The sequence below is a fragment of the Paenibacillus lentimorbus NRRL B-30488 genome, assembly GCF_000411595.1.
Lineage (GTDB): Bacteria > Bacillota > Bacilli > Bacillales > Bacillaceae > Bacillus > Bacillus velezensis.
In genome coordinates, this window is record NZ_ANAT01000036.1 from 1 (window position 1) to 42,516 (window position 42,516).

Below are 42,516 nucleotides of genomic sequence, written 5' to 3' on the forward strand. Positions count from 1 at the left end.
TAAGTTGTTCACTTACCGCACACTTTCATAACGTGTTAATTCCCTTTAAATTCACACTTTTGAGCACTTCTTAAGCAGAAACGAATTCACGCATTTTCATCCTTGGATGTGATTTTTGTTATTTTTGTGTTATTTTTTTCGAAATATAAATCATTAATCATCATACGGCCGATACTTCTTCCGACCAGCTTCCAGTTCTTTTTTTTGTGCCTCAACATGGCTCAGAAGAAATAAACTCACTGTTCCTACTTTCTTAACCGGATTCAATTTCCCAGAGCTCACAAGAGCGCTTAAACGCTGCCTCGTGATACCGAGCAATTCTCCGGTTTCCGCTGCAGTCAGTACTTCTTTTTGAATGAACTGTATCTTTTCATTTTCTGTCATGTCTGTTCTCTCTCCAAATTAGAATAAAACCTTTTAGTATGGTGACGATCGCAGCCATATATAAGATGACAACTGCAATCTTCCCCAATGTTCCAGCTGTTTCAAAATCAATTGCAACAATACCCACTAATATAATAAACAACGTCGTCATATCTAATGTATTGTAGTGCTCTAAATATTTTTTCATATCATCGTGGACGTGATATAATGTAGGAGCAAGGGGATTACTCCCCTTGTCTTACTATGTTTTAGCGCTTCTTGCTTGTCCGGCGGGAGCGCTTTTTTCTGTTCTTCTCTCGCTTCTCGCTTTCCTTCTGCCAAATATCATAAATATTTTTGACAATGGTTACGATTCCAGCGATGATAAGAACTATGTTTCTGATCTCGTCCACTTTAGCACCTCCTTTCGATACTTTTATTATACCAAACCTATTTACAACAGTCAATAGGTTTACGTGAAATAATCTCCTTTATTGAAAATTTTTTATTCATATCTCCGCAAAATAAAAATATAGATAAACATCCTCAATTCCTTTAAAATGGAATCATCGTTTAAATCTAGGAGGAAGTTATGTCTTTATTTTATTCACTATTTGCAGCCCTAATGATAGTTGGAATATTCATGGGGTTGTGTCTAGTTGTTTTAAAGTCTACTAGAAAATTTGGAATTCAACTTACGATTGGATGCTTGTCAATCCTGCTTCTAATGTCTCTTTCAAACAGATTCATTTTTAAATTTGGAGATGAACATGAAGCAGCTATTACTCCACAAACATTTCATAAAATTAAAGAAGGCATGACTTATGAGGAAGTTAAGAAGATAGTTGGCGGGAAAGCTAGGTCAGAAAGCAATTTATATGCAGGTTCTAAAGAATACGTTTATTCAGGGAAAGATGGGTTAGAAAGTGGATCAACAGTTACTCTGGAATTTGACGATGATGAATTAAATTTTATATCTGAAACAGGCTTAATTAGTAAGCGAGAAGATGAACAGAATGAAGATGAGAATACGACTACTGTTATAGAAAATGAAACAGAAGAAGATCAAATCAATGATTTAGTTGAAAACAATTTAAAAAACGTCTCTGTCGATAAAATCGAATTGAATCAAGATATGAGTAAAAATAAAGAAAAGCAATACATAGCATTAGTTCATTTGTCATTTAATCTGAAAAATACTCCCGAAAGAGCAAAAAAATAACGCAGACGTATAGCGAAGATCTAGCTGCTCGAATAAGCGACAAAGTAAAAAGTGTTGACCAACTGATCATATTTTGGAAAATTCCCTACTTAAATGACAATGCCGTCCTCGCAAAAAATTCATATGTAAGATCTGGAAGTCATTTCATTATTGCCGATCAAGCATACCAACCACCTTTGCAATAAAATAAACTAAAGATATGTGTTTTCAATGATCAACCTTAAAGAGTCTCATACAACAAACAGCCCCTTCATCTGATAGAAGGAGCTGTTTTTTTATTCATTCAACAAGGCAAACCATGCTTTCTGGTAAACTTTCTGGTCAAATCCTTTAAATATAGACTTTGTGCTCTTAGACAAACGTTTTCTTGTCTTTTCTTCAGACATGATTTTTATTACCCTGTCTGCCAATTCATTTTGGGTTTTAACAAGATAACCATTTTTCTCGTTCTGTATCATATCTTTAGGGCCGTATTTAATATCATATGATGTTACTGGTGTACCTGCGGCTAAGCTTTCAAGAATGGTTAGTCCAAATCCTTCAGATTTTGAAGTGAGTATTGAACAAGCTGCTTTTTGATAAACCTCAATTTTGTTGTCTGTAAACCCTTTTAATTCAATATTTTTCGTTAAGTTTAATTTTTCAATTAGTTCTTGGAAGTATGTTTCATGCTCACCCACACCATAAATTTCGTATTTCGCATCTGGAATAACATCAACTACTTTTTTGAATGCCTTTATAGCTTCCTCTAGACCCTTTTCTTTATGATAGCGGGACAAAGTTACCGCTAGGTGCGGATTAACCTTAGAATTATCCTTCTCAGTGTCGGGTTTACTTATTCCATGTGGAATAACGCGATAATTCAACCGCTCTCCAAACTCGTTTGAAAAGTCATTTTTTTGTTCCTCAGTCAAAAAAACAATCTGATCAAATTTATCAGGGTTCTTGAATAAAGCATTATATTGTTGACTTAATTCAAATTCACCCTTCTCATTTAAATCGTAATGATTAGTGTGCAACACAACAACTTTTCTCACATCAGATAATCTTTTATCCAATAATAAACTGAAATTTTTAGGGTTGTCAGACATGATGATTGGTGATTCAATCTCTTTTGTTCGATTAGCTATCCAATATGCCGCCAGGTCTTCTAGGTTCTTAAATTCTAAAGGCTCGGGATAGAAAAGATTGCAGCGGAATATCTCTTCATCTTTAGGCTTTAACCATGTTGTGAGATAACATTTCCCATCCTTTCCGAAATAACGGTCTAACTTTGGTTTGTTGCTGAACAAATCCATTTGGCGTTCACGTACTAAATAACCATCCTCGTTATATTCTTCTCTGCGAAGCCTGTGTCGAGCTTCATTCATGTAATCAATATATGCAAGCCGTCCATTGCTATCGAACTTTTTGTACTTTACATACAGACCATCTTTGAAGTAACGAAAAGCATTGTTTGCTTTAAAAACGATGAAGCCTTCTTCTTCTTTATTCGGATCCCCTTTTATACGATGATCTTCTTTACTGTTCTTAGAAGGATCTAGATCATTGAATAAATTATAAACCTTCACTCTTTCATCGAGTTCATTGGCATTATAAAGATTTTGAATGATACTTTTATGATTCTTTTGAAAAAGAATGGTTAGAAATTGAGTTTCTTTATACTCTGAAACGAGTGTATTCGCTCTATGTATTGTTGCTTTGGTCATACCGCCTCTTTTTGTATTTAAGGAATTAAACAAAAAACCGGACTAACGAGAGACATATTTTATCCCCTTTTCATATTTTTTCACTAGATTATATTACTATAAATGAAATTTTAATGAAATAGTCATATAAAAAGAGAACAATTACAGAAAAACCCTCCTTGTATTAAGAAGGGGTCTTTAATCGATCAAAACTTAAGTCTGGTTTATGACCTATAAATACCGTCAGAAATTAAGCCATTCATCATCTAAAATTCATACTGTATGTTCTGTCTTTAGTAATGAAAGGCCATCAGCAAGGTACTGAGTTATTTTTTGTGTAATCAAACAAGACCTCCGAAAGTTCTTAACTTTCACTATTTTTAGAGTTATGTTAGAATAAAACGAGAACATACGTTCTATATTTGTTGAGATTAGTTACTGTATTGTGGAGGATTGATGGTTTGAAAACAATTTTACTATCTGATGGACGAGCCTTAAAATTAACGTTTGAAGAAACGAGAAAACATTTTCTGCCGATGATAAAAAAACAATAAAACAAACTAATAATAAATTTGTTTTTAACTTTATTGATGAGGAAGATTTTTCTCAAGAGTTAGAAATTGAACTTTGGAGAGCATATGAAGGTTATGATTTCAATTACGGAACGTGTTTCTCAACATATCTACATTACAAATTGAAAAAGGGAGTACGTAATGTAACGTATTCTAGATACACTTTAAAAATAAAATAAAGGGATTTTATCTATAGATACCCTAGTAAATAACAAAGACCTTAAACTAATTGACATATTGCCAACAATTGATTATTCACTGAGCAATCTTGAATCAAATGAACTTGTTAGAATTCTTCTAGAGAATACACCTCCACAAGATAGAGACGTACTTCAAGTAATACTTGACAGAGAGACTTTTTCTGTTTCAGAATATGCAGCAAAACACCAAATTTCTCGTCAAGCCGCTAACCAAAGAATTATTAAACTTCGAAAACACCTTCAAAATGTAATTTCTGAAAAATATCTCCTTACAAACGATTGAGCTAACTATTTGCAATCCAAAGATCATTAATTATTTAATGATCTTTTATTTTTCTCTTTCTTTTCATCGTTTTCCTTAGTCTATTCCAAATTCTCTAAGCTATAAGATACATAATCAATACACGGAATTCTAATTTTACATTTACATTTTTAAATTACGGGATAGAATAGTAGCACTCAAGAAACTAAATAAGGAGAGGAGCTTTTTTATGACTATTTGTATTAACAAAAAAGGGTCAAGCGTTCCGGTCTACTCAAATTACGGATTAACTACATGGGGATCTAAAGTCGGAACAGTTAATTCTAATGAATTATTTGTTTTTATGGGACGTTTACAGAAGCAAATGGTGCAGTTTCAATCGGTTTTTATTCACCTTCAGGTTGGCGACAAGGATACGTCAAACCAAGTGCTGCCACTGGTGCATTTTTGACAAAAGCTTATATAGCGAAGTACGGAACATCTGCCCATGGAGGAATTGCATTTAAAGTCCTTCATCGCCAATCTCGTATTTTTTCTGGCAAAAATGTTATTACTACAGTAAAACCAGGCGGTAAGATTATCACTGATGGTTATTCATCTTCTGGATCATCATATCCATACCGATTAAGTATTAAAGGATATATTCATGCTGGAAGCACCAAATACCATAAAGTAACGAATGGCTGGTGTGACACTGATTTAGAAATCGGGAAATCAATGTACAATACAGTTACAATCGACGGTAAGTGGGTATGAAAAAGAAAAAGCTAATACACTAATCAATATAAAAAGAGGCATAAAAATTCTAACTTATGCCTCTTTTTTATATCTTAATCTAATTTAGACCCTCTGCTAATCTCATTATCCCCTCGTTTTATATTTATATTGGCCTCTAAACAGTTGGATGTTCATAATAATCACTACATATAACCTCCCAAAAATTCTTTCTGCTACTTCAATAATGCTTCAAGTTTCGCCTTTGTATCTGGTCCGTAAATGCCGTCTTGACGAAGCCCATACATTGACTGTAAACGTTTCACTGCATTCGCCGTCTTCGGTCCATACGCACCATCAATACCAAAATTTTTTGCGTTTTTATCCGGATAATAATGAAGAGCCGCTAACGCAGTCTGGATCTGTTTTACAGATTCCCCTCGGGTTAACGGGTTTGTGACTTTAAAAATACCCGCAGGCAGGCTGAATTTTGATTTTTGAGTGGTTTTAGGCTTTGAGGCTTTTACCTTCTTTTTGCCGTCGCTTTTCAGCTCGTTATCGCTTTTGATATAGGAGACATTCACATATCCGTGGAATGTCTGGCCTTTTGAATTGGTGTATTCGACATATCCCCATCCGTTAACAGTTGATCCAAGCTGATATTTTACAACCGTGCCATTCGGCAGGTTAAGCACCATGGAAGAAGAGGCGCTCCGTTGTGTACGCAGAACAAGGCCATCACTTGAAACCACCGTGTTTTTGATGAAACGGCCTTTATTCGAATCGGTGTTGGTTTTTGATTTGTTGTTAGTTGGTTTGTTAATTACTACCCTACCTAATCGTGCTTTTACTCCATTCTTGAAATCAGTAAACCCTTGTGATCTGCTTACCCATGGGGCCGGACAGATTTTGTGTGTAATGTCATAGTGCCGCACGATGTCATTGATCGGATCAAGTTTATACATTTTGCACAGCTCGGCACAAACTTGTTCTGCACGGGCAATGGTATCTGGATGGAAAGTGCCGTTCTTTTCGATGCAAAGCTCCACGCCTATAGATAAGAAATTCGCATTAGGCTTCAGCGCCGCGACACCCCGGTAAGGCTGCCCGTTGACGAATTGCTGAACGTCATTCGCATGATAGGCCACTTCATTCAACGGAATGATGCAAATAGCCTCTGTGCGATCGACAAAAATATGTGCAGATGCAAATGTCTGTTTTTTCTCAGATAGATTTCTGTTCTGGGCGGGAAGCGTTTGACCAAAGTATCTATAATGATTGGCAGCAGGCGCGCCGGGGTTTGCCGTGTAATGCACCACCAGTTTCTTCACGCCGTTGTTTTTGATTCCCGGCCGCGTCCATTTGTTAATATCAATATATTGGTTTCTGTATGCTGACATAAAAATCTCTCCTATTCTGTTTTTGAATTCAAAAAAGCAGCCGGATTAACCAGCCGCCTGATCATCTTTTTCTTTTGTCTGATCGTTGTCGCTTTCAATTACGTGAAGCCGGTCAGTGATGACGGCCGGAATTTTAACGCCGATCTGTGCCAAGTTTTCCGTGATGGACAGGCCCTCATTTGCGATATAAAAAGAACGGTTCCAAAGGTCAGAACACCGTTCAAATTTGTTATCGTGTCAATAATGTTGGCGACGATGACCACCATAAAACTGAGCATCTTCCGCACATATCCAAACCATGCACTGCGGCTCCGGAGCTGCTTCATTTTCCACGCTTTGATAATGCCAGTAATAACATCCAAGATGCTGAGGATCAGAAGCAAGTCAAGGTATTTCACCTCCCCGAATAGATATGTTCTTGCTATCTGTAAGCTTTCAACATTCAACATCACTTGTATTCCCTCCATTGTTAATCACCTCCTTCGAGGCAAAATAAAAACACCTCTAGGGTGTTTATTAGCTCCCGGTCCCGCCCACATCCACACTGATTGGCTGTTCTGTAGCGGGATAGGTTAAACCAGTGATTTGTTTATATTGCTCTTCAGTAATTCTGTTCAATTCAACAAAACGGGCGACATTCGCGTTTGTATAATAATTCCGGCCCCATCCATAAATGGTCTTGATATTTGTAAACCAATCCATTATGCTTTTCCTCCCTCTGCCAACATAAGAAGCAAGTCAGCCAATATTCTTGACTGTTCCTCGGCTGCGCTTTGAGCTTCTGCCAACTGCTCCATAATGACAGCATTCTGCTGTTTTAAAATATCAACAGCCGTTGGTCCCTGAACATTTTTTGCGTGCTCTAATATAGAATTCTTTTCTTCTCGTGTAGCCGATTCTATCCATACCTGTTTTTAGGATCAAATTTCGCCTTGAAAAATGAAGGTGGTTGAATTAGCGTGCAATTTTCAGGAATAATATAATTTCCTTGCTCATCTACTTCGCCAATAATAGAAGGTCCGATAAAAATAAAATCTTCTCCATACTTGTATGCTTGAATCATGTTGCAGTTCCTCCAGTTTGTAGCGGCACAGATACATCTATATAAAAACCATCTAATCTATTTGAATCAAGTGGCGTTGGATATTTAATCTTTAAGTCGCCATCATCGTATACAATCAAATTTGCCGTTCCCCCTGTTCCGCTTAGAGCAACCGAAACGACAGCCCCTCCTATCGGCGTGTACTCAACTGGTATTGACCCAAAAATAATTTCTGCATCTACCCTTACGTGACCTCGTAATAACAACAAAGAACCCGATTTTGCATATATTGGCGTGCGTGTCCCCACGGTAGCACCGTTTTTCAGCGTAATATTTTGCCACACAGGATTTTCAAAATCATTATTTGTAATGAGCCGTTTCCATCCTTTAAAAACACCGTTAGTATGAACCGTGGTATGCCATAAAGTGTTATCATAGCTACGCCAAGCTATGATAGACTTTCTTCCGGAATCGCCTTCGATAACATCATAGTTAAACCATGAGCTATCATTCACAACAGGATTGTTTTTAACTGATGTGCCATTCGCATAATAATAACCTGAACTTAACGCTAGAACGTCTGTCTCATTTACTAATTGTGTTCGTTTTCCGTCATCCTTTGTCAACTTCGTCATCTGGCCGCCATTCCACTTGTCTTTTTCAGTTTTTGTTACGTGAATGTCCGTTTTATCGGCATGAACATCGACTTTTGACTGCGCCCCTTCCACTGACTCAAACTCACGCCATGACGTCCAAGAATCCGAGCCTGAGATTTTATTACGCATAAACTTTCGGCGGCCTGACGACGTTGAGTCGCTGCTGCTATAGGACGTATATTCCTGATATGCATACGTTCCGTAGTTGTGGACGAACAGATACCCGTTATTATTCACGGGCGCATTTAATGCTGTCGTGACACTGCTCATATAGTATAAGCCTGTATCCGTTACAGTATTGAAATCAGCACCGCTTAGATACTTCGCCAGCCCATTATCTTCCGTTAATTTAAAGAGCTGTCCTGCATTCCATTTATCCTTTTCAACTTTTGATGTATGTCTTTCTCCGTTGTTATCGTGTTGTCGAAAAGCATAGTAATCAGCCTGTTTGATATTATCGACTTTATCAAGTCCAACTTGTGCCGCAGTAACCTTGTGCGGATTTGAAGTGTCAGAGGTGTGTTTGTCAAAATCCTCTTTCTTTGCTTGTACGTCATTTGTTACGGCAGATAGCCCTATCTGCGCTTTTGTTACTCCATGTGGGTTACTTTTATCCTTTGAATGCTTATCAAGATTCGCCTGAACAGCGTCAGCCTTTTCTTGCGAGCCCTTTTTCGTTTCAACAGCTTCGAGATCGGCAAATTTCTCCCGTAATTCCCCAACGGTTTGACTGATTTCTTTAACGGTTTGGGTTACCCCGTCTCTCAGCGTTTCAAAGTCGTCAATGTAGTAGTCAGCTGTCGGAACGATGTTCTGATCTTCTAACGTTTTAGCGATAGAAAAGGTGAAAAATGAAGTTACCAGGGATTGTCCGTTTGTATAATATAGTTTGATTTCGGCCTTAACTGTTCCGTAATGCTTTAGTTCCTCATCAGACAAAATGTATTCAGCTGTACCATTGACTTTGTCTATAAGCGTAAGACTCTTTTTATAAAATGATCCGTCAGCATATAGCAGAACGATTTTTGCATCCAATGCTGACAAAGGCAATGGTACGCCATCCTTCACAAAAGAAAAGGACAGCTTGGCGCTGCCCGTATCTTGCGTCATAAATTGTATGTTAGTGGTTCGGCCGTTTGACCGTCCGGCATTAATATCGAATGACACACTCCCCGTTTTATACATCTTTGATTCCTCCCTTAATGCTGCGGCGTAACTAGCATCTGCGCTACCCCGTAACCTTTTTTCACATCGAACGGAATTTTGATTTTCATAACAGTTCCGTATCCGGCGCTTTCCGCCTTTGTTGCAACACCATTGATGGCAGAAACACTATCGCCGACTGTTACTGTTTCGTCGATCCTAACGAAGACTTGACCGATCAAACCGATTACATGCCACTCGTCCCTTTCCTCTCTTGGTTTGTATTCCGCTTCAGGCTTATAATTCGGATTTTCAACAGGGATCTGAAGAATTTCATTTCCATCATTCACCTCACGATAAACCAGTCCGCCAAATTCATCGCGAAGATAACGATCATTCCAATAAAACGATGCTCCACCGAGCACAACGCCGGCTGTTTTTGAAACAACGCCAAGAATCTTGTCCCCTACATGAGCTTTACGAATCTTATCGCCTTCTAACGCAACAAGATAAGATGCCTCAATCTTTGATCCGTCAGCAGATTCAAAATACTCCGCTAAGTCCTTTAAATTAGACACACTTTCAATAGCGCCTGTAGCTCGAACAGTCCCATTTTTAGCATTAAGTTCAATCTTTTTATTCGCTTCTGATGCGCTGCCATCACCGTGCCCCATCGCAAGGGAATAAGATTTACTATTCTTTGTAGCCTTTGAAAACATAACGCCGGAAGAAGCTCCGTCTCCGGTCGTATGCGAATCGTACGAAAACATAACGCCATTTCGTGATCCTTCTGTAGATGCTCCACCTGCGTTACCAGCAATCAGATTTCGTTCACCCTTTGCAATTGTTGATCCGGTATTTGCAATGATAGCACTGTACTTCGTAAGTGGATGCCCGGAAGATGTTGCTGCGCGGAAACCGCCTTTGACGTTATTTGGAACGACAGAGTGCTTTTGGTCACCTAATACTGCCGCGTTTCTATAGCCATAAGCCCTTACTGCAAGGATGTTCGTTTGAGTATTCGGCGATGTAATGCCAGCTATACCATTCGAGCCGTGCAGTAAACCATTAACTAAATTTACATTGTATACGCCGCCTCCTATTCCGATCCCGTTAGGTGCTGATTCATGGCTTACAAAATCGGAAATGAAGACATCATCTGTTCGTTGATCGCCGCCAACAATCCGAATGTCATATTCAGCAGTTTTAAATCCAGTTACTTGAAGATTGGTAACGTTTATCTTTCGACTTTTATATTGAAATGCAATAACTGAATCTCCTTTATAGTCGTATGTCGGATCCCCAATCGCTGTAAAACCAATGATTTTCACTCTCTGATATGCCGAAACAACTAGCGCCTTTGGAGCTAGTCCTTCATAAAGCGAATTGAACCTTGGTTCTCTTGACGTGCAGTCTACTAACGTCACATCACGTGCAGTCTCACTCCACGGATCCGTCGCTAAATGATGCCCAATGTGTCGCAAATCAAATGATCGGACGTCCCGAAAGGATTCATGACCTCGAATATGGACGTTACAAGGTGCCGGCCATTCTGCATGGGCCTTAACTTCTACCCCGCGGACGTTACCTTCAGTATAGTTATCAATCACCCAGATATGCTTAGAACCATCATCTACTTCAATACCGTTTGAATTGGCCCCGCCTTTACGATGTGCCTTCCCGGTAGGGTTTGTCATAACATTATGTGTAATGAAAACGTATTCGCTGTAGTGTGTGGTAATGCCATCGTCACCATAACCAGAGCCAACACAGCGGTCAATCCAAATATACTTACTGCCAGTTGCGGTATAATTATTAGCAGTTATATCATATGTCGGTGCAGTTATATCGAAGCAATGCAACCCCGGATTAATACCCTCAACTTCACGGATGATACCGAACTTGACTTGCGCAAATGTCAAGCAGCTTGAATGTATCCCCCCGGTCGCACCTACGCCTCCTTGTCGTTCAGGATTCCAATCAAGAGACATACCTTCTACAACAATATTCCGGTTGCCTAACGTATGATCAGCATTTGTAACAACCCACTCGCTGGCCGGTGTATCTTCATGGAGCTTTAGTGTAGTGACACCCATACCTTGACCAATCATATATGTCCAAGACGGAAGTTTGACTCCTTTAACAACATATGTGCCGGCTGATAGCATAAGGCGAACCTTACCAGTACCAATTGCCCTTTTAAACGCTTCTGAACTATCGCTTTCTCCGGTTGGATCAGCACCGAAGTCATCTACATTGACGGTTCGTTTAATCTTTTGGAGAAGCTTGTTATATTCTTTATCCAGCCGCTCCTTGAGCAAAGGGGTTATATTTCCTTCAGCATCAACCCGTGCATCTACTACTTCTTTTACATTAGTTCCATCAGCATTTAAAATCAGGTTGCGAATCCGGTTATATAGACCATCGATATATGAGCGTAAAGAAAATCCGCCATGATCAATTTGCTCCGACGAGTGGGCTTTTTTGCTCTTCTTATGGCTGTTTATCTCGTTTTCAAGACTATTCAATCCATTTTCAACGGTCTCAGCATCTGCTCTTTGTTCAGCAATATACCTTGCGTTTCTAGTGGTGTCATAATCCTTGATTAACTTGAATCCCAATGTGTCACTCTCCTTTCAAGACAAAATAAAAAACACTCTTAAAAAGAGCGCTTCTAAATCATCATTCTCAGTTTTTGTACATAACGCTTTTGATCTTTTAATCGCTTTTCTTGCTCCATCCGGATATCCTGAATATCTTTACGGAAATTAGCAAAGTTCAATGTTGGCTTTGCATATGGATTTAAGGGCTTATATTGAATGGAAAGCAGCCGGACATCGTCTTCATAGGTTACGCCATAAACTGTATCAGCCAACACATGAAGTGTGTCTCCTTTCCAAAAATCATCTTGTATGTCAAGAAGCTTTGGCTCATAGATGTATTCATAATCCACTTCGATCTCCATTTTCGGGTAAGGATTCACGTATTTTTTAAGCGCCTCCATCATGCTGGACTCTTTTTTATAGCGCTCGTCGCGCAGTGGCTCAGCCCACCGCGGCATGCCATCAAGCAGGAACTTATTTTCGTCAGGGTGCTTGTAAAGGACCGGCTCAAAGACGTACTCCGTTTTTTTGCTGTCGGTGCTGCTGTTTTCCTTTATTGCTCCGTATCCCCGTGCTCGGGTAGAGCAGCCGTCTGTCGATGTTTTAATTTTAATGCCGGGCATATTATAACGAGAGTCGAGAGTGTGATTGATACGCTTTCCCATCTTTTTATAAACGTATATCTTGTAATTATCCACATCAAGCTCTAAGCCGTAGTCTTCCACAATTTCGCTTATCAGCTCATTCGCGAACTTATCACCAAAATTCTCCTGCTCCACACTTTTAAATTCACTTTCCTTGTCTTTGAAAATGTAAGAGAATTTCGTCCCCTTCAATGTGAAATCAAGCATTTTTCGTACAGTCAGTGTGCCGCTGATCGTCGCTTCTACATAATGGTTATTCAAAACAGCAACGAAAACATGGCTTGCAGAAACTTTCTTGCTGAGTGTTTTTTCCTGATCAACCTCAACCATCGTAATAAAGTATTTTTGATGGTTGAATTTTTTTCGTCCAAATAAAGGATATTGTCATTTATGAGCAAATCATATTCAATGCCATTATCAGCAGTCCGAGTGATCGTAAACTCAATATCTTTTTTCCGGTGGTGTCATCTAATAGATCCGGATCGGCACCAATGACTTCGACCACTTGATTTCCGTCTTGGCTGGAAACATGCAGTTGAGGGAAATAAACGTCTTTCGGCAAATTTTGATTCAGCGTAATGTCTTTACCATCATATTCTTTACTTGGTATGTCTGGCTCAGGATCTGGTGTACTCGGATTACTCGGTTCGTCTGGTACTCCCTCGGTTGTATCATATTTCGTTAATTTATAGGTGAAAATGAGGCTGTTCAATTTTGTTGCGTAATTTGGGTCGGTAGCATACCCGGCTTTGACGAGAGCCGCAGTTGCTTTCTGATAGTCTGTTTCCCCGACGACAGCTTTATAATGGTTTTTGTCCCAGCTAAGGCCATTTAAGTACAGGTTCGCCAAGTCTTGTATAGATTCTTTCCATGAAGGGTATTTCCTGAATTTAGCCGGAACTTGTACATTTTCTCCGTTGATAACTTCCCATGTCTGCATAATGACATATTGGCCGTTGTATTCGCCCTTCATACCGAAAAGATTATGCCCTTTTGTCGCCAATTCACTTGTGCCCCAAGCGCTTTCTAAGCATCCTTGCGCAATGATCAGTGATGCGAGAATACGGTGCTTTTTATATATTTGCTGGGCGTCGCCGGCAATCTCTTTAATAAAATCTGTATTCGCCATATATACCGCCTGCCTTACAAGTAGTAAAACCGTGTGTCAAATTCTATGACAAAATCATCGGCATTTTGAATTTCAAACTCATTCCAGCCAATTTCGAGATTCGGCAGACGTCCAGATGTTTTTATCGGTTTATTATTGAGCAGCGCGTATTGCTTTAAAAATGATACCTGCTGTGACTTCTTCAACTCTTTTTCAATCGTTAATTTCTCGCCATTAGTATGATTGATTAGCGTTACATTCTTCCCCTTGGCGTTCAATAGGACGTTATACGCGTGATCTAATGGATTGATTTGGACGTCTCCGGAATTAAAGACAGAGAAACGTTTCTGATTCTTAAAATAATAGGCCAGGTTGTCATCTGATTGCAGGTTCATACCGATGTTCCAGTTCTCTCCTGACTGAGTCTGCGCTGTTTTGGTTGAATGTTTAGATTCTGCCATTCCGGTAATATTGGTAAACTCGACCGAAAAAACAGTATGTGTTTTCTCCTTTTCTTTGGGGATGCTGAAATTCCCATCACACGTGACAAGGAAACGGCGATTCGGCCATAAGTCAGTAGAAATATAATAGGCAAATGGCTTTACCAATAAAGCATAGAGCTGATGCCTAAGCATGTAAAAATTACTGTGAATTTTCGAATTCAAATATATTTCTACAGTGACTTTTCTTGATGAGTAGGTCACATCACGTGGATGCTGTGCTGAGATAACACCATGACGCCGCGGGATCATAATTGTTTCCCGATTGATAGCCGGCGCCTCCGCCAAAAAACTCAACACTTCAAATTGAGGGAGCAAGCTGTCAAGGCTCTGCTCCCCCAATCCGTTATCAAAATCCAAATATAGTTTTACCAAGCCGGCTTACCCCCGTTTCTATATTGTTTTCTTCTATATCGGTCAGCACTCGTTTGGTCTACTCGAGCACCGTCAATATAGGTATTGTTATCTTTTAAGACCAGTTGTTGCAGTAGCTGAATGTTCTGCTGGAGAGCGTCGATCTGCTGCCCCATCATACTGATTTGCCTCTCTTGATTCTCCACGACCCGAGTCATATCAATATTGAGGCTTTTATCATTTTCAGGCTGTGCCGCGGATACTTTTTGAAGCAATAGCAATGCCTTTGAGATCATCCCTTCTTGCAGTGAAGGCAGTACGCCAAGCTCACGTCCAACCCGCGCCCACAATCCGATATTCCTTTCGCGGTATGCAGGATCTTTCGTAATGGTGGTTTCATCGTATCCTCTTTCGTTGAGGACAGCGAGCTTGGAGCCGCCGCGCCCCGGAGAAGTACCGCCCTTTGCATACCCCACATACGGGCCGCCGCGCGCCATTGATTTCAAGCCGGGATGATTTGATATATCTCCATATCGCCCTTTGATGTAATTAATGGCCGCCAGAATGTTGTCCACCGGATTAAGTATGTTGTTATGACCCGGAAATGCGTTAGAAGAAAACGTACTCGGAATGGTCTGCATTAACCCCCTTGACGGATTTCCTGCTCTTGCATTGGAATCTGTAAGGTTAATGGCATTCGGATTACCTCCTGACTCTTTCATGGCAACCGTGATTAAGCCGGGAATCCATGAAAACGGGACACCAGCGATGCCGACGGCTTCCGTTACCCATTTTTGCACCTGAGCAGACCCTGTTGCGCCTTTGTAGGCATCGGCCGTAAAAAATCCCACATCCGGCAAGACCCCTTTTAAGAATTGAAGGGCACCGCTTTTTAGCGTTTTGAGAATACCAGTCCCTAATCCATCTATACCGGTTCCTGTTTTAAACGGGATCATGCCTTTGAAAATGCTGCTGATTATCTTTTGCGGTCCTTTGATAATCATATCCATAACGTCAGAGGCGACGTCCTTCGTTTTGCCAATGACATTCTTGCCGACAGAGACAGCGCCTTTCACCAGCTTTTTCGACCCCTCAAACGCATTTTTGAAGAAGTTTCCGACCCCATTTGCATAACCGGGAAGCCCTGTGGCGGCTGCTTCTTTCGACTGAGCGTGCGGAAGAACAGACGTACCACGCGGAAGATCCCACACTTGCGGGCCGCCCATTCCGACAATGTAAGTGCCGATGCCAGGCGTGTGAGCAAGCTCCCACCCTTCTTCCCCGACTAATGCCCGACCGCCGGGGTGAAAGTCTGTTCCTTTGGCATAGGCTACTCCCGGTGCAATTTGCATAGAGGAAGGCTGACGGTTATCGTATCCAGCAGGCTTCCACTCTGGGATAGTATCCATGTGCATAAATTCTAAAATGTTATTGATCCAGCCAGTAACAGCATTAACTCTCTCAGCCAAGTCTACTTTAAATAGATCCCATACGCCGAGTACCTCTCCAGTTTCTGTATTAACCTCGCTAATATGCCCAGCAGCTTGTTTTTTTGCCTCTTCTACGACACCTTTATGAGTTTCTTTTGCTTCTTTAATTGTCTTTTTAGCCTGACTCCTTGCGTTTTCCACGGTTTTATCGTGTTCTTCTTGAGAAATTGACCCTTTTACATAACGTTGCTCATCCGCGGCATCAATAACGGCATCACGTTGTTTCTTAGCTGCTTTAATTGTTTTCTCTTTTGCCTTGTTACTGTCTTTTATAACAGCAGCCGCTTGTTTAGCAGAAAGATTAGACGCCTCTTCTTTCAACTTTTTAGATATCTTTATCTGCTCAGCCTTGCTTCGTGAGAGCGCAGTCTCCATTTCAGAGAGCATTGCAATTTGGATTTTTGCTATTTCTTTATTCTCTTTTTCCGTGGTTTTTCGATTTTCGCGGGCGGCAGTCTTATAAATTTCATCTACTCGATCAACATACTTTTGGATCTTCTTTTGTTTTTTCTCGTTATAAGCATCAATTTTGCCAATGATTTTATTTTCTTCTTTATCAGACATTCCGTTATTAGAAGCATAAAATTCTTTCAGCACTTTAGTTGCATTGGTCGCGCTGGTTTTGTATCCGTTTTTCAAAGAATCTCCCATGTCTTTAAAGCGCTTTGACATGTCATCTGCGATGTCGTTCGTGATGGTAGCATTGGTCGCTTTCAGGGTGTTCAGCTTGGCTGTAACCTCAATGTTCATGTCTTCATAGGCGTTGACGGCTTTTGCTGTGGATTTTGATACACCGTCTCCAAAATCAATTGTTGCCGGGAGCACTCGTTTCTTTAAATTGTCGTAATACTTAAATCCGGCATCAGCTAAAAGAGTCACACCCGTAATTAGCGCGCCGACTGGTCCGCCTAACAATCCGAGTCCGCCACGTAAAAGACCGACAACGGCAGTGCCTTTTTTGAGTATGTTAAACAGGCCGAAACCGCTTTTTGCAAGCTTCATAAATCCGCCTGCCCCTTTTACGGCATTTAATCCGGTTTTGATAATTCCGGCACCGAACTTTAACAGCTCAGGAGCAAAGGTAAGAACGAGTCCGGCAATTGTCCCGATTGGACCTCCGAATAGAGTAAGCCCAGTACCGGCCACCCGGGATGCCCCGCCAAGCCCGCGCATCGCTTTCGAGCTTCTATTTGTCGATAGCTCCAGTCGGCCCACTCGTGTCGCTGCCACGGCGTTTGTTTGGTTGAGTCTTTCCATCCGGGTGGCTGCTACCGTTGCCGCAGTAGAAGTTGTCGCAATGCCAGCTGCCGCTGTTCGGGATGCAGCGCCTGCCGCAACGGCTTCAGTCGTATAAATACCGAGACTTGCCGATGCCCGATTGACGTTACCGGTTAAATATCCCCCCGCTGTGCGGAGCATGTTCCATCCTGCTGCGATTCTCGGTAATGCCCCGATTAACAGCAAGGCAGCCCCGCCAAAAAGAGAAAATACCGTTACCGCTCCGGCCGTAATAGCAATAGTGCTTGCGACGGAGTGCGGTAAGGCATCGAACCACGTCACTAATGAAGTCAGACCGTCAGTAGTAGCTCTGATGATCGGTATAAACTGGTTTCCCATGGTGATGACGGCGTTATTTGCTGCAGATTTCAGATAATCTACAGATCCAGCCAGATTGTCCATCTGCTCGTCAGCTACTTTTTCAGCAATGCCGCCGCTGTTTTCTATTTCCGCTGTAAATTCTTGCAGTTTATCTTTCCCTGCATGCATGAGTGTGATAAAACCTGATAGAGCATTCTGTCCGGCAAGCTGCTTGGCGATTCGGATTTGTTCTGTTTCAGTATAATTTTTTGTCTTTTCTGTGATCTGTCCCATGATGTCGGCCAGCGGGCGCATCTTGCCAGTAGAGTCCGTCACTTTCAGACCTAATTCCTCAATTGCGGAAGCCGCCGGCTTAGGCGGAGCCGCCAAACGGGTCAGCGTTGCTCGAAGGGCTGTTCCGGCCATGTCTGCTTTAATTCCGCTGTTTGCCATAATACCGGTCGCCGCGGCCAACTCTTCCATGCTGACACCTGCTGTTTTAGCAGCCGGAGCCGCGTATTTCATTGTTTGGCCAATCTCTTGCAAAGTGGCATTGGAGTTCGTGAACGTATACGTCATTGCATCAGCTACACGGTTTGTGTCCTCTGCCTTAATATGAAATTCAGTTAAGATGTCAGAAACAATATCAGCCGTAACGCCGAGGTCGGTTTGTCCGGCGGCAGCCGTTGCAAGCAAGCCGGGCATAGCACCGATAATTTGGTTCGTCTTATAGCCGGCCATCGCTAAATACTGCATGCCTTCAGCTACTTGCCCATCCGTGTACTGTGTGACAGCGCCGAGATGCCGGGCTGTTTCTGTTAATGATGCCATTTGATCATCCGTTGCGTTCGCCAATGCGGCGACACGGCTCATATCTTTCTCGAAGCTTGCTGCGGCCTTAACGGTTGCACCGATCCCAAGCGCTCCGGCGGCACCAATCCCCGCTAACGCCTTTCCTGTGGCTGTTGCGGATTTATAAACAGCGTTCAGCTCTTCTGATACATTCTTTGAATCCTTTTTAAAAACAGAAAAAACGCCTGCAGCCCGACTGCTGCTGTCTGACATGGTTTGAAACTCTTTGCCGACTTTATTCAGCTCTTTTCCGAGATTCTCATGGACCGCAATAGCATCATTCAAACGCCGCGCTTGAATCTGTGTCTCTCGATTGTCTTTTCCTTTCTGCCTGACCAGTTCTTCATACCGTTGACGGTGTTCTTGGACTAATCTGCCTTGAATCTTATACTTATTGCTTAAGCCCTCCATCTGTGATTGCAAGAGCTTTGATTGGTTGCCAGCATTTTTATAAATGCTCCCGGCTGCCTTCATTTCTGAATTTGCCAGGCGCATCTGCCTTTTTAAGCCTTCAATACCCCGGTTAAATCCTGTATCATCAAGACCGACCTTAACGACCATATTTCCTATAGGTTGAGCCATATGTATCCACCCCGCTTTCCTGGCAAAGATTCAACAAAAAAAGACAGGCTATAAGCCCGTCTAAAAGAAGACATCTTCAAATTTCACTTCTTCTGGTTTATTGGTTTCTGTCAATATCTCTAAATAGTGATATATGTCCATCTCGTCAATTGCGCTCATACTCCACCCTTGTTGCAGGAGAGTGGCGTAAATTTCATTTATTTGCTCGATTCCGCGCTCGTAGGTGTATTCTTCTCCGTCTGTTCCGGCAAAAAATCCTGATCAGCAGCCTCAATTTCTTTATAGCCGGCAACTTCCGAGAGAATGCGGCTCACTTCTTTCGCCACTTCAAAAGATTCCAGCCCCTCAAATAATTGATCATAAGTAAATTGATTGCGGAATATCCCAACAATAAATTGCAGCTGTTTTTCGAGGATTTTGATGCTTTTCTCCAAATTATCCGCTGTTTTTTCCGCTTCTGCATTTAATCGTAATGCTTCAAGAAGTGTTTTTGTATTGGTCCGGGGTGCAATAAATGTTTTGAATTTCTTTTCATCTTCGAACCATAGTTTAATAGAAATATGTTTTTGAGCCATGTTGACTCCTCCTTTTCATGCGAATACAAAGGGAAGCTCTTAAGCTTCCCTAATCCCTAAGTTAAGCACCTAGATCCGTACTTGTTTTTTGATCGGCAGTGGATGATGTATAGGCACTGCCATACACTTTTTCATAAAACTTATCTAAATCGAAATTAGGAGCATCTTCATCCGCGATCACTTTATATACATCATCCTGGTCTCTTTCAAGAAATTCAGCTGACAACTTAGAAGTTTGAAAGTCCACTTTTTCTTTTTTGTATTCCAGTCGTCATCAGGCAGTGTAAACCGACCTTGGACTAAGCCGACATATCGTCTTTTTCCATTAGCTTTCACACCAAAGAAAGTCATAGCAATCCAAGGCGGAGTAACATTCTTCTTAAATAAATACAGTCCGTCTGTGGTTTCCTCTATCCCAAACAAATTGACAAGGTGCTCTGGCGGAACATCTCTCATCTCTAAGTCTAATTTCGTTGAACCAGTTGAAACAGCAAGGTCAACTACCTTGTTATCAGCATATTGCTTTTCTGTAGATGAATCAGTTGCCATCTTTGCATTTATCGCATGTGGATAGTCGACAATCTTGCTGGCAACCCACAAACCGTTTTCTTTTTTAATGGTGCGTATTGAACGCCTTCTAATCCCACCATTGAGCTGTATTCAGGCATCATAAAACCTCCGATTATAATAAAATGTTTGCCTCAAACCGATAACCTTTTCGAATGAGGCGCTCTGATTGTAAAAATTCATTGATAAGAACTGTCGTTTGAAAATCCAGTTTCCCCATAACATCCAAGATAGCTGCCATAATTGGATCACACGACTGGTTGTGATACACATCAATTTGATACAAAGTGCTATCTTTAATTGGATGCCCGTCTGCCCATTCAGTCGTTCTGTACTCTAATTCTTGAACCACAATGTAAGGAGGTTGGCTTTCCAAACCTTCTGGCACAGCCAGTTCATAGATGTTTTCAGGGCCAGTCAGCATTAAAAGCGCTGGATCTTTTTCCAGCGCTTCAAATACTTTATTTTTAGTTGTGATGATCTTTCTACTAGATTCACAGTTTAAAGCCTGCCTTTATGACTTTTTCCATTGCATCAAGCATCTTGCCATTCGCCTTTACCATACTCCGGTGAATAAATGGATTGGCAGCTTGATGGAGCGTACCGAATTCCGGCAAGTGAACACGGAATTTTGTATCTTTTGTAGGGCCTACAACTGCGTATTTCTCTCCGTCTTCATCCCGTCTGATACGGCTGCCAACGATAATATCCTCATCAATGTGATGGTGGCTGCCGCCGATGGCAGAGCGCGGTGCTTCATCGTTGATCTCTGCCGCTAAAATTGTTCCTCCTGCTTTCACAGCTGCTTTATGGATTTTTTCATCCTTACGGGCCAGTTCTGCGAAAGTAGATTCAAGCTCTCTAAACCCTTTCAATTCCAATTCAAAGTTCATCGGCTCACCACATTCGCTTTAATCGTAATAAAATGCCGCCGCGAATAATTCGGCAAGATAGCCTCAATTTCATATGAATCGCCCTGAAAGACGATTCGCATATGTTCATTGATATCTTCCCGGTGCCGGATTGTAAATTGAACTGTTTTTTCTTTTTGTATGGCCGCTGCAGCATAATATTCCCGGCCCTTTAAGCCCTCCGCCTTTGCCCAGCATTCAATAACTGTTTCCCACCTATCATTTCCCTCAACAGGCAGACGGCCGCCAGGCTTCTTTTTTTGAAATTGAATGCGGTAACGCATATCATTCAGCATCTGACGCCCTCCCCGGCAATGTATATTTCAGCTGATTGATTAACGAGGTCAGCACACCGTCTAAATTAGATGTTGTACCAGCTATTTCCCTGTTCTCATACCAATGTGCCACAAAAGCATTTACGCACATGGCGGCCCGGGCTGATTGATTGGGAAAAGCAAGGCCCGTTGCCGAAGTGATGTATTCTTTTGCGGAGGCAATGAACGCGAGAATTAAATCGTCCTCCAGGTCACCATCAACCCGGAGGAATTTTTTCGCTTTTTCTAATTCTATTTTTTCAGCTTCTGTCATCTGGCATCACCTGCCTTTCATTCTGCAGGAGTAGTTGATTTCAGTTCATCAATTTGTTTTTGCATACCATCAAGTACAGCCTTCACTTCACTGTTCAGATGATCCATCATGACGCTGCCTGTTCCAATGTTATTGCTGCGAACTGATTTGTCAGCAAGCATTTCATGTACAATGCCGCCCTCATCAATAACTGCTGGATCACCTTTTTCGCCTTTAGGACCTTGCTCGCCTGTTTCACCTTTCGGACCAGCAGGACCAGGTTCCCCCTGCGGTCCTTGTTCACCCGGATCCCCTTTAAGCCCCTTTACAAAGAGTGGGTTTTCTTCGCTATTGTCAGCAACAGAAATATCCGTAATAGGCGCTCCTTCCCCGTTGTCTCTTGCTGACGTTAGCACACCATTACTTTCGTTTAGAATGTTGTTTAGTTTTGCCATCTTTTAATCAATCCTTTCAGTATTAGTTTCCAAGATCAGCAGATTGTTCAGGTGTTTCCACTTTTGCATCCTCACCAACAACAAGATCAGTTACAATGATTGCAGCTTCTGGATCCACTACTTTTCCGTCGAACCGCTCAATACCGCGGAAATATGTCTGATCCGTAAGAAAGGCATCTCCGCCAACATCTGTAGATTTGATTTCAAATTTTTGACGATCAAACATGAAATAGCCGCGTTTAAAGTCGCCGAAAAGAATGTGTGTTTTCTGTGTTTTATCATCCGTCAGGACTTCATCATAGATTTCAACCGGACGCCCAAATAGCAAGAAATTATCCTCATTTCTTGGATCCTCCGCTAAAATGCCGCGGCCGTTTTTGTCTTCGATATTTGCTAGGGTTTCAAACGCTTCAGTATTCATCACCCAAACAGCGTTACGTCGATAACCTCGCTTAATTTGGTTTTCACTTTTCTTAAAACTTAATCGTAATGAGTGACGGCGCTTTAATAGACTTGAATTTGCCGCTGCTAATGATACCTTCAACGTTTTTCTCTCCGCCGTCTCCATAAAAAATTTCATCATTCTCTGTTACAACGGCTGATTCAGACAGCCAGTCCACGATCTCTTGAACAAAATTCACAAATGAATCATTTAACAACTCACTGGAAACAGGCATGATTCCGGCGAATTTCTTGACGTTATACCAAATTTGATCAAATTCCATATTCTTCAGTTCTTTAATCTGTTCTTTCTCCGCTGTGTTATAAAGTTTTCCGGCAACGCCTTTACGAACCGTATAATTTCCGGATGGCGCAGTTTTCGGAACAACACGGATCAGATTACGAACAGAGTTCAGTTCCTGGATAGATTTCAAAATTTCTTTTGAAATATCATCCGGCACTGTATAGCCGCCGTCTTTATCGCTGCCTGCAGATAATGAACGGTTTTCTTTCAAAACGCGTTCCATCATGTTTCGTTCTTCTGTTTCAAGATCATGGCTGCGGCCGGTTAGCACCTTCAACCACGCTTCCCGGTATTCTTTCGTCGCTGTTAAGATATTACGATCTTCCGTCTCTTTCTTCGGTTCACTTTTGATTTCTGCAGAAAAGTTTCGTTCCTCGCCAATCTCCGGAAGTTCTAAACTGCGACCCTCTGTCATTAATTCAATTTGACTCTGCAGCTCTTTTGCTTCGTCAAGCATGCTGCGAGCTTCTTCAGGCTTTCCATCCTCCAAAAGATTTGAAGCCTCTTGTTTCTTTTGTGTGAATTTTTGTCTTAATTCACGTTCCTTTTTGTCATTGCTACTGGCATTCGGGTATCCTCCTTAGATTTGAACATAAAAATAGACCTATAACGTTAGGTCTAAAAGTTCCAATTCCATTTTTAGTTTTCTATTGGCGCATCGCGCATTTCTTTAATCTGTTCGACTTTTTCTAAACTGCGTTCACCGATCACAGCCTCCGTATCGTTATAAGCAGGTGTTGTTACAAGTGATATGTCAAAAATACGCTCGATGTTATTGATTCGACGTTCATATACATCTTCTTCATCATTATGACGCCATTCATCCGGCTCATTCTTGTTATAATTCAGTGAAAAGGCGAAGGAACACTGATTAATGACTCCGCTTCTGATATTCTCCATTAAATCTTTAGCATACGTCGTATCTGTGGGGGTAAAACGGAATTTTAGACCAATAGCATCTGTCTCTAATTCAAGCCGCCCAGCATCGCCAGAAACGGTGTTTCTCGCTAACGGATAATCCTGGCGGTGATTAAAAAGCGCTACTACGTTTGAAAGGTCCGTGGAAGCTAATGCATCCCGGCTGATGATTTCTTTAAACCATCCACCTAAACGTTTAGACCATTTTTCAAATTTTAAGGCGTAACCCTCAATAAAATCTCTTTTCTCTTCTCCTTCACCAGCAGAACGCAACTCAATCTTCGTTGTTAGGTGGCGAACTTCCTTGCTCATGTATGTCCTCACCTCCCTTAACGGAACCTGATTTGTTCATTTGATACTCCTCCAATGAATCAAGGAATGTATAGTTAAGCGATACAAGGTGCCTATCACCGTGTTCAATTGCGTTTTTCTCTTCAAAAGCACGAATTTCATTTATATTTAATGCACTGATCCGTTCCATAATTTCATAATACTCCGCCCTAGATTTCGCATCACCGCGCAGCTCGCTGTTTACATTGAATTTGATATAGAACCCATCTTTAATCTCTTCATCAGTAAAGAGTTTCGTAATAATTTCCTGTTCAAAAGAAACCAGCCACGGCTGCAGCGTGTTTTTTACATATTCAATCGATTGGTGTTCAATATTATTGAATGTTGCCCGGTCCAGCTCATTGATTTTATGCAATGGAACTTTAAAAATAGATGCAATTTGTGCCTTATTAAATTTCATAGACTCCACAAACTGAGCTTCTTGCAACGGCATAGATATTGATTCATAAGAAAGACCGGCATCTATAATTGCAATATTCCGCCCGGCATTTACCTTTTCCCATTCATCTCTCGCCCGCTGTTTTGCATCTTCGTCTATTAAAGTCGGAACTTTTAAGATTCCCCGTGGTGTTGCATCATTTTTATATAATTTCGCATTAAATTTTGTGGCAGCCGACTGCGCGCCAATATGCTCCCTTATAACTCCGATAGGACTCTTACCGTTGATCCCGTCTTCTGTCATACCCTTGAAATGCAAGATCTCATCTGCATACAATTCAACACTTTTTGAATTAATGACAGTTTCATACCACAGCATACCTGTGTTTGGGTTTACATAGGCTTGCGTATTGGCGGGGTTTAATGGTAATAGAGCTGTAATAAAGCCATTCCGATCTGTTTTTATATAAGAATAGGCATTCCCCCATGTACAAGCATGAGTCATCATGAGCTTTTTCCAAGTAAAAGCCGTCATGTATTGATTCGGCTTTAGATAAAGCAATTGGGCAACAGGATGATCCATACTGCTTATAATATTTCCTTGCTTTTTTTTGAATGTATGGACGGCAAGCTTTGCAATGTCATCAGACAGAACATTAACGCACGAAAAAACATCTGGATGGATGAGTGCTGTTGATTCACTGACACGTTCACCGCTAGCTGTTTTTGAGCCGCCGAACATATCTATAATCCAATCAGGAGGATTTGCGAGGCCCCAAGGCTCTTCATCATTTGATCTCTTAGAAAACAGCCCTTCCAAAAACAATTAATCACCTCCTTTTCTTACTGAGCAGCAGTGCATAAAATATAAAAAAGACACCTGTCAAAACAAGACCGATGTCTGTGTGCAAACGATATGCAGCTGCCAATATAAAAGCAGCACCTATGATAAAAAGAAAATCATTTAAAAAAGCATCATGGCTGTCAGTATTTTCTTCACTTCTACACCACCTTTAGAAAGAAAATGAAGCTGACTTGATATATGCGTTTAAATCAACCTCATTATTGATTTGAGAAGCCCGTACATACGCATTCACAAGCGCGGCGGCCGGGTCAATCCGTTGGGTTGATTTTGATTTATCCAGCATGATGTTCTCTTGAGCATCCACTTTTGTTACAGCGTTCCCCATTGCCCAAGTTAGAAGATCATTTTTCGGGTGTATGATTTTTTAGACTTGACCTTTGCTCTGAAGTCTTTGGTCGGCTCTGAGAGAGTTGCCACCCCTTGGCGGATTTCAACCATAACATATCCGTCTGCCTCCATTTGCTGAGCGAACTGAGTAGCGTTATATGGATCGTATCCAATTTCCTTGATGCGCCAGCCATGTTCCTTCTCCATTTTCTTAATATACGCTCTGATATAATCGTAATCGACGACAGCTCCATCTGTTGTTGTTAACCAGTTCTTTTTCTCCCATACGTCGTAAGGGACCTTATCCGTGTTCATCCGCTCATGGAATGTATCCTCTGGCATAAAGCCGTGACTATCAACCGCAAAACTGCCGTCATCTAACGGGAAGATGAAAGATGCGGCGGTTAAATCAATCGTTTTTGACAAGTCAATGCCGACATAACATTCCCGGTTCTTCAGCTCAGGAAATTCATCCGAACCGCAATCCGCCCAAGCTTGCATATCCATATAACCATTCTCGCGCATATTAACCCAAATGTTCATATTCTTTGTCATGAAATTTCTCATCTTCTCCGGCACAGCAAGCGCTACTTCCAATTCTCCACGCAAATAATTCAGCCCGTGTTCGTTAGCTGCCACAATAGGGTTTGCTTTTATCCAATTGCGCTCATCTTTAATGTCATCGTCTTTATCTAATTCATTAATCATCACAAAATACTTTTCATTTTGCTCAACTTTATTGGGATCCAGTATACGTGAAACGTAATCGTATTCCACACGATAGGCGGGATTATTTAGCTCAAACCCTGCTGTCGTAATAATCATCATTAACGGTTGAGCACGAGCAGCCATACCAGAAGCGAGTACATCGTAAATCTCTGAAGTTTTATGGGCGTGATATTCATCGATGATGCCGCATTGCGGGTTGAACCCATCCCCCGTTTTACCTGCATCTTTCGAAAGCGCCTCTATTTTTGACTGTGTTTTGGGATGTTCAATCTTACCGTAAGCAATTCGGTATTTCTTCTCCGGCTTATTCAAAAGGTCACTTTGCATAATCTGTGCTTTAATTTCGTTCCAACAGATTTTCGCCTGTTCCGTTTTTGTTGCACCTATGTAAACCTCGGACATGTATTCGTCGTTAGCCATTGCCTCATAGGATCCAACACATGCCAGGCTTTGTGTTTTTGTGTTTTTACGGCCAACCTGCCAATACACTTTTTTAAAGCGTCGATAGCCGTTATCCTTATGCACCCACCCGTACACATTGCCGAAAATAAATATTTGAATAGGCTCCGGCACAATATTTTCACCTTGCAACGGCCCTTTCGTATGCTTGAATTGTGTCATCCAGTAAAGAAATCGACGCGCTTTCTCATCATCAAAGACGTACGGAAACTCTCTGGTACCTTCCCGGCTGATATCATTTAAAAAGCGCTGACAAGCCCATACGTGTTTTTCACATGCTACAATCTCACCCGATATAACGTCGCGTGAGTAATCAATAAGAAATTGTTTTATTGTCTTCATACATTACCAAACTCCTTTTCCGCAGCCGTCTTTTCTCGTTCCTCCTGTGTGCGGGTAATAGCGAGTTTTGCTCGTGCAGATGGCGTAAGGCCGAAATCGTTCGCAGCTGATTTCATTTGATCATAGTAATTCTTTTGCCGCTTCAATAACGGATGCTCTTCACCAATCAACTGAATAGGATTTCCATCCTCATCCTGTCCCTCGGTATGAACCATGATCCCATCTTTTTCAATGATTTCTGAAATCGAAATATACTGAGAGTATGCATTACAATAGGCGGCCAACATGCTGATATCTGCTTCAGTGATAATCTCCACCTCAGATAACAAAGCAGCAACCCTTTTAAATTCTTTTTTCGCAATTTTATTTAACCAAGGTGGCGCTTTAATATTGTCGGAGCGCATTTTTATCTTTTTTCATGCTCAGCACGCGCAGCCAGCTCCTCCGTATTCTTTTGTTGGGATTACCTTGAATTAGTTGAAGTGTTGCAGATTTAGCAGGTCTCGGCATGTTTTCACCTCATTTCTTTTAAAAAAGTACGTTTTTTTGCTTGTTTTTTTCATCAATCGTGATACGATGGAATCAATCATAAAACCAGTCGTATCAAGCCCTCTCGGCAAATTCGCCGAGGGGGCTTTCTGCTGTTTTCGGAACTTTGAAAAGCGGTGTTTGTTTGCAGAAGGGGGATCGCCGTTCTCCGTTCGTTTCCCTTCCAGAGATTTGTTAGGGGGGGGTGGTCACTTGCCTTTACTGCCATGAGCCTTGTTATGACAGGCATTACACAAGCTTTCAAGGTTCTTTATATCCAATCGTTTCGACCAATCTTGCTTTACTTCCACTATATGATGCACCATGTCAGCCGGAGTGAAGCAGTGTGCTTTCAAACAATGCTGACAGAGATAATTGTCTCGTATCAAAGCAAGTTGTCTTGTTCGTTTCCATTCAGTTGATTTATAAAAACTTGTTATTGTTTTGTTTCTTGAATGTTTGTTGTAATGTTTTGTTTCTTCTTGTTGTTGTGTCTTGTGTGCATCACAGTACCTATCCCGAGTAAGGGCACGGCAACCACGGGCGGCACATTCCTTTAGGGGCTTGGGCGGCATGAACTTATATCCTTATTCCTTTGTTTCGGTGTGAATGCCAAAAAGAATTGAAGTTCATATACATTGATTCCCTCAATACCCCTTCATTCTGTCCCGCCATATCTATGCCCTTACATGTCTGTATCTCTTTTTCTATGCTCTCTCCATACTGTGCTATGAATCCCATCATGCAACCTCCTTACATTCCCTCTAAACCGACACCGTACTCAAGCCGTTAGCCGCCAATTGTCTCCTTGAGATTTACCGGAATCAGTTTACAGGGAATATAAAAAGCACCCCAAAGGATGCTCTAGAAATTCATATTAGATACCACATTAAAAATTGTTCCACTTAGTGTATAAAGTGATTGTAAAGTTGCACTGTCACTTGTAAATTGATTGATTTTATCCATGATACTTCTATACTTACTTACTGCCTCTTCTTGATTACTACTTTTTGTTATCTCTAACATTTCCACAATAAGTGCGAAGATTTCTTCTTGTTTGTCACTACTTTTTCTCATTAAGGTTGAAATCTCTTGCAAGACAGCAGTATTTCTTTCAATCCCCGAGAGCAATTGAAGAGTTTGATCTCTATATTGCTTCTCCGCTTCTTCCTTATGGATCTTTTCTTCAACTTCCCTTTTCTTTTCCTCACTGATTAGTTCACTATACTTATGAATATGACTCAAATCAGGCGTAGGGTAATTCGGTAAACTAACATTTAATTTCGGCAACTTTATATTCCCTAATGGATTGTTAACTCGTCCATTTTCGTTTCCCATCTCATCACCTCCCACCTTATTATCAGGTAAAGAGCACATGAAAGGAACTATTCGCAAAATTTGTCGAACGAAAGTCCTTTATTAATAGGTGGCAACTGTAAGACGAAAAAACATCATTTTATTATAGATGCAATTAACGTTTCTTTTTATAAGCCGCTATATCTTTTCTTAAGAAAAGACGATCTCTATTCGTTGTTTTGATTGGCTTCAGCGTTCCATGATCAACTAGCTGTTTAAGATTTTGACGACTGCATCCGATGATTTCAATCGCTTCGGAGGTGGTTATGACTTCATTATCAAGGAACTCTCTCAATTCTTGAACATCATTAAATACAAACTTATCCATCCTTTGAATTCCTCCATTTCATAACTACATTTATAATCGTCAGCGTGAGCCAGATAACTGCCAGCACTATTGATATTATGTCCAGTACAGTCAGGTTGTTATAGTCCATACGAGCGAATTGTAAGCAGAACAAGACGAAAAATAAAAGTGTTGTGGAGTCTAAAATTTTTTCATTTTCCCGAGCATGGAATTTTTCAATGGTTTTGTTTAATGTTATAATGCAAGAAGGGGAAGTGATTCCCCTCATGAGTTAATTGCGACGTTTCTTCTTGCCTGGAGAACGTCGTTTTTTGTTTTTTCACCCTTTAGGTCTTTGATGTTCTTAATTAATGTCGTAATCCCTACGAGAATTCCGACCAACCAAGCTGTATCCCTAAGGATGAATTCAACCATTTCCATGCTCGTTAACACCTCCTTTCGATACTTTAATTATAGCATCTATATTTACGATCGTCAATATAAAAGATTGAATTTTTTCTTAATCAAAAAAGAGCACCCATTTGGATGCTTTATATTTGGTCATTAAATTTCATCTGAAGCTCTAAATTCTCTAAGTTCTTCCCTCCTATTGCGAATTTCAAGTGAGAGTCTATCTATTGATGTAACCGGTAAGCTTCTAATGTTTATTCCGTTAACAACAAACCTCATTAAAGAGTTGCGTGACACTTCATGTGATTTATCATTTTCATCCCAATAGTTTATCTGTTTGACGTAAGCACCAACCATATTCAGTAAACTTTTAGCTATAGGCGAGTGTCTTAAATCTCCTTCTCCTCCTCTCCCTGGTGCCTTTAATAGGATTTCATGCATTTTACTATGATCATTATTCCATCCCTCAATCCAATTCCTATTGATTGCTTCATCTTCAAAAATTTGTTCGTGCTCAGGTAAGACTCTATAGTTATTGGGTATAGTAACCCACAAAGCACTTACTCTATTATTCTCGAACAAATGAATAAACTCATTTTCATTCACTTCTCTATCTGTATCTAAAGTATTGAAGACTGAATTATAAGTATTTTCAAAAGCCTCATTTAACATCAATCTAATCCTGGTCATAGTGAGATCTTTTTTTAGGTTATTTGCAGGATAATCTCTGTTTTGGACTAAAAATCTTTTCTCTCGTAAATCAAGTGCCATTATTGTATTTATATACGGAGCCACATCAGGTGTGTATATGTTTTTCTCATCATCGACAGAACTTACATCCGATGCAAATTCTTCACTAAAACAAAATGTTATAACATGATCATCGTAGTCAATTTCACTTGTAATGCAATATTCAAATCCGTGTTCGCCTGGCAGCTTGGCCATACTAGCTAAATACTCATGTAAAGCCCCCCCATTCTCTGTTAAATCATTTGCATATGTAAGTTGATAAACTCTAAACTCCATCTTCATGAAAAAAGACCCACCTCTCTTAAGATGAGTCCATTATAATATATTTTTAGGAAATTCTGCAAATTTTATTTAAAATGACAAAACTTCTTCTGCATCAATCCATGTCTCGATTCCGCTACTTAATAATACTTTAACTTCAGTACCATAATCCCCTGCAAGAATCCCCGTTATTACTCCAGTTTGTCCGTTCAAGTGTTCACTACTAGATGAAAGAATCTCAACAGTATCATTAACCGCCATAACATTTCCTCCTTTTGTAAATACCTCAAAAGTGCTCTTGTTCATTTTAAACGCCCCTTACTCGAATATCAATAACTTTTTTTGTCATAAATTAGCATTACCTTTCAACTTATATAACATACGCCATCTTACAAAGCTAAACAGAATAGGCTGTGATCTGCTCTATTTTTCATTTTTAAACGAGATCGCTCAATGTTTTTCTGCACAGTTCCTTTTTTGATCCCCAATAACTGTGCGATCTCTTCGAATGACATGTGTTGAACAGCATGCATCATGAATATGTCTTTTTCTCTTTCTGTGAGAACGGAAAGGGCGTCAGCGATTCTTTCCTTATCCCAATCGCTTACCTCTTCCTCAGCTTCCTGAACGATTGCATATTCTTCCGGCAGTGCATCAATTAAACGCGGATCAGCAAGAATCGTCCTTTGATATGCATCTCTTCTGTCAGCACCTCGGCGGGCGCCGGGCTGTCTTCCGTTCTGCAGCCATTCGAGAGTGAATTCAATATCACTGATCATACTGCCAATTATCTTCTTATCGTTCTTTTGTTCAGCTGTCATTTCAACTCCCGGTGTTTCCGAGAATGACCGGTACATCTTTCTTGCTTCTTTTAACGCTCTTTTATATTCAATGATTAAATCTTGCACTTTTCATCATTCCTTTAAGTCAAAATGAATATGTATCGTTCCAATTATTACTTTTTTGTTCAGCAATATATTGGCGTCTAGATACCTCTGAAACTTTTAAGTTGAAAGTTTTGACCAAGAAGGATTTCAACTCATTATAGAGTTCTTCTCTGCCGCAAAAGATATTTACAAGCTTTCCGTGTTTATAAGCGAATCCGTATTTCATCCTAAACTCCCCTTCTTCTTTCTGTGTTTAAATGGTCCGCTCTTGCCTCGTCTGAGTATTTGCTTGTTTAGGCCTTCATCGTCGCTAAAAACCTTACAGAACACTCCTAAGCGTTTTTATTAGGCTTTTTCATTACTATTTCATGCCGTCCTTTGTTCAAATAAAAAACGGACACCAATCAGAGCACAGTAATTTGTGCAATGATCAGTGTCCGCAGGCTTTCCGTCTTGGACTATAAATTTTTTTTACTTTTTTAAAGTCTTACTATAACCAAATTTAATCATAAAGCTGATTAGGACTATAACTACTATGGCAATCGAAATATCTTTAATCATTGACAGGTTATTCTGAAAAAAACCAGATAACTTTGGATATTTCATTATTGTCATATAACTAATTAGACAAGCTATATAAATCAATGAAGTAGTAGTCATGTTTCTTTTTATTTTATCCATTTCTTTAATTTGCTTTATTCCTTTATCAAATGTAATTATGCCTTTGTCAGTTATAATTGGCTTAAACTCCAATTCTTCATCTTGTTTTGTTTTAATATCCCTCTTAAGATCTAATAAGTTGTTAGATATTTCGATTTTCTGATCTATAGAAAGAAAATTAGTTTCGGAAATATCTTTAATAAGAAGATCTAAAATATCATCAATGCTATACAAACTATGTTGTTTAACTTTATTTGATTTAGCATTGGCAGCGGATAGTGACTCCAAAAGAGGTAAAGAAGGATTTTCTCCCTCTGATATAAAATCTTTCAAAGTATTAATTATTTGATTATTAGCTCTGTTAACTCTTTTAATATAATCTTTTCTTCCAAAAAACTTTGTTAGGGAATTTACAATAAAAGTACTTACTATTGCAGTTATTAAACTAACAATCCAGGGATTCGTTATCCAATCCATTTTCAACAACCTTTTTAAAATAAATCATACTATATTATGAAAAAATTTCATAATATTTTCGTTTGTTCATTCAGAAAAGAAACCATCCATCCCCTTTACTTTTGGGTCACTTTGACGGATGTTATTTTTACAAATCACTGATATATTTTGCTTTTCATCCTTTCATCCCTCTATCCCAGGCAGGACAGAGATTATAAAGAACACAACCACAACTACCGTGCATATCAACCAACTATTCATTTTATCCCGTTTTGCGATGATTGTTTCATCACCAATCATCTTTAAATCATCTGAACGCGCTACAAGGACCGGTATATATTGTTTGGGAACTTTCAAATAATCTGCTGCCTGTTCGACGGTCATCGCTTCATCTTTCGTTGCTTTGACGACACGTTGTAATTTGACTTGTAATGGCATCAATTCAAAAACCCCTTTGCTGAATAATTACATTCGTTTTATTTCACCTTGAACCCTATTTCGTGATCGACTCGTGCAAAGCTGCCTTTTGATGTTTGGATGATTGTCTTTCCGTGCTCTGGGACATCCAATACATGCGCTGTTCCTTCAGTACCATCTAAAACGATGATACGGATTTTCCCAGGCTCCATACTTTGCTGAATACTTCCTTCATGATTTTTAATTTCTTTGGGGTTGTACACCTAGACTCCTCCTGTGCTATGATAGAAGTACCAATTCGATTCATAAGCACTGAGGCATAAGCTTCGGTGTTTTTTTATATCCTTAGTACGGATTTTCCCAGCCGCTCATTGTGAATGCTGGAGACGGCTTTAGTTCCTCTCGGTATATGATTGGATGTTTTTCGACATATGCTGCCAGTTCTTCCGGCGTCATCTTCCATTCCTTTACCGGTCCTGGTACGTAAGGATTGTTGTTGTTTTCTTGCATGTTGTTGACCTCCTGATTATTTGATTTAGGATCCATAGAAAAGCTACATGTCATGACACAATTTCAGTTATAATGACTTCCACCCGCGGCTCTTCACTGTAAAACTTACTGACCTTCAAATCGACTACCTGACTATCATCCTTGTATATCAGATGATTTAAAGCGTCTTTGACACCTTTTACATAGTTATCGACGTCCGGCTTTGTTACAGGGCGTAAAAGGCCTTTTTCAGCGCTCTCCTTTTTTCTCTTGGATCCGGATACAGCTTTCGGCATTGGCCTGAATACTCTGACTTCCATTGCGACAGGACCAGTAATAACCTGCTTCGGCCGATGCTGAGATGCAACCAGTGCCACATACTGCTTAAAATTTTTTGACTTTACAGGATCGCACATTCTAACCTTTCCGTTTTGAATGGATCCTCGCGGCCGTCCTTGGGCGATCGGCTCTCCGTAAACAATAAACTGAATAGAACTCAACAGCCTTTTACCTCCCGTCAATCTGTTCCCAATACTCGATCTGCTTTTCCTTGTAAGGTGCAGTCAGTAATATGACTGGCAGCGCAGCAACTGCTTTAAGCACTTCTCACCAGCTCCATTTGCCTTATTTTCTCCTCCAGGACCCTAATCGCCGGTGTGAGATCCTGTCCGCCTGTCTGTTCAGCCGGGCCGAACATATAAATCCCTCCGGATCCTTGAACGTTCGTTTTTAAGCTCATTCCCATTCTCCTAACCTATGATTTAATTGCATCCGGTCTCCCTTGATGATTACCGTATAATTACGGCACATCTGATGGATCCGAGATCCGAGCGCTTCGTCTATATCTAATAATGCTGCTGTATCTAATTCTGATGAAATCAGCAGGGGTTTGTGGTTCAGGTAGCGATAATTAACGACCGATTGGATCTGCTCAACCTGCCAATCTGTGGCCCGCGGTTCTCCCTTTACTGGTTTAAATAAATCGTCGATGAATAGAACGTCTGCTTTTCTCATTGCATCAAGCTTGGACTCTAGTTGATCAAAGTTGTCTCTTAAATTCCCCATCCCTTCGACGTAAGGGAAATACATGCAGTAAACAGATTTTTTCTTAATAAGGTTGTTCATGATTGCCGTTAATAGGTGCGTTTTTCCGCTGCCAGGCTGCCCAAGGAGGGCGATGCTGTTCGAACGTTCTCCTTTAACTTTTTGAAAATCCTTAAAGTACTCCATAGCGCACTCATATGCGTCTTTAATCATGGCAGGCTTGCCGTCTGTAATGAAATTGCCGAATAAGAGCATTTCAAATTCCTCCGTAATGCCGCTGGCTTCCATAAGCCGGGCGATCTTTTTCTGTTTCACACACTTACATTGCTTAGAATACGTGGTTTTCCACTCCGGGGCCTTATCCGGTAAGCACACTTTTCCTGCATGGTAATCCTCTTCCCTCACCATTTGATCAGCGTTAAGACTCTCCATTGTTTTTTGTTCTTTTCTCAGCTGCCGTTCAGTATCTTGGTGAACCCGATAAACAATGATTCCTTTGTCCTTGCAGTCAAGGCACTCATATTCATCCTTTTTTTCTGAGACGGCCTGTTCCGCTGAAAATTGGGCTGACCTGTCCCGTAGTTTTTTGAGAATGCCCGCCATTGCTATGTCCGTACTTTGTGTTTTGTGAGCTATCATGCTGTTTTTTCTCCTTTCTCTTCTGCGTAAACGGATTTGATAGGACTGCTTCAATGTAATTTAAACCAACCTTACTGCCCTTGTTCCTGAAAGCCTGTTTCATAGCCTCCATGACCTTCTCCTCGCCGTAATCTTCAACCATATAGCCAATTCGCTGAGCTTCAATTGGTCCGATAGTACGGGCGACTTTGTTCTCGAATAATTCAAAGACATTTTTCACTTTTTCATCAACTTCCTTTCTTTCTTCCGACACCTGGACAAGGTCCTTCTTCTTGTTGTAATTGCCAAGCTGTATGTAATCCGCGTAATTCAGAACTGTAACAATAAAGCCGCGTTTTTGCGGCAGCCTGTCCAGTTTTAAATACTCCTGCTTGACCATTCTGTCTAACGAGTATTTGATCTGATCGGATGACCAATTAAAACGCTTTGCTAATTCTACAAGCTTAATGATTGTCTGACCGAGTTCTAAATCCTGATCCGCTCTATACTCTGCCCGTTTGAATAAATGATCGTATATTGTCTCATCCCGTGAATCTTTAAATGGCAGGCGGGGTAAAATGACATATCCTAATCCTTGCGTATCCATATCGCTCACCTACTTCCTTTTACACACTGCTGTTAGAGCCTTAAAATCAATATCTGTTAATTCTAAAGACGGTTCATTTGTCTTCAGATAGTCCGTTACATACCGTGTATATAAGCCCTTCCTCATATCACGCCTTACTGTCTTAACCAGCCAGTAATAACAATGCGGAATCGGAACCTTAATTAAATCCTTTTCCATCAGCTGATCAGCTCCGAGAAATGAATGATACTGTTTAACTGATTTGTTGCACGGCAATATTTGCATCTCTCACACCGCTCCGGCTTTTCGCCGCCGTGTTTCACTTGCAGGATACGACCCATACGCTGCTCAATTTCTTCAAGCTCTACTTCCATTCGGCCCTTATCGATATTGATGACTGCCTTATCCGGCGGATCCTCTTTAGACACCCCCACGATAAGAGGTTCAAGCCACTCGTTACGCCCAGTCATACGCTTTTCCATTTCTGCGTAGAGCGCCATCTGTCCAATGTATCCGTATGCTTCGACAAACGAGCAATAGCCTATTTCCGGATTCCACACCTTTTCTCGAAGTGAACGGGTTGTTTTCAGATCTGCAAAACGGCTGCCGGCCGGGTTATACACGTCCAGCTTGCCTTTCCACGGAACGCCGAAAAGTTCAGCTGTTACGATAACTTCCTTTGCTCCTTGCAGAACGAACATACAGAGTTCGTCATGTTGAATCGCCTCAATCATCAGATCAGCTAACTGATATTGCTTGTACAGCTGGCCTTTTTGTGTAAAAAGTGATGGCGTGTTTCTCTTGAATTCATCAAATACCTGTTTCCCTTCAAGCCAGGCATGAACATATTGACCGAAGAGTAGAGCCTCTGAACCCGGCGGCACCCATTCACCGTTAATTTTGGCCATTGTTGCCGCCTCGCATTGCAGAAAGCTCTTATATTGAGAATTTGACATGTAATATCTATCAATCTCGTTAGAATAGTAATTCTCCTTGTTTAGCGCCGGAATCGTCCTCATCAGCAGGATCACCAGCCTTTTTCTTTTTTTCATCTGCCTTCTCAGCTTGCTCTTTTTGCTTTTTAAATTCTTCTTCAGCCTTTGACTTAGTCGCGCCTGTGGCCTTGATATTGAAGTAATCCTCTTTCTTTGCCATCCCATCACGAAGGGACGTGTAAATGCGTCCAATTTTCAAGAAATCTTGTTCAGTGAAAGCATCGATCGCATTGCCGATGTATTCCTGGATCATTTCTTTTGTAACGCCAAACTCTTTTTTGAAAAGAGATAAAGCGTTTCTGAGACGATCCTCCAAAGGTTCTTTATGACCGCTGATTAACGTTTGCTGACACATATCAACCGCAGCATCTACGATATCGCCTGGAATTACTCCAAGTATGCAGGCACGCAACCGCCGCGCGCCTTGATTAGCAACCATTTCATAAATATCCCTTGGATCATCAAGCTTTGTAATAGCACCGCGCGCTTTCCTTTCATGCTTAACCGTGAAAATCTTCGTTTGACGGGTATTCGTTTCGAGGTCCCAGGCATAAGCCATGACAGACGATTCTCCTGCCTTCTGTTCCAATTCCATAATCCCGTAATCAATGTTCCCCCAGTTCTGCGCCAACGCTTCAGCAAGACGTATAGACGGACCGGATACTTTTGAGCCGCCGCGTGGATATTCGTACACCGCATTCTCGGCCAACAGTCTCCGTTCACACGCTTTCTTAATCCGATCGAACGCCGCATATACATCCCGCGGGAATTTCTTAGCGATGACCATAGCAGCCTGTACCTCTTGAGCTTGACGGCTGACCATAGCTTCGGTAGTCACGTTGGTTGCCTGTTGAGGTGCGGGCATATAATCTGAGTAATCTACCTGAGACAATCCATTCATTTTGCTGCCACCTCTCTCAAATAAGCTTCTGTGCCGCGCCTCTGCCATTCTCGGTATGCGTCCATTGACGGAAAACTGAATACAGGACGGCCATACTTGTCAAATGTAATTGAACCGCCAACCTGACTTAAACGTTCCTGGTCGTCCGCCCGGTCGCTGAATGACACTGTAATTGATTTTGCCATTTATAAAACCTCCATTGTTTTCTATGAGGCGTTTTGATATAATTAGGTTCCAATCAATATTTCAAAACGCCTTACGAAGTCCACTTTGCCGAGTGGGCTTTTTTATTGCGCTGTTTGAAATTCAAAACCAAGCTGCTCCTTTAAGTACCGTTCAAGATTATCCCTCAAAATTACCTCGCCGCTGTCGATTACATAATCATCTGTTGGCGTTATGATGTCCCCAAAAAAATCCTTTTTCATTTCAGGTTCTGACGTTTTATCGTGCCAGTTGTTCAAAACCATTGGATTTTCAATGTTCATTGCGAGCACCTGCTTATTACAGTTAAATTAATACCTCGCTGCTGCATTTTCATAGCTACATCGTACAAACGGCCTTTGTTTGCTAACCGGTTAATATCCTCCGTCAAAACTTTTATGCTTCCGGCTAAGCTAATGGCTTCCTCGTAATCACCATCACGCAGGGCCTCACTTAGCATAATCGCCAATTCTTCTGCTGAATCCACTTTCCGTTTAGCAGCTTCTAAATCTGATTTAAGAAATTGATTGTTGTTCATATCGTAATTGCCTGCCTCTCCTCATGTTTTGCCATTGCTACTTGATCAACTAGCGCTTTTCTTGTCCACCTATCCGCTAGTTCTTGTATCTTTAAACCGTGTCCGCGGGCTAGTGAATAGATGAGTGTCTTATTTGCCGGGATAAGATCGAAAATCTGTTTAATATCACCCATTGGCAGTTCCCCTGCCCTCCTACCCGGCCTGTCACTTGCCAGCCAACGGGCAATGGGCGCAGCCGCTGTTGGGTGCAGACGGAAAAGATAATGCACGAGATCAATATGTTCATAGGCTTCACATACTTCAAACCACTTAATGCATAGTTCAGGAGTGAGTTTGCTAAAGCCATTTTCCACATCAGAAACATATCGTTGATCCTTTCCCCCAATTAAATTACCGATTTGATACTGTGCAAGGCCCGCCGATTTTCGGACACCACGCATAATCTGCGGTAAATTTCGCAAATTGTATGGGTTGTTCTCCATATGTTTGCCTCCTGATATATTCAGTTTTTTACTGAAAATTTAAGTAATGAAAATACTAACTTGCCTGTTGCTTTTTCAACTTGTTAATGATGTAGGCTTGTCCCTTTGGTGTAATCTTCATTGTGAGCCACGTTTTTGACTTTCCGCTTACTTCTCGAACTCCCTGTGCTACTTCAAAGTAACCGCGGTTCACATATTCTTGATAAGGCTCATTTTTGTTGGAGAAGATCATCTTCCAATCTCGTAATTTCTGAAACAACTGCCTCTCACCAATAACAATGCCTTGTTTTGATGCAAGTTTTGCAACCTCTCTGACAAGCAGGGACTTTTCAGACGCCATACACGATTCAGCAAAACTGACTAAAGGCTCCTGAATTCTCAATGTTTGTTCAAGTTGTTGCCGTTCTTCCTGTTCGGTGATCCATCGCTTTGCTCGGCTGACTGGATCATCAATCATATAAGATGGCTGCTTTAGTTTCTGAAGCTCATTTTCCATTCGGTTAAACTCCGAAATATACTTTTCCTTGAACAGCGCTGCCTTTGCACCTGTGTAACCAAAAACTAAGAACGTAAGACCATCACGCTTGATGAGATATTTTTTATAAGTGCGATTTCTATTGTCCTTATATTCAACCTCCCCAAAATTGTGGAGATTAAATTCTTTACTAGAATCAAGGTTTTTAATATCACGTAAAACATGATCATGACGCTTTCCGAATACCTCAGCAACAGTCAGGCTATCGGTTACAACTTGATCGCCTTCAATAAAAACAATTTGATTCATGCGGTTGCCCCCTTACGGAAATACTGGGTATTTTCCTCCACCCAACGGGTATTTCTTTCAATCCATTTAAAAAGCAGCTGTGTTGGAATTTTCTTGCCGAACTCATCATTTACCGGGAAATCAGGTCGCGACATGAGTTCAGACATTTTTGTTTGACCGCATCTGAGTACTTTCATCGCTTCTTCTCTGGTTAAGATGTGAGGAAGCTCATTCAACGCTCCCAGCCGCTCGACTAACATATCTGTTGCCCTATCAGCAATTTTTGCTGCAATTTGATCAATGAAGTTATCGTCGTATTGCATGGTAAACATATTTGGTACCTCCTATGCTGTGTTTGATTTTTGTTTCGAAACGACGACATTTTCTTCAAAAAAAAAGCGTCCAATCGACATCAAAGTTGTTAGCAATTCTCTTTGCTAGTTTTACTGAAGGATTTCTCTTTCCTAATTCAATGTTTGCGTAAGCACCTCTAGAGATACCAATTTCCTCAGCTGTTTCCTGTTGGCTTTTGTCTCCACGGATGTCTATCAACCATTTCCTCAATAGATTCACCCCCTATTTGCGTCGAAACGAATCATTTGTTTTTATGATATCGTCCATTAGAAACAATGTCAATAACTTTTTCGTCGTTTTGACACAAAACTTTATTTGTTTCATTTCGACACGTTATAATGTTTAATGAATGAGGTGAAATTATGTTTAAAGACCGGTTAATTCAACTCCGTAAAGGCAAGAAGTTAACACAAGAACAAATGGCTGAAAAGGTTGGCGTTCACAGGGGCACATATGCTAATTATGAAAGAGGCCATAGACAGCCAGACTATGAAACTTTAGTTAAAATAGCTGATTTCTTTGAAGTCTCTATAGATTACTTGTTAAGAGGTCAAGAGTACTACCAAGATAAAGCTAAAGAACTCCGTAAGCAGAATGATGTTCGTTTTGATAATGTCGAAGGACAGGAACGGATGACGGAGGATGAAAAAGATAAATATCTTGCAGATGCTCTAAGACGACTTGATGGAATTGAAAAAATGATTGCAGAGAATTTCAAAAACAAAAAGAGGAAAAGTAATTATTCTTTATTGTTTATTAAGTTATTTCTGTTTACTAATAAGATCGGAACTTGAACCGGAATACAAATGAACCCGATCCGAAAGGATAATTTCACCATGTTCCTAATCCCTTATGGTTCAAGGGTTTTCAATCTTATTCTCATCTGAAACTGATCCGGACTTGAACGGAATCTCATCAGTAAAAATCGAGTCGTTGAGAAAAGTCCTGTTTTTAAATTTTGATTAGCCCTTTTAGGGCTTTTCTTTAAACAAAACACCAGAACATAAGTTCTTTTCCAGAATACATTAAATCTCCTCCCCCTACTCATTAATTTCATTTGTATTTAAAACAACTCCTATACTTAATCTAAGAGGTGAAAGAATGTATACCAAAGAATTAATCAAGGGTAAAAAATGGTTAGCAGTTGGAGAAGGCCCTCGTGACCCAGTCACCGGCAAACGAAAGCAAATTCCGCGGCGAGGCAAAACAAAAAAAGAAGCCGAGCAAAGAGTCCGTGATGCAATTGCAGCTTTAAATGAAGATGGCATCGATGAATCAAGAGTGAAAAAGATAACTTTTGATCAAGTCGCAGCCGAATGGCTGGAAGAGTATATGTTAACAGGGAAGAAAAAGAACACTGTCCGAATCAGACGAGAAGAGATAAAAATATTAAATGCCTACATTGCCAAATCCATCATCAATAAAATAACCTTGAGACAGTATCAAAAAATACTTAACAAACTAGCAGAACAAGGGTATTCACGAAGCACTATGAATGGAGTACATACGACAGCAGGCATGATATTTAAGTATGCTGTTAAAGTAAAGTTTCTTAAAAGCAATCCTATTGCAGATGCTATAGTGCCTAAAAAAGAATAACCGTTGAAGAAATTGAAAATAACAACATAGCTGAAAAATACCTCGAAAAATCGGAGATCGAGGAATTTCTTTTAGCAGTTAAAAATCACGGTCTACACATGGATCTGGAACGATTTTATTTACTTGCTTTTTCAGGTATGCGATCCGGGGAGTTATGTGCCCTCAAATGGTCTGACATCAATTTCGAAACAAAAGAACTCCGGATAACTAAAACCATTTATTCAGAAAGTAATAACATGAGAGAGTATGAATTAACTCCACCCAAAACACCTGGGTCAATTCGAACAATTGCTATAGACGATCAAATTATAGCCATGCTGAAAGCATATAAAACGAAAGTGAAAAAGATGCATTTGCAATCACAAACAAAATTATCTGAGTACCATAATGAAAACTTTATTTTCGCAAGAGCAAACGGATACCCTTACCTGCCAAAAAGCATCATATATCGGATGGAAAGAATTCTAAAAAAAACATCCATAAAAAAACATGCGACTCCTCATATATTCAGACACTCACATATCAGTATGTTAGCTGAAGCAGGTGTCGATATTGCGACCGTGATGAAAAGAGTCGGCCACGATGATGTGAAAACAACAATGAAAATCTATACCCACGTTACAAATAAAATGAAAGAGGATGCCTCACAAAAAGTTCAGCAAACTTTCGGAAGCATCCTCGATCTCGGGATTTCATAAAGAAATGTTATTAAAATGTTATTTTTTAAGAAAAACGGGTGACTAACCCTCTTGAACCCTTGTCACATCAAGGG

44 protein-coding genes and 9 pseudogenes are annotated in these 42,516 nt (G+C 40.7%); 5 read left to right on the plus strand and 48 right to left on the minus strand.

Features of this window, described 5'->3' with window-relative positions:
* Positions 1 to 153 precede the first annotated feature (153 nt).
* Positions 154 to 384 (minus strand): MerR family transcriptional regulator, encoded by a 231-nt coding sequence (locus D368_RS17155; protein ID WP_094295966.1) that lies wholly within the window; start codon positions 382 to 384, stop codon positions 154 to 156.
* Between the two features lie 248 nt (positions 385 to 632).
* Positions 633 to 776 carry a hypothetical protein gene (locus D368_RS20320; protein ID WP_162918044.1) on the minus strand — a complete coding sequence of 48 codons (144 nt, stop codon included), beginning with the start codon at positions 774 to 776 and terminating at the stop codon, positions 633 to 635.
* A gap of 179 nt (positions 777 to 955) precedes the next feature.
* On the opposite strand from D368_RS20320, the gene D368_RS17165 reads away from it, so the two are divergent.
* Positions 956 to 1,585, plus strand: a complete 630-nt coding sequence (locus D368_RS17165; protein WP_128575006.1) for a DUF3862 domain-containing protein — start codon at positions 956 to 958, stop codon at positions 1,583 to 1,585.
* 275 nt (positions 1,586 to 1,860) lie between these two features.
* Here the strand turns inward: D368_RS17165 and D368_RS17170 are convergent, their stop codons facing one another.
* Complete coding sequence (locus tag D368_RS17170; protein WP_486129289.1) at positions 1,861 to 3,294, minus strand: glycosyltransferase; 1,434 nt, start codon at positions 3,292 to 3,294, stop codon at positions 1,861 to 1,863.
* Positions 3,295 to 4,536: 1,242 nt separating this feature from the next.
* Between D368_RS17170 and D368_RS17180 the strand changes: the two genes are divergently transcribed.
* Together D368_RS17180 and D368_RS17185 are read left to right on the plus strand one after the other, a co-directional pair.
* Positions 4,537 to 4,758, plus strand: coding sequence for a hypothetical protein (locus tag D368_RS17180; protein ID WP_128575008.1), 222 nt, complete (start codon positions 4,537 to 4,539; stop codon positions 4,756 to 4,758).
* Positions 4,755 to 5,063 carry a hypothetical protein gene (locus tag D368_RS17185; protein ID WP_128575009.1) on the plus strand — a complete coding sequence of 103 codons (309 nt, stop codon included), beginning with the start codon at positions 4,755 to 4,757 and terminating at the stop codon, positions 5,061 to 5,063. Before D368_RS17180 ends, D368_RS17185 begins: the two co-directional genes overlap by 4 nt.
* Before the next feature lie 194 nt (positions 5,064 to 5,257).
* On the opposite strand, the gene D368_RS17190 is transcribed toward D368_RS17185, so the two are convergent.
* From D368_RS17190 to D368_RS17400, 45 genes and pseudogenes are all read right to left on the minus strand, one after another.
* Positions 5,258 to 6,421, minus strand: a complete 1,164-nt coding sequence (locus tag D368_RS17190) for an N-acetylmuramoyl-L-alanine amidase (RefSeq protein ID WP_128575010.1) — start codon at positions 6,419 to 6,421, stop codon at positions 5,258 to 5,260.
* Between the two features lie 45 nt (positions 6,422 to 6,466).
* Positions 6,467 to 6,888, minus strand: a pseudogene (locus D368_RS17195) (phage holin family protein).
* Positions 6,889 to 6,937: 49 nt separating this feature from the next.
* Entirely contained in the window at positions 6,938 to 7,123 is a 186-nt protein-coding gene (locus D368_RS17200; RefSeq protein WP_032863638.1) for an XkdX family protein, read from the minus strand.
* Positions 7,124 to 7,319: 196 nt separating this feature from the next.
* Entirely contained in the window at positions 7,320 to 7,484 is a 165-nt protein-coding gene (locus tag D368_RS20325) for a hypothetical protein (RefSeq protein ID WP_486129290.1), read from the minus strand.
* Positions 7,481 to 9,304, minus strand: a complete 1,824-nt coding sequence (locus tag D368_RS17210; protein WP_128575011.1) for a BppU family phage baseplate upper protein — start codon at positions 9,302 to 9,304, stop codon at positions 7,481 to 7,483. Before D368_RS17210 ends, D368_RS20325 begins: the two co-directional genes overlap by 4 nt.
* A gap of 14 nt (positions 9,305 to 9,318) precedes the next feature.
* Positions 9,319 to 11,883, minus strand: a complete 2,565-nt coding sequence (locus D368_RS17215) for a peptidase G2 autoproteolytic cleavage domain-containing protein (RefSeq protein ID WP_128575012.1) — start codon at positions 11,881 to 11,883, stop codon at positions 9,319 to 9,321.
* A gap of 53 nt (positions 11,884 to 11,936) precedes the next feature.
* Positions 11,937 to 13,638 (minus strand): annotated as a pseudogene (locus D368_RS17220) (phage tail spike protein).
* 14 nt (positions 13,639 to 13,652) lie between these two features.
* Entirely contained in the window at positions 13,653 to 14,492 is an 840-nt protein-coding gene (locus D368_RS17225; protein WP_038458884.1) for a phage tail family protein, read from the minus strand.
* Positions 14,486 to 18,973 (minus strand): phage tail tape measure protein, encoded by a 4,488-nt coding sequence (locus D368_RS17230; protein WP_101562201.1) that lies wholly within the window; start codon positions 18,971 to 18,973, stop codon positions 14,486 to 14,488. Before D368_RS17230 ends, D368_RS17225 begins: the two co-directional genes overlap by 7 nt.
* Positions 18,974 to 19,170: 197 nt before the next feature.
* Positions 19,171 to 19,548 carry a phage tail assembly chaperone G gene (gpG, locus tag D368_RS17235; protein ID WP_014418189.1) on the minus strand — a complete coding sequence of 126 codons (378 nt, stop codon included), beginning with the start codon at positions 19,546 to 19,548 and terminating at the stop codon, positions 19,171 to 19,173.
* A 61-nt stretch (positions 19,549 to 19,609) separates the two neighbouring features.
* Positions 19,610 to 20,216, minus strand: a pseudogene (locus tag D368_RS17240) (major tail protein).
* 14 nt (positions 20,217 to 20,230) lie between these two features.
* Positions 20,231 to 20,613 (minus strand): annotated as a pseudogene (gp17, locus tag D368_RS17245) (tail completion protein gp17).
* Positions 20,610 to 21,008, minus strand: coding sequence for an HK97-gp10 family putative phage morphogenesis protein (locus D368_RS17250; RefSeq protein WP_101562202.1), 399 nt, complete (start codon positions 21,006 to 21,008; stop codon positions 20,610 to 20,612). The pseudogene gp17 and the gene D368_RS17250 overlap by 4 nt, the downstream one beginning before the upstream one ends.
* A complete protein-coding gene (locus D368_RS17255) occupies positions 21,005 to 21,322 on the minus strand; it encodes a phage head closure protein (RefSeq protein ID WP_095324150.1) in 318 nt (105 codons plus the stop codon). The genes D368_RS17250 and D368_RS17255 overlap by 4 nt, the downstream gene beginning before the upstream one ends.
* The gene (locus D368_RS17260; RefSeq protein WP_014418194.1) at positions 21,312 to 21,614 is read right to left on the minus strand and encodes a head-tail connector protein; all 303 of its coding nucleotides are present in this window, start codon (positions 21,612 to 21,614) and stop codon (positions 21,312 to 21,314) included. The genes D368_RS17255 and D368_RS17260 overlap by 11 nt, the downstream gene beginning before the upstream one ends.
* Before the next feature lie 17 nt (positions 21,615 to 21,631).
* A complete protein-coding gene (locus tag D368_RS17265; protein ID WP_101562203.1) occupies positions 21,632 to 22,048 on the minus strand; it encodes a collagen-like triple helix repeat-containing protein in 417 nt (138 codons plus the stop codon).
* 22 nt (positions 22,049 to 22,070) lie between these two features.
* A pseudogene (locus D368_RS17270) lies at positions 22,071 to 23,360 on the minus strand (phage major capsid protein).
* Positions 23,361 to 23,397: 37 nt separating this feature from the next.
* A pseudogene (locus tag D368_RS17275) lies at positions 23,398 to 24,023 on the minus strand (HK97 family phage prohead protease).
* Entirely contained in the window at positions 23,986 to 25,266 is a 1,281-nt protein-coding gene (locus tag D368_RS17280; protein WP_060560119.1) for a phage portal protein, read from the minus strand. Before D368_RS17280 ends, D368_RS17275 begins: the two are co-directional and overlap by 38 nt.
* Positions 25,267 to 25,453: 187 nt before the next feature.
* A pseudogene (locus tag D368_RS17285) lies at positions 25,454 to 27,162 on the minus strand (terminase large subunit).
* Positions 27,159 to 27,672, minus strand: a pseudogene (locus tag D368_RS17290) (phage terminase small subunit P27 family). The pseudogenes D368_RS17285 and D368_RS17290 overlap by 4 nt, the downstream one beginning before the upstream one ends.
* 227 nt (positions 27,673 to 27,899) lie before the next feature.
* Entirely contained in the window at positions 27,900 to 28,265 is a 366-nt protein-coding gene (locus tag D368_RS17295; protein WP_032863623.1) for an HNH endonuclease, read from the minus strand.
* Between the two features lie 289 nt (positions 28,266 to 28,554).
* Positions 28,555 to 29,028: a hypothetical protein gene (locus tag D368_RS17300; protein WP_025852592.1), complete on the minus strand. Its 474-nt coding sequence runs from the start codon at positions 29,026 to 29,028 to the stop codon at positions 28,555 to 28,557.
* Positions 29,029 to 29,161: 133 nt separating this feature from the next.
* Positions 29,162 to 29,374 (minus strand): helix-turn-helix domain-containing protein, encoded by a 213-nt coding sequence (locus D368_RS17305; protein ID WP_101562206.1) that lies wholly within the window; start codon positions 29,372 to 29,374, stop codon positions 29,162 to 29,164.
* Between the two features lie 522 nt (positions 29,375 to 29,896).
* A complete protein-coding gene (locus tag D368_RS17310; RefSeq protein WP_032861539.1) occupies positions 29,897 to 30,775 on the minus strand; it encodes a hypothetical protein in 879 nt (292 codons plus the stop codon).
* Between the two features lie 69 nt (positions 30,776 to 30,844).
* On the minus strand, positions 30,845 to 31,015 hold the full coding sequence (locus D368_RS20330) for a hypothetical protein (RefSeq protein ID WP_154303299.1): 171 nt from the start codon (positions 31,013 to 31,015) through the stop codon (positions 30,845 to 30,847).
* 128 nt (positions 31,016 to 31,143) lie between these two features.
* Complete coding sequence (locus D368_RS17315; RefSeq protein ID WP_101562207.1) at positions 31,144 to 31,662, minus strand: sigma-70 family RNA polymerase sigma factor; 519 nt, start codon at positions 31,660 to 31,662, stop codon at positions 31,144 to 31,146.
* A gap of 19 nt (positions 31,663 to 31,681) precedes the next feature.
* Positions 31,682 to 31,867, minus strand: a complete 186-nt coding sequence (locus D368_RS17320) for a hypothetical protein (RefSeq protein WP_025852602.1) — start codon at positions 31,865 to 31,867, stop codon at positions 31,682 to 31,684.
* Positions 31,868 to 32,112: 245 nt separating this feature from the next.
* The gene (locus D368_RS17325; RefSeq protein WP_025852606.1) at positions 32,113 to 32,778 is read right to left on the minus strand and encodes a hypothetical protein; all 666 of its coding nucleotides are present in this window, start codon (positions 32,776 to 32,778) and stop codon (positions 32,113 to 32,115) included.
* A 162-nt stretch (positions 32,779 to 32,940) separates the two neighbouring features.
* The gene (locus D368_RS17330) at positions 32,941 to 33,198 is read right to left on the minus strand and encodes a hypothetical protein (RefSeq protein ID WP_025852608.1); all 258 of its coding nucleotides are present in this window, start codon (positions 33,196 to 33,198) and stop codon (positions 32,941 to 32,943) included.
* 35 nt (positions 33,199 to 33,233) lie between these two features.
* Positions 33,234 to 33,437, minus strand: a complete 204-nt coding sequence (locus D368_RS17335) for an XtrA/YqaO family protein (RefSeq protein ID WP_025852610.1) — start codon at positions 33,435 to 33,437, stop codon at positions 33,234 to 33,236.
* Between the two features lie 82 nt (positions 33,438 to 33,519).
* Positions 33,520 to 33,684, minus strand: a complete 165-nt coding sequence (locus tag D368_RS20335) for a hypothetical protein (RefSeq protein WP_162918043.1) — start codon at positions 33,682 to 33,684, stop codon at positions 33,520 to 33,522.
* A gap of 50 nt (positions 33,685 to 33,734) precedes the next feature.
* On the minus strand, positions 33,735 to 34,163 hold the full coding sequence (locus tag D368_RS17340; RefSeq protein ID WP_101562208.1) for a RusA family crossover junction endodeoxyribonuclease: 429 nt from the start codon (positions 34,161 to 34,163) through the stop codon (positions 33,735 to 33,737).
* 95 nt (positions 34,164 to 34,258) lie between these two features.
* The gene (locus D368_RS20340) at positions 34,259 to 34,402 is read right to left on the minus strand and encodes a hypothetical protein (protein ID WP_192840832.1); all 144 of its coding nucleotides are present in this window, start codon (positions 34,400 to 34,402) and stop codon (positions 34,259 to 34,261) included.
* Positions 34,399 to 35,310 carry a DnaA ATPase domain-containing protein gene (locus D368_RS17345; protein ID WP_101562209.1) on the minus strand — a complete coding sequence of 304 codons (912 nt, stop codon included), beginning with the start codon at positions 35,308 to 35,310 and terminating at the stop codon, positions 34,399 to 34,401. The genes D368_RS20340 and D368_RS17345 overlap by 4 nt, the downstream gene beginning before the upstream one ends.
* Positions 35,231 to 35,932 (minus strand): DnaD domain protein, encoded by a 702-nt coding sequence (locus tag D368_RS17350; protein WP_101562210.1) that lies wholly within the window; start codon positions 35,930 to 35,932, stop codon positions 35,231 to 35,233. Before D368_RS17350 ends, D368_RS17345 begins: the two co-directional genes overlap by 80 nt.
* Before the next feature lie 197 nt (positions 35,933 to 36,129).
* Positions 36,130 to 36,963, minus strand: a complete 834-nt coding sequence (locus D368_RS17360) for a PD-(D/E)XK nuclease-like domain-containing protein (protein WP_371979617.1) — start codon at positions 36,961 to 36,963, stop codon at positions 36,130 to 36,132.
* Positions 36,887 to 37,807, minus strand: coding sequence for a hypothetical protein (locus D368_RS17365; protein WP_088056595.1), 921 nt, complete (start codon positions 37,805 to 37,807; stop codon positions 36,887 to 36,889). Before D368_RS17365 ends, D368_RS17360 begins: the two co-directional genes overlap by 77 nt.
* Positions 37,804 to 37,992: a hypothetical protein gene (locus D368_RS17370; protein WP_025852623.1), complete on the minus strand. Its 189-nt coding sequence runs from the start codon at positions 37,990 to 37,992 to the stop codon at positions 37,804 to 37,806. The genes D368_RS17365 and D368_RS17370 overlap by 4 nt, the downstream gene beginning before the upstream one ends.
* 102 nt (positions 37,993 to 38,094) lie before the next feature.
* Positions 38,095 to 38,292: a YqaI family protein gene (locus D368_RS17375; RefSeq protein ID WP_088056596.1), complete on the minus strand. Its 198-nt coding sequence runs from the start codon at positions 38,290 to 38,292 to the stop codon at positions 38,095 to 38,097.
* Positions 38,289 to 38,546: a YqaH family protein gene (locus D368_RS17380; RefSeq protein WP_014418217.1), complete on the minus strand. Its 258-nt coding sequence runs from the start codon at positions 38,544 to 38,546 to the stop codon at positions 38,289 to 38,291. Before D368_RS17380 ends, D368_RS17375 begins: the two co-directional genes overlap by 4 nt.
* A complete protein-coding gene (locus tag D368_RS17385; RefSeq protein WP_101562211.1) occupies positions 38,543 to 39,028 on the minus strand; it encodes a helix-turn-helix domain-containing protein in 486 nt (161 codons plus the stop codon). Before D368_RS17385 ends, D368_RS17380 begins: the two co-directional genes overlap by 4 nt.
* Positions 39,029 to 39,083: 55 nt before the next feature.
* A complete protein-coding gene (locus D368_RS17390) occupies positions 39,084 to 39,812 on the minus strand; it encodes a phage regulatory protein/antirepressor Ant (RefSeq protein WP_047935882.1) in 729 nt (242 codons plus the stop codon).
* On the minus strand, positions 39,809 to 40,123 hold the full coding sequence (locus D368_RS17395; protein ID WP_032863594.1) for a hypothetical protein: 315 nt from the start codon (positions 40,121 to 40,123) through the stop codon (positions 39,809 to 39,811). The genes D368_RS17390 and D368_RS17395 overlap by 4 nt, the downstream gene beginning before the upstream one ends.
* A 55-nt stretch (positions 40,124 to 40,178) precedes the next feature.
* Entirely contained in the window at positions 40,179 to 40,355 is a 177-nt protein-coding gene (locus D368_RS17400) for a helix-turn-helix domain-containing protein (protein WP_128575014.1), read from the minus strand.
* Positions 40,356 to 40,507: 152 nt separating this feature from the next.
* Between D368_RS17400 and D368_RS17405 the strand changes: the two genes are divergently transcribed.
* Together D368_RS17405 and D368_RS17410 are read left to right on the plus strand one after the other, a co-directional pair.
* Positions 40,508 to 40,939, plus strand: a complete 432-nt coding sequence (locus D368_RS17405; RefSeq protein ID WP_486129291.1) for a helix-turn-helix domain-containing protein — start codon at positions 40,508 to 40,510, stop codon at positions 40,937 to 40,939.
* A 307-nt stretch (positions 40,940 to 41,246) separates the two neighbouring features.
* Positions 41,247 to 42,442: pseudogene (locus D368_RS17410) on the plus strand (tyrosine-type recombinase/integrase).
* The last annotated feature ends 74 nt before the right edge of the window (positions 42,443 to 42,516 follow it).

What these genes read in the sequence shown, in the direction of transcription:
- D368_RS17360 (WP_371979617.1), bottom strand. Translation starts at nt 36,963, where the DNA reads ATGAAAAAAAGAAAAAGGCTGGTGATCCTGCTGATGAGGACGATTCCG.
- D368_RS17210 (WP_128575011.1), bottom strand. Translation starts at nt 9,304, where the DNA reads ATGTATAAAACGGGGAGTGTGTCATTCGATATTAATGCCGGACGGTCA.
- D368_RS20340 (WP_192840832.1), bottom strand. Translation starts at nt 34,402, where the DNA reads ATGAGCTTAAAAACGAACGTTCAAGGATCCGGAGGGATTTATATGTTC.
- D368_RS17230 (WP_101562201.1), bottom strand. Translation starts at nt 18,973, where the DNA reads ATGGCTCAACCTATAGGAAATATGGTCGTTAAGGTCGGTCTTGATGAT.
- D368_RS17170 (WP_486129289.1), bottom strand. Translation starts at nt 3,294, where the DNA reads ATGACCAAAGCAACAATACATAGAGCGAATACACTCGTTTCAGAGTAT.
- D368_RS20330 (WP_154303299.1), bottom strand. Translation starts at nt 31,015, where the DNA reads ATGGCGGTTAATGATACTGTTGAGATTCTTTCATCTAGTAGTGAACAC.
- gpG (WP_014418189.1), bottom strand. Translation starts at nt 19,548, where the DNA reads ATGGCTCAAAAACATATTTCTATTAAACTATGGTTCGAAGATGAAAAG.
- D368_RS17265 (WP_101562203.1), bottom strand. Translation starts at nt 22,048, where the DNA reads ATGGCAAAACTAAACAACATTCTAAACGAAAGTAATGGTGTGCTAACG.
- D368_RS17305 (WP_101562206.1), bottom strand. Translation starts at nt 29,374, where the DNA reads ATGGATAAGTTTGTATTTAATGATGTTCAAGAATTGAGAGAGTTCCTT.
- D368_RS17380 (WP_014418217.1), bottom strand. Translation starts at nt 38,546, where the DNA reads ATGAACAACAATCAATTTCTTAAATCAGATTTAGAAGCTGCTAAACGG.
- D368_RS17255 (WP_095324150.1), bottom strand. Translation starts at nt 21,322, where the DNA reads ATGCTGAATGATATGCGTTACCGCATTCAATTTCAAAAAAAGAAGCCT.
- D368_RS17350 (WP_101562210.1), bottom strand. Translation starts at nt 35,932, where the DNA reads ATGGATACGCAAGGATTAGGATATGTCATTTTACCCCGCCTGCCATTT.
- D368_RS17390 (WP_047935882.1), bottom strand. Translation starts at nt 39,812, where the DNA reads ATGAATCAAATTGTTTTTATTGAAGGCGATCAAGTTGTAACCGATAGC.
- D368_RS17365 (WP_088056595.1), bottom strand. Translation starts at nt 37,807, where the DNA reads ATGAATGGATTGTCTCAGGTAGATTACTCAGATTATATGCCCGCACCT.
- D368_RS20335 (WP_162918043.1), bottom strand. Translation starts at nt 33,684, where the DNA reads ATGCAAGAAAACAACAACAATCCTTACGTACCAGGACCGGTAAAGGAA.
- D368_RS17405 (WP_486129291.1), top strand. Translation starts at nt 40,508, where the DNA reads ATGTTTAAAGACCGGTTAATTCAACTCCGTAAAGGCAAGAAGTTAACA.
- D368_RS17300 (WP_025852592.1), bottom strand. Translation starts at nt 29,028, where the DNA reads ATGGGAAACGAAAATGGACGAGTTAACAATCCATTAGGGAATATAAAG.
- D368_RS17320 (WP_025852602.1), bottom strand. Translation starts at nt 31,867, where the DNA reads ATGAAATACGGATTCGCTTATAAACACGGAAAGCTTGTAAATATCTTT.
- D368_RS20325 (WP_486129290.1), bottom strand. Translation starts at nt 7,484, where the DNA reads ATGATTCAAGCATACAAGTATGGAGAAGATTTTATTTTTATCGGACCT.
- D368_RS17200 (WP_032863638.1), bottom strand. Translation starts at nt 7,123, where the DNA reads ATGGATTGGTTTACAAATATCAAGACCATTTATGGATGGGGCCGGAAT.
- D368_RS17310 (WP_032861539.1), bottom strand. Translation starts at nt 30,775, where the DNA reads ATGAAGATGGAGTTTAGAGTTTATCAACTTACATATGCAAATGATTTA.
- D368_RS17345 (WP_101562209.1), bottom strand. Translation starts at nt 35,310, where the DNA reads ATGGCGGGCATTCTCAAAAAACTACGGGACAGGTCAGCCCAATTTTCA.
- D368_RS17325 (WP_025852606.1), bottom strand. Translation starts at nt 32,778, where the DNA reads ATGGATTGGATAACGAATCCCTGGATTGTTAGTTTAATAACTGCAATA.
- D368_RS17295 (WP_032863623.1), bottom strand. Translation starts at nt 28,265, where the DNA reads ATGCCGCCCAAGCCCCTAAAGGAATGTGCCGCCCGTGGTTGCCGTGCC.
- D368_RS17250 (WP_101562202.1), bottom strand. Translation starts at nt 21,008, where the DNA reads ATGAACTTTGAATTGGAATTGAAAGGGTTTAGAGAGCTTGAATCTACT.
- D368_RS17260 (WP_014418194.1), bottom strand. Translation starts at nt 21,614, where the DNA reads ATGACAGAAGCTGAAAAAATAGAATTAGAAAAAGCGAAAAAATTCCTC.
- D368_RS17155 (WP_094295966.1), bottom strand. Translation starts at nt 384, where the DNA reads ATGACAGAAAATGAAAAGATACAGTTCATTCAAAAAGAAGTACTGACT.
- D368_RS17375 (WP_088056596.1), bottom strand. Translation starts at nt 38,292, where the DNA reads ATGAACATTGAAAATCCAATGGTTTTGAACAACTGGCACGATAAAACG.
- D368_RS17180 (WP_128575008.1), top strand. Translation starts at nt 4,537, where the DNA reads ATGACTATTTGTATTAACAAAAAAGGGTCAAGCGTTCCGGTCTACTCA.
- D368_RS17165 (WP_128575006.1), top strand. Translation starts at nt 956, where the DNA reads ATGTCTTTATTTTATTCACTATTTGCAGCCCTAATGATAGTTGGAATA.
- D368_RS17385 (WP_101562211.1), bottom strand. Translation starts at nt 39,028, where the DNA reads ATGGAGAACAACCCATACAATTTGCGAAATTTACCGCAGATTATGCGT.
- D368_RS17395 (WP_032863594.1), bottom strand. Translation starts at nt 40,123, where the DNA reads ATGTTTACCATGCAATACGACGATAACTTCATTGATCAAATTGCAGCA.
- D368_RS17190 (WP_128575010.1), bottom strand. Translation starts at nt 6,421, where the DNA reads ATGTCAGCATACAGAAACCAATATATTGATATTAACAAATGGACGCGG.
- D368_RS17370 (WP_025852623.1), bottom strand. Translation starts at nt 37,992, where the DNA reads ATGGCAAAATCAATTACAGTGTCATTCAGCGACCGGGCGGACGACCAG.